Here is a 57,671-nt window from a genome sequence, read left to right as displayed (position 1 = left end):
GGTGTCGGAGGCGTAGGTATTGGTGTCGACGTCGGAGGCATTGGCGTAGGGATTGGTATAGGCGGCGCCCAATAACCTTTCGGCAAGCACCCAAATACTATGCTACTACGAGTCGCTGTTTGGGTGCTGGCCCTTAGTGTAACTGTTGTTGCCTATTACTCTCAATCACTGGACGTTATTGAAAGACCGCTTCTTGAGCTTCGCTTTAAGTTAATCAATCAAGGCGCAAGCAAAGACATAGTCATTGTCGAGATCGACCCCAAAAGTTTGCGGGAAGTTGGCGTATGGCCTTGGAAGCGATCCCTCCATGCATTATTGATTGATCGCCTGACGGCGGCAGAGGCCGCGGCGATTGTACTCGACGTGGATTTCAGCCTTGCTAGCAATGTTACTGACGATACGGCGCTTGAGAAGGCCCTCGCGCGAAGTAATGGAAGAACAGTGCTCGCCGCTTTCCGGCAATGGAGTGACGCCGACAATTCCTTTATAGATGTTGGTCCAATGCCCCGCTTTGCCCAGCATGTTGAGATTGCATCGGCAAATGTATTCCCGGGACCCGACGGACTTCTGTGGCGCCAGCCGCTAGCCCAGGAATGGAACCAACAAATTATTCCGACTCTGGCGAGCAGTATTGCGGCAAGGTCCGGACATTTAACCTATCCCCTCGATCTAGATCAGGATTTTGGAATCGACTACAGTATAAGTCTGGCGTCCCTTCAACGCTATTCATTCTCTGATGTCGCTCAAGGGTTGATCGATCCTGCCGCATTCAAAGGAAAGGTAGTTCTTGTTGGCGCGACAGCGGTTGAGCTCGGCGACAATGTTGCGACGCCGCTTTACAAGTCTCTTCCAGGTGCTCTTGCCCAGATGCTCGCCGCCCAGTCACTTGTCATCGACCGTGCATTACAACCTCTTTCAACCAGCGCCACTATCATATGCTTGATGCTGGTAACGGCCTTCATTGCCGCAATCAGTTGGAACTTTGGCCTTGTTAGCATACTAATGGTAGTCCTTGCCTGTGACGCCGCCATATTCGGTGTCGCTTTGGCGGCACAATCCTACTCCAGCCAACTGATACCCGTTACTCCATTCTTTTTTGGGACGTTTTTAACCAGCGGCTCATCGGTCCTCATTCGTTACCATCAACAGGGCCTCAAGATCATAGTAGAGCGGTTGGAGCGGATACGGGCACAAGCCCTAATGGCGAATGTGGCAAAGAACGCCTTTGACGCCCTTATCACGACGGACGAACTTGGTCGCATAAAGACCACCAATCTCGCCGCAGAACGCATTTTTGAGATAGACACTGCGAACGCCAGAGGACGGGATATGTCGGACTTTTATGTTCCGTCGGCCATAACCGATGGCGCCTCCTTTGATCAGGTTCTCGAGACGGCCGTAACCACAGGCATGCCAGTACGTGTTCTGTGCAAGCGGACGACCGGAAGGGCATTTCATGCAGAAATGGCCGTAACGAAAATGAATGAAAATGGCAGCCTTGATCTCATTCTTCTCATGCGGGATATCGATCCGCGGGTCAGAGCGGAAAGGAATGCCCAACGCAAAGAACGACTACTCGTGGCTGCCAAGCAACAAGCCGAATTGGCAAACCGGGCAAAAACCGAATTTCTGGCAAATATGAGCCACGAATTAAAGACGCCGCTGAACGCTATGATGGGCTTCTCAGAAACGATGCGTAGTGAAATTTTTGGCCCGCTAGGGTCCCCCAAATATGCAGAATACTGCACTGATATTTATAACAGCGGGGCGAGATTGCTTACGACCGTTACAGACGTATTGGATTTTGCAAGGCTTGAGAATGATGAACTGGCCGCACAGAAGGAAGACGTGGACCTGACGGAACTTGTTACACGCCTGGGAGAATCTTCAAAAGTTCGCGCCGAAGCCGCGGGTCTCACCTTCACGGTTGAGGCATCAGAAAGGGAGCTACTCTATAAGACGGATGAGCGTTTATTGAAGCAGGCTTTAAGCGCTCTGATCTCAAACGCGATCAAGTTTAACCGGGAAGATGGTTCTGTAAGGCTCATGCTTTTGCGTAAGGATACGGGAGAAATCAATCTATCCGTATCCGATAATGGTATAGGTATTGCCGCCGATGAGATAGAAAACTGCCTCAAGGCATTTGGACAGGCGAATAGAGGTCTTCACCGGAAATTTGAGGGTACGGGATTAGGACTGACACTAGCAAAAAAATATGTCGAAACCTTGGGTGGCGAACTGCAAATAGTTTCCAGGGTCGACGAAGGAACCACTGTAACTATTACCTTGCCTTCAGATTAGCCGTTTATCTCATTTGACCGACCAGACAGTCTGCATAACGATCCGTCAGCCAAAGGCACAAAATATATAAATAAAATTAATGTATTTATTAAGTATAGTAATTTAATCATCGAGTAGAACAATGCCGCTTCTCTTCGTTTTTAGCCGCAATACGCGGACTCTTTGCGGCCACAGGAAGACATTCGATATGTAACCGCTCTCTGATTGGTCAGGGATGAGACTCTCTAACATGACAGCTCCGGGTTTTATCCTTATATACCTGCTCAACAATCCGGGTTTATCAAGCACACCGATAGAAGAGCTGTTTGCGTAGAATTCACCCTAGGCAGAAAATTCATTGCAGTTGTCCTCCTATCAATTAGAATTGATGCATGACAAAATGGATCCCCAAGCGCGAGACACTCGATCGCCCTCTTCATATCAGTATCGCAAATCTTCTGAGAGACGCAATATCCGCGGGACAGCTCGCAGTCGGTGAACGGCTACCTCCCCATCGGACGCTGGCGGACAATTTAAGCGTCAGCGTCCATACCGTCAGCAAGGCATATGACGAACTTACCCGCGCCGGACTCGTCGGTGGTCAGGTCGGACGTGGAACTTTTGTACTTGATCCCGCACAGACCTCAAGTCAACCCTTTCTGATGGAAAGAACTGACCAGGGTGTTATTGACCTTTCCATTGCGCGCCCGCTTTATGATAACCTTCATGCCACGAGGATGCAGTCCGCCCTGATGGAGCTCTCTTCTGACCTGAACCCGGATACCTATCTGGCCTGTCGGCCAAATATTGGGTTAGAGGAACATCGTCAAGCAGGCGTGGAATGGCTGTCCAAGTGCGGCCTAAATGTCTCTGCTGGAAACATTGTTATGACAAACGGTGTGTGCCACGGCATGTCGACAGCCCTTTCCTCAGTGGCCCGACCTGGCGATATTGTCGTCACAGACGTCGTCGCTCATCACCTTATTATCTCTTTATGCGCATATCTGGGAATCCGATTACAGGGGCTCCAGATGGACGAAGAAGGTGTTCTTCCAGATGCATTTGAAGAAGCCTGTAAACAGCACGATGTGAAAGTTTTCTTTACCGTTCCGACGCTCGCTGGCCCTTCCGTCAGCCTTATGTCACAGGAACGGCGGGAGGCGTTGGTCCGAATCGCGCGACAATATGACGTCCTGATTATCGAGGATGACGTGCTCGGCCCGCTGCCGGAATACCGCCCCATCCCGATTTCCGCACTGGCCCCCGAAAGATCCATTTACCTTACATCTTATACAAAATGCGTTATGCCGGGCCTGAGATCCGGATATCTGGTAGCCCCTGAAGCCCTGCTCCCCACCATTACCGGAAGACTGATCGTCTTCAGCTGGATGGCCACCCCACTCATTTCTGAACTGGCAAGCCGTTGGACCAAGGACGGTACGGCCGACGAACTTGTGTGTTGGCAAAGGAAGAAAATTGCAGAGCGCCATGCAATTGTTGCAGAAGAACTAACTGGATTTGACTGGGCTGGACACCCGTCAGCCCTGCATATCTGGCTCCACCTGCCAGAACAGTGGACTTCACAGAATATAGTTGAACATGCGAAAGCTCTTGGCGTTGCCGTGGCCCCGCCTCAACCCTTTATGACGGCGCAATGCCAGCCCTTGAATGCTGTCAGAATTGCTGTCGGCGGCGTTCCCCATCCAGATAGGTTTCGGCAGGGATTAACCCTTATCAAGGGTCTTCTGAAACGATCACCAGAACCACTGCCCCAACTTCTCTAATTGTACTGCTACAATATAATATTTGACATGCAATACAATTGGAGGTCAGACTTTCAGCGGATAAATTAGGCGGGTTGTTTTCGCCAAATTCCGCATTGGACACAGTCTCTGCAAAAGCATCTCTAGAGTTTAAAGTCGTTACCTGCTTTTTCGGAATGACACAGTACTTAGGAGCTTTTGGGTCTGCTATGCGTCAAGAAAGCGACCCGGTCAACGATCGCCAATAACTAACTGGAGGTATGGCACAAATGAATTTGAAAAATCGCGGTTTGATAAGCTGCTTGACAGCTGTAGCTACATTCGCGGCAGGACTGAGCGCTGCACAGGCAGATACCTGGAAATACGCATTTGAAGAATCCCTGACTGAAGTGCAGGGGGTTTATGCAACAAAGTTCAAGGAAGAGGTGGAGAAAAATTCCGATCATGAAATCCAGCTTTTTCCTTATGGAACATTGGGTGAGTCAGCGGATCTGATGGAACAGACTCAGGCCGGCATCCTTCAGTTCGTCGACCAATCCCCTGGCTTTACTGGCGCGCTGATCCCGGAAGCACAGGTATTTTTTGTTCCCTACCTGCTTCCTACCGATCAGGAGCATCTGGCTCGGTTCTTCCGGGAAAGCAAGGCAATAAACGAGGATTTCAAGGAGCTTTATGCTGAACAAGGCCTTGAACTCCTGCAGATGTTCCCCGAGGGGGAAGTCGCCATGACGACAAAGCAGCCAGTTAATAGTTGCGAGGATCTGGACGAGGTCAAGTTCCGGGTCATGACGAACCCACTTCTGGTGGAAGCTTACAAGGCGTTCGGCGCAACGCCAACACCTCTACCTTGGGGTGAAGTTTATGGCAGCCTGCAAACCAACATCATTCAGGGCCAGGAAAATCCGACCTTCTTCCTTTATTCGACAAAGCTTTATGAGGTAACGGATTACATTACCTATACGGGCCACAGCAATTTCACGACGGCAGTAATGGCCAACAAGGAATTCTATGACGGCCTGAGTGATGCCGACAAGAAAGTCGTTCAGGATGCAACTAAAGCCGCCTATGAACATATTGTTGTTTATCAGGAAGGTTTGGCTCAGCAGGAACTTGAAAAAATCAAGCAGGCCAAGCCCAGCATGACGGTTACTGTTTTGTCCGAAGATCAGCGCTCCTGCTTTAAGAATGCGGCAGGCGACGTGGAAGCCAAGTTCATCGAAATGACCGGTGATCGCGGGGCAGCGATCCTGAAGCAGTTTAAAGCGGATCTGGCTGCCACAAAATAGGGCGGCACATCCAACAGGTGCCGGGCGGCTTAAAGGTCAGTCGCCCGGCATAATATCCTCGATATAAATAGGTTCGGATGGAACAGGTAGCGCAACGTGACAGATAAAGCTCACAAATCGATGCTTCCCGGCATACTTGGGACAATCGATACAGTTATCGGACGAGCGGAAGCGGTTATTTTGGCTGTCGGTGTTTTGTTGATGGCTGTTAATACGGTGGGCAATGTCATTGGTCGCTTTGTCTTCCAGTACAGTTTCTTCTTCACAGAAGAGGTAAACCGCATTCTTATCATCATGATCACTTTTGCTGGCATCGGCTATGCCGCACGCCACGGACGCCATATCAGGATGTCTGCCATATATGACGCCCTTCCCGTCCGCGCGCGAAAGATCATGATGATCTTGATAACGATAATCACCGCGCTGACGATGTTTGCGCTTTGTTACTTTTCCATCGGATATATTCTGAAAGTTGCGAGTTCAGGGCGCGTACTCCCGTCTCTTCAGATTCCTGTTTATTTCATATTTCTATGGGTTCCCGTCGGATTCGCCGTCACCGGGACCCAGTATGCGCTCACGACAGTCAAGAATATTCTCGAAAAGGACGTCTATCTTTCCACCCATATGCTGGAAGGATATGACGACGAAGAGATCGAAGTTTAGGAGGGCCTGATGGCAATTAAAATAACAGCGATCATGATCGTTCTCCTCCTGGCTGGACTGCCGATGATGATTCCTCTCCTGCTCGGGGCTTTTTACGGATTTTATGAGCTGTTCAACGGCTTTTCAAAAATGGACTTCATGGTCCAGCAGATGCTGGCCGGCATCCGCCCTGCTTCGCTGATTGCGGTTCCCATGTTTATCCTGGCTGCGGAAATCATGACCAGGGGTCAGTCTGCGGGCCGGCTTATTGACATGGTAATGAAGTTTATCGGCCACGTTAGGGGAGGACTTGCGGTCAGCACAGCCGCAGCCTGCACCCTGTTCGGCGCGGTTTCCGGATCCACCCAGGCCACTGTCGTTGCGGTGGGATCACCACTACGTCCCAGAATGCTGAAGGCGGGATACAAGGATTCATTCATCCTTGCCCTGATCATTAACGCCAGCGATATCGCCTTCCTCATTCCGCCCAGCATCGGCATGATCATCTATGGGGTGATTTCCAGCACGTCCATTTCAGAATTATTCATCGCGGGCGTCGGCCCTGGGCTCCTTCTGATGGTCCTGTTCTCCATCTACAGCATGATTTACGCGACTATTAACAAGGTGCCCACCGAACCAAAGGCGACCTGGTCCGAACGCTTTGATGCTGCGCGAAAAGCCATCTGGCCACTCGGCTTCCCGGTCATCATTGTTGGCGGCATCTATGGCGGTATTTTCAGTCCGACTGAAGCGGCGGCGGCCTGCGTATTTTACGCATTGGTTCTGGAAATTATCGTTTTCCGGTCATTGAATTTAAAGGACATATACCAGATTGCCAAATCCACCGGACTGATCACAGCTGTGGTGTTTATTCTGGTGGGTGCAGGCGCGGCCTTCTCATGGGTAATATCCTTCGCCCAGATCCCACAGGAAATACTCGGTGCCATTGGCATAACGGAGATGGGTCCCAAAGGTGTCCTGGCTGTCATATCCGTTTCATTCTTCATTGGATGCATGTTCGTCGATCCGATTGTCGTGATCCTGGTCCTCGTACCAATCTTTGCCCCGGTGGTTGAGGCTGTCGCCCTGGATCCCGTTCTGGTCGGCACAATCATCACCCTGCAGGTTGCAATCGGGTCCGCTACACCCCCATTTGGATGTGATATTTTCACAGCGATAGCCGTCTTCAAAAGACCTTACGCTGACGTCGTCAGAGGCATTTTTCCTTTTACGATCATTCTAGCAGGAGTATCCGTCGCCCTCATATTTTTCCCGCAAATCGCACTGTTTGCCCGTGATCTAGCATTTCGCTAACGGATTGGAGATGGCTTATGTTTAAGAAAATCCTGATCCCGGTGGATGGTTCGGAACAGTCCCAGAAAGCCCTGAAAATGGCTGTCAGGCTGCAGGAGAATTTCGACTGCGAATTGTTCATTTTGACCGTTTACAGACATCACAGTCTTCTGGAAACCTCCATGTCCATGGTGCGCTCCGAAGAGCCCGAGACGATGGATGATATCCTCCGGGGGCATGCTACAAATGTGGCAGAAAGCGCCAAAAAAACGGCTTTGGAACTCGGGGCCAGTCAGGTACGCGCCTTTGTCAGAAACGGCCCGCCAGCGCGAACAATTGTCAGTTTCTCTAAAGACAAGGATGTAGATCTAATTGTCCTTGGGAGCAGAGGGCATGGAGACCTTGAAGGTTTCCTGCTTGGAAGTGTCTCCCACAAAGTAACGAGCTTAGCGACCTGTCCAGTCATGGTAGTGTAGTAATGTTGTCCGCCCGACTGTTTTAGCCTCTTTGTGTGGTTTCATATGGGATCAATTATAATGGATACTTCAACCCGGCACTCACGGATCCTAACCTCCCAACAGGACGCCTCCCCTGTACCCAAGAGGATCGGTCTCATTGCGCTTGCCACAGATCACACGTCTGAACTGGATTTTGCGCGCATTTGTGACCCGGAGGAAGTTGGCGTGTATGTTGCGCGCATTAGCTACGAAAACCCGACCACACCGGAAAGCCTCAAACTTACTGGACCGAAGCTAACCGAGGCAGCGGGCTTGATCTTGCCAGACGAACATCTTGATGTCGTTGCCTATGGCTGTACGGCGGCGTCCGTCGTTCTCGGGGATGAGACTGTCGCGAATTACATTCAACAGGCAAAACCAGGCAGCAAATGCGTGACGCCGACTTCCGCCGCCTTCGCTGCCTTTGAGGCGTTGGGTGTCAATAAAGTGAGTGTTCTTACACCCTATTCCCCTTTGGTGACTGAAGAGCTCACCACCTATTTTTCACGGAACGGCCTGGATGTCGTGAACTGGAATTGCTTCGGACTTGATGACGACAGAAAAATGGCCCGCGTTTCCCGCTCCAGCATTATTGCCTCTGCCGTTGAAACGATTAATGACACGGCGGAGGCACTCTTTATTTCCTGTACGGCTCTTCGGGCGGCAGTTTGCGTTGACGAAATTGAACGGATCACCGGCAAACCCGTCGTGACATCTAATCAGGCCGTCGTCTGGCGCAGCCTCCGGCTGGCGGGCATTGACAGAAAAATTTCCGGCTATGGCCGGCTGTTTCAAATTTGAACAATCCAACATGAAGGACCGCGAAATGGGGCCCATTAGTTTCGCAGCTATTGAAAAGGCACGCCTCAGGATAGCTCCCTTTATCCGGCAGACACCGATTGTTTCTTCATCGTCCCTGTCTGAGCTAACGGGAGGAGACCTTTACCTCAAACTGGAGCAACTGCAGATAACCGGAAGCTTCAAGTTACGAGGCGCAACGAACGCGGTGTTGTCCTTGACGGAGGAGCAGAAAGCAAACGGAGTTGTCGGCGTATCAACCGGGAATCATGGTCGAGGCCTCGCCTATGCTGCCCATAACGCCGGTGTGAAATGTATCATCTGCATGTCAGAACTCGTACCAAAAAACAAAGTCGACGGTATCCGGTCGCATGGCGCGGAGGTACGCATCATTGGGCGTTCTCAGGACGACGCGCAGGTAGAGGTTGAGCGGCTCGTAGCTGAAGAAGGCATGACCATGCTGCCGCCATTTGACCATGAGGATATCATCTCCGGCCAGGGCACGTTAGGCCTTGAACTTCAGGAACAGCTCTCGGAAATTGAAACGGTCCTGGTACCCGTTTCTGGCGGCGGCCTTATTTCCGGGATGGCCTTGGCAATGAAAGCCCGTAATCCAGCCATTCGGATGATCGGCATATCGATGGACCGCGGCGCGGCCATGTATGAAAGCCAACGGACTGGCAAACCCATTCTGGTAACAGAATGTCCTACCCTCGCTGATTCCCTGGGTGGCGGCGTTGGTCTATCCAACCAATACACTTTTCAGATGGTAAAAGATCTCGTGGATGACCTTGTCCTGGTAACGGAAACCGAGATTGCCGAGGCCATCCGTCACGCTTACTGGCAGGAAAAGCTGGTCATTGAAGGATCTGGCAGCGTTGGTATTGCGGCTCTGCTTGCCGGGAAAATAAACGCGCCGGGAACCTGCGCCTGCGTCATCAGCGGGTGCAACATCGATATGGCACTACATAAACGCCTTATCGATGGCGAAAATGTCGATGTGAGTCGGGAACAGCTGGAAGTGGACGCCTGAGATGCCTGAAATTACCATTCTGAATGAACAAGAATTGAGGCAAATAATTTCCCTGGATAAGGCCGCAGTTGACTGCATAGAAAACGCATTCAGGCTCCTTGCCACAAAAAATGTGGTGATGCCGCCCATCCTCAGCTTTCACGTCCCGGATCACAACGGGGAAGTAGACGTCAAGACAGCGTATGTCCCGGGAATTGACTCCTTTGCGATCAAAATGAGTCCGGGCTTCTTTGATAATCCCAAACTCGGTCTTCCAAGCCTCAATGGTTTGATGGTCCTCTTCTCATCCATCACAGGCATAGTCGAGAGCGTATTGCTTGATAACGGATACCTGACGGACGTGCGTACCGCAGCCGCGGGTGCGGTCGCCGCGAAATGGCTGTCCCGCGAGAATTCCAGCGTTGCCGGAATAGTCGGCACCGGGACACAGGCACGCTTGCAACTCAAGGCGCTCTGTCTTGTGCGTAATCTCGAGAGAGCCTTTGTATGGGGCCGGAACGATGCGAAAGCGGAGAAGTATGCCGCAGAATGCAGCAAGGAGTACGGGCTTGATATACAGGTCGCGAATACTATTGATGACCTGATGGAACAGAGTGATATCGTCGTGACGACGACCCCCTCGCAAGTTCCACTTATTTCTGCTGCCCAGCTCCGGCCCGGTCAGCATATAACGGCCATGGGGACAGACGCTGACTATAAAACCGAATTGGCAGCGGACGTTATTCCCGCGGCCGATTTGTATGTCTGTGACACCCTGACTCAATGCCGCAAGCAAGGAGAATTACGCCCCGCAATTGCCGCGGGGTTGCTGGACAGCGCAGCCATTTTCCCTGAACTCGGAGGTGTTATTGCAGGCCATCATACCGGCCGCCGGTCCGATCAGGACATCACAATTTGCGACCTGACTGGTACGGGCGTTCAGGACACAGCGATTGCCACCTTTGCTCGAGAGCGCGCGCAAGACGCAGACATCGGCACCCATTTCAACAGCTAGCGGGATTTGGAGACAAATATGTCTGGACTTGATCTACCCTTTACCCACTCAGAATATCAAATCCGCATGAATAAAGTGCGATCCTCGATGGTCCAAAACGGCATTGATCTCCTTATCGTCACGGATCCATCTAACATGGCCTGGCTGACGGGCTATGATGGCTGGTCTTTTTACGTACATCAGTGCGTTGTCCTGCCGATGGACGGTGATCCGTTCTGGTTTGGCCGCAAGCAAGACGCCAATGGCGCCGCACGGACCGTCTTCATGAGCAACGACAATATCCTCTTTTATCCGGAAATCTATGTGCAATCGACGGAATACCATCCCATGGATTACCTGAGTTCGGTTCTCATAGATCGAGGCTGGGGAGCTTTAACCATCGGTGTTGAAATGGACAACTATTATTTCTCCGCGGCCGCCTATATGTCTCTGGTCAACAATTTACCCAACGCCAAGTTCAAGGACGCGAACTCATTGGTGAACTGGTGCCGGGCGATCAAATCAGAGCAGGAACTGGTCTATATGCGGCGGGCCGGCCGCATTGTTGAAGAAATGCACAAACGCATATTCGAGAAAATAGAACCTGGGCTTCCAAAAAATGAACTGGTCGCCGAGATTTATGACAGCGGCATTCGGGGGGCAGACGGATTTGGAGGAGATTATCCCGCCATCGTCCCCCTCCTCCCATCGGGCGCGGACGCCGCAGCGCCACATCTCACATGGGATGACAAGCCCATGAAAACGGGGGAAGGAACCTTTTTCGAAATTGCCGGCTGCTATCGGCGTTATCATGTCCCGCTTTCGAGGACCATCTTTCTTGGAAAGCCACCCCAGAATTTCATTGACGCGGATAAAGCCGTTCAGGAAGGCATGGAAGCCGGACTGGAGAAGGCGCAAGCCGGTAATACATGTGCAGATATCGCGAGCGCTTTTTTTGCCGTCTTGATGAAATACGGAATCATCAAGGATAGCCGGACCGGCTATCCAATCGGCTTGAGCTATCCGCCTGACTGGGGTGAACGAACGATGAGTTTGCGCCTTGGCGACAAGACCGTTCTCGAGCCGGGCATGACATTTCATTTCATGACAGGCCTCTGGATGGATGACTGGGGAATGGAAACAACCGAAAGCATTGCCATTACAGACGGCGCACCTGAACTTCTTGCGTCCGTTCCCCGCCAACTGATGATCAAGGATTAGCACGATGAGAGCCAATCCAATTTCCGCAACGGTCGATTATGACAAAGATGGCGTTCAACATGGCTTTCTGAAGCTGCCATATTCCCATGACGGATCTGCCTGGGGTTCGATCATGATTCCGATTACCGTCGCCCGAAATGGTGACGGCCCAACCGTCCTGTTGACCGGCGGAAATCACGGTGACGAGTATGAAGGCCCTGTTGCGCTGTTTGATCTGACCAAAACTATAAAATCTGAGGATATTACTGGGCGCGTTATCATTGTGCCGGCCATGAACTACCCCGCGTTCCGGGCAGCGAGCCGGACTTCCCCGATCGACAAGGGGAATATGAACCGGATTTTCCCGGGAAATCCCGTCGGTACTGTTACGGAGAAAATTGCCGACTACTTCCAGCGCACCCTGTTACCGCTAGCCGATTATGTGCTGGATATACATTCGGGCGGGAAAACCCTTAATTTCGTGCCATTTTGCGCTGCCCACGTCCTGGAGGATAAGGCACAGGAGGAAAAATGCGTTGCGGCCATGCGGGCCTTTAACGCGCCCTTCTCGATGATGCTCCTCGAAGTGGACGCGACCGGCATGTATGACACCGCCGCGGAGGAAATGGGAAAAGTTTTCATTTCCACAGAACTGGGGGGGGGCGGCTCCTCGACCGCAGCGAGTGTCGCCATTGCGAAAAAGGGTGTTAAAAACCTCCTCCGGCATGCCGGCGTCCTGACGGGAGATCTTGACGTTGAAAATTCAATCGAACTCTGTATGCCGGATCATCAGTGTTACATATCCAGCGAGTCTTCCGGCTTGCTCGAGCTCTGTGTGGAACTGGGTGAACCCGTCACGACAGGCCAGACACTCGCCCGGGTCTACGATATCGACAGAACGGGGAGCAACCCCACAGAATACACCAGTCCGCTGAACGGCATCTTCGCGGCGCGCCATTTTCCCGGCCTGATCGGCATGGGGGATATTGTGGGTGTCGTTGCCGTAAAAGTATAGAACCGGTATATCATCATTATGATTAAACTTGACGACCGTGACCTCAAAATTCTGGCAGTATTGCAGCAGGATGGCCGCATTCCAAAGAACCAGCTTGCGGAGAGGGTCCATCTGTCCCCGACGGCGTGCTGGGAACGGCTGAAACGACTGGAGGACGCAGGTGTCATTGAGGGATACGGAGCGCGGCTGTCATTCGCTAAACTCGGCTCCCCGGCAATAATCTTCATGCAGGTGGAACTCGCCAGTCACCGGGCCGAAGATTTTGAGCGCTTTGAAAAAGCCGTCAGCGCCATAGATGAAATCACGGAATGCTGGGCGGTTGGTGGCGGAATTGATTATTTCCTGAAACTGGTCTGCAAAGGAGTAGATGCCTATCAACGAAAGGTCGACGAGATGCTTGCCGCTGATATCGGTTTGCGGCGCTATTATACCTATGTGGTAACGAAGGCGGTAAAAAAGACGGACCAGATTCCCGCTTCGGCCATTCTCTAGCCATCCCCAATCCTTCTCGAGCATACAGGGACCCTCCCGATAAATCCTCGCCTTTACTATGGGTTTTGCGAATTCCTATCTGAATAACCCTCTCACTATAAACACACTCTCTGTCCTTTCTTTTCTATACTTTCGTCATAAATTTCTGGTGGAGAGAAATATGCGTGAAGGTAAGAAAAACCTGTCCCGGATACCGGAGCTGGATTTGCTGGAAGATCCAAGACTGTTCAGGGAATTTGCGTATTGCGGCGGCAAGTGGCATTCCGCGAAATCGGGCCGCATAATCGCGGTTACCAATCCGGCGGACGGCGCCTGGATGGGAACAGTTCCGTCTCTCAGCAAGGAAGAAAGCAAGGCAGCCGTTGAAGCAGCACATCAGGCATTTCCCGATTGGGCTGCGCGTCTACCACAGGAAAGGGCTTCGACTTTAAAAAACTGGTTCCAGTTGATTAACGATGCCAAGGAAGACCTGGCACTGATCATGACACTGGAACAGGGCAAACCCATCTCGGAATGCCGGGGCGAAATTGACTATGGGCTCTCTTTCATCGAATTTTTTGCCGAACAGGCCAAGCGAACAGACATTCTGGGGGTAACATCCCACCTTCATAATGCGGAGGTTGAAGTCTGGCTGGAGCCGGTCGGCGTCGCAGCACTTGTGACACCCTGGAACTTTCCGAATGCGATGATTACCCGAAAAGCCGCTGCGGCCCTTGCGATCGGCTGTCCAGTAATTGTTCATCCTTCAAAAGAGACGCCGTTTTCGGCCCTCGCGCTTGCCGAACTCGCGGAAAGGGCTGGTTTCCCTCCCGGCGTTTTCAATGTCATCACAGGTGAGCCGGCGGAAGTCGTCGGGGAATGGACAAAGGATACGCGGGTTCGGGCTCTTTCCTTTACAGGTTCAACGGAAATTGGCCGGCTTCTCTATGCGCAATCTGCCCCGACCATAAAGCGTCTGAGCCTTGAACTTGGTGGGCATGCACCATTTGTTGTGTTCGCGGACGCCGATATGGACAAGGCCGTGGAAGAAGGCATCAGTGCGAAGTTCGCCACTTCCGGTCAGGATTGTCTCGGCGCCAACCGCTTTTTTATCGAACGGTCGATTTATGAGGATTTTTGCCGGAAGTTTTCACAAAAGGCAGCCGCGTTAACAATAGGCCGTGGGCTGGACGATCCGGACATCGGGCCACTCATGAACGAAAACGCAGTCAATAAACAGATAGAACATGTTGAGGACGCCTTGAAAAAAGGGGCGACTCTAATGACTGGTGGAAAATGCCATGCAAACGGTAAGCTGTTTTTCGAACCAACCGTTTTGAAGGACGTCCCACTGTCTGCAAAAATCATGCATGAGGAAACATTCGGCCCGGTTGCCGCAATCGCGTCCTTTGAGACGGAAGACGAGGTTATTCATCGCGCAAACGACACCGAATACGGTTTGATGGCTTATGTTCACACGAAAGACCCGTCCCGGATCTACCGCCTTAGCCGCGCGCTAGAGTTCGGGATGATTGGGGTCAATCGGACGAAAGTTACCGGCGCTCCCATCCCTTTCGGTGGGATGAAGCAGTCCGGGATCGGGCGTGAGGGCTCCCGTCACGGGATCGAGGCGTTTTCAAATATCAAATATGTCTGCCGGGACTGGGCTTAACCAGTTCTTTTTAATCAGGAGAGTTTTATGCTGACGAATGACCAACTTAGCCAATGGGATCGTGAAAACTTTTTTCACCCTTCCACGCACCTTGCCCAGTTTGCACGCGGGGAAATGACCAACCGCATTGTTACCGGCGGCTCGGGCGTATATATCGAGGACCGGGATGGTACCCGGCTTCTGGATGCCTTTGCCGGCCTCTATTGCGTCAATGTCGGCTACGGCCGCACTGAAATTTCTGAGGCTATTGCAAAACAGGCCAAGGAGCTCGCCTACTACCATTCCTATGTCGGGCACGGAACCGAAGCTTCTATCACTCTGTCAAAAATGATCATAGATCGGGCGCCTGACAACATGAGCAAGGTCTATTACGGCCTTTCAGGTTCGGATGCCAATGAAACGAACATTAAGCTCGTCTGGTACTACAACAATGTTCTGGGTCGTCCTGAAAAGAAAAAAATAATCTCCCGCTGGCGCGGATATCATGGGTCGGGCCTGATGACAGGCTCCCTCACTGGGCTTGAGCTGTTTCACAAAAAATTCGATTTGCCCCTGACGCAGGTTATCCATACCGATGCGCCCTATTACTACCGTCGTGAAGATCTGAGCCAAAGCGAGGAAGATTTCACCCGCCAGTGCGCGGAAAATCTGGATGCGCTGATTCAAAAAGAAGGCCCCGACACTGTTGCCGCCTTTATCGGAGAGCCTGTACTGGGAACTGGCGGACTTGTTCCTCCTCCTGCTGGCTATTGGGAGGCGATTCAGGCTGTGCTCAAAAAATATGACATCCTGTTGATTGCGGATGAAGTTGTCACCGGGTTTGGCCGTCTTGGCTCCATGTTCGGATCAGATCACTACGGCATCGAAGCGGATATCATAACCTCCGCCAAAGGGCTGACGTCCGCCTATGCTCCCCTGTCGGCCTCCATTGTGTCGAAGAAAGTGTGGAAGGTTCTCGAACAGGGAACGGATGAATTTGGCGCCATCGGCCATGGCTGGACCTATTCCGCCCATCCCATCTGTGCCGCCGCAGGGGTCGCCAATCTGAAATTGATCGACAGTATGGGGCTCGTCGCCAATGCCGGTGAAGTCGGACCCTACTTCAAAAAAGCCATGGCCGATGCTCTCGGCAACCATCCGAAGGTAGGCGATGTGCGCGGAGAGGGACTGATGCTGGCGGTTGAACTGATCCAGGACAAGGATACCCGAACATTCCTGGATCCCTCTCTGCTTTCGGGTGCCAAAGTGGCAGCTGCGCTGCTTAAGCGGGGCGTGATTGCCCGGGCAATGCCTCAGGGAGATATCCTCGGCTTCGCCCCACCTCTTTGCCTGACGAAAGCAGAAGCCGATACCATCGTCGGCGCCATGTCTGAGGCAGTAAGCGAGGTTTTCGCTAACGCCTAACCAGTTCTTATTGCAGGGCTTCGCGATCACCCTCCTGGAGAATTTTTGCACAGCAGTCTGCAAAAAGTCGCGAAAGCCCTGCCGTAAACTCAAATAGTCGATCCGCGGTTGATAGCCGATGCTCCTGCGTCAGGCTTTTCGATCGGGAGACAGATAGACAGGTGTAAACCGCTGCAGAACACATGTTGCCGCGAAGGTGAATAGCAATCCCGGGAGTATGGCAGCCGGCGGCAGCTCATGCCCTAGGGCGATCCCGAAAAGGATTACAAGAAAAGGGTTCAGGTAGGTGTAGGACATGACCTTTGTCGGCCCTATAACCGTTGCGCTCCATTGGAAAAGGAAGAAGGTAACAAGCGTCGTAAAAACGGACAGATACGTAATGCCGCCGTAGACCGTCATCGGGACTTCGGTCCATACAATCGTTGGAAACCGGGGGGCTGCCAGGATGAGCAGCCAAAACGCTCCGGTAACAAGTGTCCAGAATGTTATTTGAGCCATTGGCTCACCACGATGGAGATATTTAACCAAAGCTCCATAGCAGCCCATGGCAATTGTGCCGGCAAAGAATATGACATCGCCTATCCCAAAGCTTAGGGACAGTAGCGCGGTCAAATCACCGCGAAAGGTCACCCAGACCGCCCCCAGCACTCCGATTGGAAGAGCAATTTGTGACGCCCTGTTCAATTTTTCTTTTAACAGAATGCTGGAAACGATTGCCGTAATGGCGGGCGTAAGGGCGAAGATTGCAGCTGTATTTAACGCCGAAGTCAGGCGCAACGCCGAGAACATTGCCCAAAAGAACCCGACCAGGCACGCGCTTAAAATGCCGTAGCGGATCAGATCACGATACGTTGGCAGGATAATCCCATAACGCCAGGCTACGATCGGCAAAAACAGGATAGATGCCAAGGCAAACCTCAGGAAGGTAAGGACAAGACTATCCATCCAGTTCGTAATCGCGGCAGCGACGGGAAAGGACGTTGCAACCAGACAGGTCGCCACGATCATAAGAAGATGACTGCGACCGTGTTGAACACCTGTTTTTACATATTCGCCCGGCACAATAGTCATTTTCTGTCTTTCTCTTTCGGGTAGAGCCAAACTGGATTGAGGGGGGGGTTAGCATGAGAACTGCCCAGCAGATGCGATTTTCATCACAGGCAGCCTCATGCTCGGGATTTCACGGTCTCGCAAATCCACCGGAAGGACCGACTTACAGGCCCGCTTACCGATAGCGACAGCAATTTCAACGCGATATCGATCGGGGATAGCAAGTACCTTGTGAGATTGTTCGAAATATATGCCGGCCATCGCGTGCGCCTGATATCCAAGTAAGGTCGCCTGTAGAGCCAGTTGAGCCCAGGCCGCACCTGCGTCAAAGCTGTGAGTCCGAGAAATTTTCTGTCGGCGCCTATCCTGTCCGGGCATCACGGTATCCGACAAAACAAATACGAGCGCGGAAGCATTCCGGGCCCAGGTCGAATTAAACGGGTCCAGCAGATTTAAATATGTTGGCCAATGATCATCATCACGAAGGGAGTACAAAAAACGCCAAGGCTGAACATTAAAGGCGGAAGGCGCCCAGCGCGCGGCTTCCAGCATCGTCAGAAGGTCCGAGGACGGCATGGGTGAAGCGTCAAACGCCCTTGGAGACCAACGTTTCACAAAGACTTTCTCAATCGGGTAATCGGGTATTCTTTCGACAGTCACGACAGTATCCTTTACATTTAACAGAAAGTTAAGTAATCCTATATCTAACATTTCCATGTATGATATTTTGATATCGAATTATTTATGGTGGTACTATCTATGAGTCAAGGTAAAATCGGTTCTTCCACGAAAAATGTCCCGGAGAAGACCAGCACGATGGAGTCAATATTGGAACAATGGCGGCGCGAACGACCCGATATCGACCCGTCACCAATGGCGGTTTGCGGACAGATATGGCGTGCCGGTGAAATCTTGCGTAAGGGCGTAACCGAAAACTGGGCAAACTACGGCCTGGATTTGGCAGGCTCAGACGTCATCTTGACATTGCGCCGACAAGGACGCGGCGCAACCCTCTCGCCATCTGACTTGGCGAAAGACATGATGCTCTCTACCTCGGCGATGACTAACCGGCTTGACCGTCTAGAGAAAAGAGGTTTGGTTAAACGTACCACGGACCCAAAAGATCGCCGGGGCCTGAGAATAATACTCACAGATGAAGGCTTTGCGCTCGCTGATGAAATGGTCGCAACCCACGTGGCAACAGAAGAAAAACTGCTTTCCACATTAACAAAAGAGGAATGCTCTCAAATTCGCCAGCTTTTAAGCAAGATCGAGGGAGCTGACTAGAGGCGATGTAGGCGTCGCCACTAATCGATCGCGCCTTGTAATGCTTCAATTTCCGCTTCAAGTTCAGCAATACGTATCTCTCGCTCCTCTAGAGCGCGTTTAACGTCTTCCGCCTCAAATCGCTGAGGGATATGCTGCGGGCAATTAATATCCCAGGCTGAAATTTCAAATATCATGACCTGCTCTGGATGCCCTTGACCATCTGCGGGCATCAACTTGCTGATCAGGTCAGGATCGTCTTCAATAACGCTGACTTCGCCCCAAATCTTTACCCTGCGACGGTTCATATAATCGATCAGAAACAGATGCGCTTTCGGGTTTTCACTGAAGTTACCCTGTGAGATATACTGCCTATTTCCCTTATAATCCACAAAGCCCAGTGTTGTCGGCCCAAGTACTTTTATAAATCCCGGGGGGCCTCCCCGATGCTGGATGTAGGGCGCTCCGTCGCTTGAAACACTGGCCAGAAAAACACTGATTTGCCGCGAAATAAAGTCTGCCAGATCTTCGCTAATTTCCCGCTGCATCATTCCCTTGTTCTCTGCCCGCGCATAGGTGTCCCGAGATCCTTTTCGAACTTGAACTTCTTTTACTGCCGGTGTGAAGGCGACATCCGAGATAAAACTGGACATGAGACAACTCCTTTTAAGGTTAAAACTGCTCAAAGCTGGATATCTTTTTTCCAACTTACTTCCGTATAATTTCCCTAAGAAGCCAGAGTGAGGCCCAAACATTACGCTTGGGCCTCGAATTTGCCCGCAATCAAGCGGCGAGACTAGTGGCTTCAGGAAAATCGATCTCAGTTCCAAGAACCGAGTTCATATAGTTGGTAAGTGTGTTGAGAGCGACATGGGCTATAATTTCAACAATCTCCGCATTGCTGTACCCGGCGGATATGACCTTGAGAATCGCATCTGGCTGCACCTGGCCGCGAGCTTCCACAATTTCCACAGCGAAACGGACTGCTGCAACTGCCTTGGCATCCGTAGACCCGCCTTTCCGATTAGCAAGAATTTCTGCAGAGGTCAGTTTCGCAACGTTTGCGCCAAGGTAGCTATGTGCCGCAAGGCAATAGTCACAGCCGTTTATTTCGGCAACTGCAAGAGCAATTCGCTCCCGAGTAGCCGGATCTAGTTTCCCCTCTGCAAGCGCACCATTGAGGCCGAGATATCCACCAAGTGCCGCTGGACTATTCGAGACAATGCGGAACAGATTTGGGACGCTGCCGAGCTGCTTTTTCACAGCTTCCAACAATTCCTGTGACGCCTGAGGGGCATCCTCAATAGTGGCGGGAGTTGGTATATTGGACATTATTAATTCCTTCCTACGAGAAATCGAGATGTAAGTTTTCTGCTGTATGGCAAGATATGGTTTGTTGCCAATTTCAAAACAATTATATAAAAATAAAATATTTTATTCCTAAATATGAAATAATTGAGGTAGTGATTTTGGATCAGCTAAAGGCAATGGAAGTCTTTATTGCCATTGCGGACGCCGGCGGTTTTTCGGGGGCAGCTCGAAATCTCGGCCTGAGCGCGCCCTCTGTGACACGGGTCCTTGGTGATCTTGAAAAAGAGCTTGGAGTCCTGTTGTTTCATCGCACAACGAGAGCCGTTTCCCTAACCGATCCCGGCCGGTCCTTTCTTGAGGATGCAAGACGCATTATCAGTAGTTATAAAGACGCAAGAGATGCCATTCATGGCACGCATGGCGAGCCGAAAGGATGCCTGCGTCTTACGGCACCTGTTATATTTGGACAGCATTATATAGTGCCGTTGCTGACAGAGTTTCTCGATCGATATCCCGGCGTCACTGTGAAGGCGACCTTCGTTGATCGTATCACCAATATCGTAGAAGAAGGATTTGATATCGCGATTAGAATTGGACCACTTGCGGATTCAAGTCTTTTCGCGGTTCGGGTCGGGTCAGTACGCCGCGTCGTCTGCGCCTGCGCCTCCTATTTCAAAAAGTATGGCATACCGCAATCCCCTGCGGATCTTACAGACCATAATATTATTTCCGCAAACTCCATCTCGCTCACAAACGATTGGCGGTTTTCGGACAACACTACCGTGAAGGTTTCTCCAAGATTCCGGGTTAATTCCATCCCCGCGGCAATTAGTGCTGCTAAGTCCGGTTGGGGATTAACCAGGGTATTGTCCTATCAAATAGGACCGGAACTGGGATCGGGCGGGCTGCAAACTGTTTTGGGCGAATTTGAGCCGGAGCCGCTGCCCATTCACATCGTGCACCCCGAAGGGCGTTCTGCATCGGCTAAGGTCCGCACCTTTGTTGAACTGGCTCGCGACCGAATTCGGGCAAACCCTTATCTGAACCCTTGATAGTGAAAACCCCAAGCTTTTAAACTATAGAGCCGGTAGTTTATCACTTGCAATTTTATCGTGTATTAAATAGCTTCTGCCGAGAATTTTTCACTTTCCTCATTCCGAATAATAATAGCATGAAGATAAGTATGCTTCGAACAGCGGCTATACTTGGCCTGCTTGCAGCGATCGGCCCGTTTGCCGTGGATATGTATCTGCCCGCCTTTCCTGCAATTGAAAAGGGACTTGGCACCAACGTTTCGTCGGCACAGATGACGCTGACTGTTTATTTTATTGCGTTCGGTGTCGCACAGCTATTCTACGGCCCCTTTTCCGATCAGGTGGGGCGGAAGCCGCCCCTTTATCTTGGTCTTTCCATTTTCGCGATTGGCACTATCGGTTGCGCGTTGTCCCCGACCATAGAATGGCTGCTTGTCTCACGCTTTGTCCAGGGAATAGGCGGCGCGGTCGTTATGGTTGTGCCGCGCGCCATCATCCGTGACATGTATACCGGCCCTCAGGCGACCCGACTTATGGCAATGGTAATGCTGGTGATCAGCGTTTCGCCCATGTTGGCCCCGCTTGCCGGAAGCTGGCTCATTCTCCTGGCCGATTGGCGCGCTATTTTCTGGGTACTTTTCGCGGCGACAATAATCAGCCTGTTGATAACCGGTTATATGCAGCCGGAAACACTTGAAAAGCACAATAGAGTGCCGGTCAATGTTCGCTCACTTTTTCGGGGATGCCGCCATTTGCTTACCGACCCGGTATTTATGGGTGTTACCTTTATCGGGGGCTTCGGGCTCGCAAGCTTCTTTGTTTTCGTTGCCAATGCCTCTTTTATTTACACTGGCCAGTTTGGACTGTCGGCAATGGAATTCAGCCTTGCGTTCGCCGTGAATGCTATCGGCTTTTTCGCGACCTCGCAGTTTGCCGCTGGCCTCGGAGAGCGATTTGGCATGGAGCGGGTCGTATTCCTGGCGGTGATCGGCTTTGCCGGATTTTCCGTGCTATTGGTGGCCCTTACTTTTCTGGGATTTGGATCCCTCCTTGTGACCATCTGCTTCCTCTTTCTCGCCAACGCCTGTCTTGGCCTGGTCATTCCCACGACAATGGTCATCGCCCTGGACAATCACGGAGATATCGCAGGGCTTGCATCTTCTTTGGGGGGAACTTTGCAAATGCTGGCCGGGGGCTTCCTTATTGTCGTGATGGGCCCGTTTTTTGATGGGACAACCCTTCCGATGGTCTTGGCGATTGCGCTATGCGCAATCGCGTCAACAATACTTACCTGGCGGATACTACCGAGTGCCCGGCCGGCTTAAGGCTGGCGGTGTCTGAGGTCACTCAGCCACCGAACGCCGACATAGAATGCCGGTGTGAAAATTAGCCCAAACAGAGTCACGCCGAGCATACCGAAGAAGACGGAAGTCCCGAGCGCCTGTCTCATTTCTGCCCCGGCGCCAGTCGCAATCACCAACGGGACGACACCAAGGATGAAAGCAAAGGAGGTCATCAGGATCGGCCGCAAGCGTGTCCGAGCAGCCTCTGCTGCGGCTTCAATGCGGCTTTTGCCTTGTGCTTCCGCCTGACGAGCGAACTCTACGATAAGGATTGCGTTTTTTGACGCGAGACCGACGAGCACGACAAACCCAACCTGCGCCAGTATATTTACGTCAATACCCCGCAATTGCAGTCCGCTGACTGCTGCAAGCAAACACATCGGGACAATCAGAATGACGGCAAGCGGTAAGGTCCAGCTTTCATATTGCGCCGCGAGAAGCAGGAAGACGAACACTGCCGCTGCCACGAAAACCAGCAGGCCATTATTTCCGGCAAGCTTCTCCTGCAGAGCCAGCTCCGTCCATTCGAAGCCGAAACCATCGGGGAGGACTTCCTGTGCCAATGTTTCCATTGCCGCCAGGCCCTCGCCTGTCGAGAATCCGGCCGAAACATTCCCTTGCACTTCTGCGGAACGATAGAGGTTATAACGTGGCACCCTGTAGGCCCCCGTGCGGTCCTCAAATGTCGCAACCGACCCGATGGGAACCATCTCCCCTTGAGCGTTTCGCGTCTTCATATTGGCAATCGCCTCAATATTCTGGCGGAATTCACCGTCTGCCTGCGCTGTCACGCGATAGGTTCGACCAAGATAATTGAATTCATTCACGAAGGCAGACCCGAGGTAGACTTCCAGCGTCTCGAATATATCGCTTGTCGATACGCTCAGCATCTCCGCCTTCACCCGGTCGATATCCGCATAAAGCTTGGGTGTTCGGGTATTGTAGAGCGTAAATACATTCTGGACTTCTGGTGCCTGGTTGGCAGCCACGAGCAGTTGCTGCACCGCTGCCTCGAGTGCCTGAGGTCCACGTCCGCGCTGGTCTTGCACGATCATTTTGAAACCGCCAGCATTGCCGATACCCCGCACGGGCGGCGGCTGGATCGTTATAAAGAACGCTTCCTGAATACCGCCGAGCCGCTTGTAATGCTCCCCGATAATATGTTCGAGTGTAATCCCATCGCGGTTCCGAACCGCGAAACTCTCCAAGGAGGAGAAAATCGCGCCTGCATTCGAGGCATTTGTGAAGGTTGCCCCATCCAGCCCCGCGAAAGGAACAACATGCGCCACACCCGGTATCTCAAGAAGTGTCTCCGCAGCCTTTCGCATCACCGCATCCGTCCGCTCAAGCGAGGAACCGGGCGGAAGCTGCACAACTGTGATGAGGTAGCCCTGATCCTGCTGCGGGATAAACCCGGTGGGCGCGCGATCAAACTGCCAGACAGTCAGTGCGACGAGGCCACCATAGACGACAAGAACGACAACAACCAGGCGTGCCAGACGCCGGGTCAGTCCGCTGTAACCGTTTGACAACCGGTCAAATCCGGCATTGAAGGCATTAAAAAATCCCACAATTGGTCGCTTAACTCCGGTCGCTGGCTTCTGCTCACTATGCGCCTTGAATAAAATTGAGCAAAGCGCGGGACTCAGTGTCAGCGAGACAAAACCGGAAATAAGCGTTGCCGCCGCAATGGTAATTGCGAACTGGCGAAAGAACTGACCGGAAATTCCGGGTATCAGCGCCGCTGGTACAAAAACCGCGGACAGGACCAAGGCAATTGCTATGAGCGCCGGTCCGACCTCATCCATAGTTTCATGCGCGGCATCTCGCGGGGACATGCCAAGGCGTAAATTCCGTTCAACATTTTCAACAACGACTATGGCGTCATCGACGACAATACCAATTGCCAACACTAGCCCGAACAACGACAGATTATTCAGGGAATACCCGAACGCCGCCAGAACACTGAATGTCCCAATCAGGGATATCGGAATGGCGACAATTGGAATAATCGACGCGCGCCAGGACTGCAGAAAGAGGATGATGACCAAGACAACCAGGACAACAGCCTCAAATATCGTATCGATTACCGCATCCACGGACTGTTGGATAAAATTGGTCGGGTTGTACACGATGTCATATTGCAACCCCGCCGGAAAAGACTTCGAAAGTTCCGCCATGGTTGCCTGCAGGCGCTCCGATGTTTCCAACGCGTTGGAGCCGGGCCGCTGAAAAACCAACAGCGGCAGTGCTTCCCGCGTATCGAGGTAGCCGTTGGTGGTGTAGTCCTGAGCCCCGAGTTCAACACGCCCGATATCTTCAAGCCGTGTAACGCGGCCATCCTCATCGGCACGAACAATAATATTGCGAAATTGCCGAACTGTTTCCAGTCTGCCAAGAGTCTCCACATTGATCTGGAAGGCAGCCGAGGTTGGAACAGGGGGCTGGTTAAGGACACCTGATGCAACCTGCACGTTTTGCGCGCGAAGCGCTGCCACAACATCTCCAGCGGTAAGACCACGTGCCGCGATACGATCGGGGTCCAGCCAGATGCGCATGGCGTAATCCCGTGCACTGAAGACGCGCACATCGCCAACGCCGTCAAGACGCGCCAGCACATCCTTGACCTGCAAGGTTGCATAATTCGAGATGTAGAGAAGATCGCGGCTGGCATCGGGAGAACTGAGATGAATCACCATCATCAGGTCCGGTGAATTCTTGCGCACTGTCACACCGGTTCGCCGAACTTCCTCCGGCAACCTTGGCTCGGCGATTGCCACCCGGTTCTGAACAAGCACCTGCGCGGTATCAAGATCGGTACCCAGTTTAAAAGTAATTTGCAAGGAGAGCTGGCCATCACCCGTAGCCTGGCTCGACATATACAGCATATTCTCCACGCCGTTTATCTCTTGCTCGAGCAGACTTGCAACGGTATCGCTAACGACCTCCGCGGAGGCGCCGGGATAGGTTGCACGAACCTCGATTGTTGGCGGTGCTATCTCGGGATATTGCGCGACTGGCAGATTCACATAGGCAGCAAGGCCGATAATCGTGATCAGGATTGATAGAACGGCCGCAAAAATCGGCCGGTCGATGCAAAAATGGGAAAATCTCATGGTCGTTACCCCGGACGCCGTTCGCCGGCACCTTTAATCTCGCCTTCCTGCGGCGTGACCTTTGCTCCTGGACGGGCACGCATGAGACCCTTGATTATGATCCGATCGCCAGGTTCAAGTCCCTTTCGAACAATCCGCAATCCGTCATAGGTCGGACCCGGGCGAACAACCTTTGGAACAACGGTTCCATCCTCGCTGACCGTCATTACCACCTTGTTGGATTGATCTGAGACAATCGCTTCATCCGGTATCAGCAGCGCGGTGTATTTATCCGACCCGGGAACCCGGATACGGCCGAACTGTCCCGGCGTCAGGAATCCGTCCGTATTGGGGAAGACAGCCCGCATACGAATCGTACCGGACGTCCGGTCAACCTGATTATCGACAAAATTAAGCGTCCCTTCACGCGGCCAGTCAGGCTCATCGGTAAGCCGTGCAAATACAGGAATTGCCTCCCGTGTGGACTGCAAAGTACCCGACTGAACAGCGCGCTGATACCCGAGATAGGCTGACTCACTCATATCGAAATCAAAATATATTGGATCAATCGACACAATTGTCGTCAGCAGGGTATTCCCGCTGCCGTCACCACCGCTTACCAGATTGCCGACGCTGACTTCATGCCTGCTGATCCGGCCAGCGATTGGGGCAAGGATTCTTGTGAATTCGAGGTCCAGTTCTGCCGCAGTGATATCCGCCCTGGCTATTTCCGCCGCCGCCATGGATACGCGCTTCTCCTGCACCCGTTCATCATAAGTACTGGAAGCAACGAAATCCTTTTCGCGTAGTTTGGAGGCACGCTCAAGCTGCTTGTCCGCCAGATCAACGCGCGCCAGAGATTGCGCCAATAAAGCCCGCATGGACGCCAGGGTGGCTTCAAAAGGACGTGGGTCAATCACGAATAGAAGGTCTCCCTTGCTTACGATCTGCCCATCGGTAAATTTGATTTCCTGCAAATAACCGCTGACGCGGGACCGAAGCTCAACATACTGGACAGGCGCGAACTGCCCGGTGAATTCCGTATATTCGACAATTTCACGTTGCAACGGATTTGCGACAGTGACGGGGGGAGGCGCCGACTGGGCCATCGCGGCACTGGGTTGTAAAGACAGGGTTAAGAGCGCGGAAACCGCAGCAAGAATGTGCGTTGCCTTGCGACCAACAATCTTGCCGAGAGTCTTCAGGAGACGAACCATTTCAAATATCCTATCTATGTATCAAAGCCGCCAAAAGACCGGGCGTAAGCCCATTATTTGTTTTGCAAGATATTCCAAAATCATAGCAACGGTAAAGTTCTCGAAATGCGGTGCAACCATATTCACCCCTCAATTCAGAATAAAAATATACTACTCACACTGATCGATTGTGCCGGAGATATTTATTCTTGAACGTTCATTCAATTAAAATCTTGAACTAATGCAATAGTGTGATGCGGGTCACTGAGCCATTTATAAAATGACACGAGTAACTATCGCCGACACCGCCGATTAGGAAATATGCCGGAAAAGCGTGCTGTGAAACATTGGATATTTCGCAGCATTGATTATGCGATTAATTTGGTCGTACGGCTTCCAGTTAAAAGCTCGGCCCCCTGAACGAAAAAAGGCGCAGCTAATAGCTGCGCCTTTCAATTATCGTGCAATGTGTTGCTTATGCGCGCTCAAATATCGCCGCCAGTCCCTGTCCACCGCCGATGCACATCGTCTCAAGGCCGTAGCGGACATCCCGCCGCTCCATCTCCCGGAGGAGTGTTGCCAGGATACGTCCGCCCGTCGCGCCAACCGGATGGCCGAGGGAAATGCCAGATCCGTTGACATTCATTCGTTCAAAATCTGATTTTTCAAATTTCCAGTCCCGGGTGCAGGCCAGAACCTGAGCGGCAAATGCCTCATTCAGTTCGATCAGGTCCAGGTCTTTGAGACCAAGACCGGCGCGATCCAGCGCCTTCGCTGTTGCCGGCACCGGCCCGATTCCCATGATTTCAGGCCCCACACCAGCGACAGCCCAACTTACCAGGCTGCCATACGTTTTCAGGCCAAGTTCTTCCGCAATCGCCCGCGTTGTCACAACGCAGGCCGACGCACCATCATTCTGTCCGCTGGCATTGCCGGCGGTGACGGTTGAGTCCGGATCCTGCCTGAGAAGAATGGGTTTTAGCTTGGCGAGACCTTCCTCATTGGCTTCCGGCCGGGGATGTTCGTCCTTGTCGTAGGTTGTGTCCCCTTTCCGACCGCGTACTGTAACCGGGATGATTTCTTCATCGAAGCGGCCCGCCTGTTGTGCCGCGACCGCACGGCGATGGGATTCAACCGCGAAACTGTCCTGCTCGTCGCGTGGTACGGAATGGCTCTTACGGAGATTTTCCGCCGTTTCCAGCATGCCACCGGGAACCGGAAAATTGATACCGCCGGCGGTCACGCGGCCACGGGCGAGCGCATCCTGAAACTCAAGAGACGTCCCCTTGATCCCCCAGCGTCCAGCCGTTGAATAGAAGGGAGCATTCGACATGGATTCAGCGCCGCCTGCGATCACGACGGAGGAACCGCCAGTTGCGACCTGCATGACGGCGTTAATGATTGCTTGCAGTCCAGATCCACACCGACGGTCCAGCTGATAGCCGCCGACGGAGATGGGAAGGCCCGCGTCCAGACCAACAACACGGCCAAGTGCCGGTGCGTCCATCGTGGGGTAGCACTGGGCGAAGATCACATCTTCTACCCGGTCCTTGAGGCCGTCGCAGCGGGCGAGCAATCCCTCGATCACGGTCCGGCCTAGTTCGTGTGCATGAAGATCCTTGAACTGACCGCCAAAGCGGCCCACAGGAGTTCGTACCGGTTCGCAGATCACAACATCTTTCAGCATTATTCTTGTCCTTTATTCACTGAGGGAAGATTTTTTTCACAGAGGCCACCGTGGCATTTTTCCTCGGTCACTCATAGCGCCTTCGTCTTTCCCATTTAATAATTTGAATGTAGTCAATACCGATATCTGACACTCTCGGCAAGTGTCGAGATGCCAACATTCCAGCCCACCTGAATGTTTAGGGATGTGGTGACGACAATGGTGTTATACCTTACAAATTCATTTGGTTCGTTTTTCGCGTAAAATGCAATAGAGATCATGTCATTTAGAGTTCAGGAGTCATAACACATGGATGATATACCCCCCCTCTCCCCGGCTATTTTGACGGTGGCGCCAAATGGAGCAAGAAAGACAAGGCAGGATCATCCGATGTTGCCCATCAGCCCTTCCGAGCTTGCGGATGAGGCAGAAGCCTGTCTCAAGGAAGGGGCAGCAATGATACATCTTCATGTACGTGACGACCAGCAGGGACATACACTGGATGTCACAAAATATCGCGAGGCGATTACCGCAATTCGCGACAAGATCGGCGATGGCCTTGTTATCCAGGCAACGACCGAAGCGGTCGGCATCTACTCGCCCCAGCAACAAATGGATATGGTGCTTGAGTTGAAGCCCGATGCCGCCTCCCTCGCAATAAAGGAATTGGTGCCGAACGGGGAGGAGTTGCGGGCCAAGGATTTCTTTGATGAAATGCGGGCACTTAAAATCATGCCCCAATTCATTCTCTATTCGCCTGAAGATCTGCAAAGATATGAAAAGCTCACGGCAGAGGGAGTCATTCCGTTCACGAACCCCTTTCTGATACTGGTACTCGGTCGCTACTCGGCCAACCAACAGTCCCATCCCCATGATTTGATCCCGTTCCTTACATATATGAAGTCAGAGCGGAATTGGGCAGTCTGCGCATTCGGGCCGCTGGAACATGCCGCCGCAAGTGCCGCCTTGGCGATGGGTGGTCATGTAAGGGTTGGCTTTGAAAACAATATGTTCTTAAAAACCGGCGTGCGTGCCGGTCGAAATGCGGACCTTATACGTCAGGTCCGTGAGGCGGCAGAAGCTATTGGCCGCCCCATCGCGTCGGCTGACGACTTAAGAAGAATGTTTTCTGAATAGTGCGGAGTGACCCGTCACCGGTAATAGCTCCCTTCAGGAACGCCTTCGTTTAAATTAGACAGACGGTTCACACCTTGGCTTGTCATTCCAAAATCTTTATTATACGATCAAGACGGGATGTATTGTTGTCGGCCTAATCGATAAAAATGAAACAAGGCAAACTTCAGTCAAAAGGCCAGCACAGGAATGCGCATTCCCGAGGAAAAATAGTTGCGGCAAGAAATCAAAAATATAGCTGTTTAACAGGCAGTAGTAACGCACAACGGGAGAATATCATGACAAAAGAGACGAATCTAATTAGTCGACGTGGCGCATTGGCGGGTGGTGCTGCTGCATTGGCCGCTCCGGCCTTTATTGGCAAGGCAGCCGCTGCCGAGAAGGTGACATGGAAGGTGCAGTCGCACTGGCCAAAGGCATCATCTTCCTACGGAGACAGCCTCGCCCTTATTGCTGAAGAATTGAAGGCAAATACTGACGGGCAGTTTGAACTTCAGCTCTTTGGTGCGGGTGAATTCGCCAAGGGTGGTGAGATTTTCAATATCGTGCGCAAAGGCGTCGTTGAAATGGGTACCATTTCTCCCGGCTATATTCTGGGTGAAGCGCCAACAGCAGGATTGGCTTTGGGTGTTCCCGGCACATTCCGTGAACCTTGGGAATTTGCTCATTACCTCAAGAACATGGGCTTTGAAGACATGTTTAACGAGGATTTGGCTGTTCATGGCGTGGTCAGCCGGGCGGAGAAAGTCTACCCGACAGAGCTGGTTGTCTCAAAACCAATCAATTCAGTTGCTGATTTCTCCACGCTGAAACTACGCTCTTCCGGAAGTTACCAGAAGTTCCTCGAAGCTGCAGGTGCCTCGACTCAGAACGTTGCTGGTCCCGAGCTTTACTCAAGCCTGGCGAGCGGTGTTGTTGATGGTGCTCATTGGGGTGCCGCACAGGGCGCCATGTCGATGAGCTTGTGGGAAGTTGCCAAGTTCCATATGAAGCCAACTTTGGGACTGGCCGTAGATACATTGATCATGAACCAGCAAGCTGTTGATAACCTGTCACCAGATCTGCGCAAAGAATTCTTCGCTTTGCTCGATATGCGTTTCTGGAAGCGGACAACCGAGTATCAGTACAAGGAAAAACTGGCACTTTCCAAGGGCTTGGCAGAGCAAAATATCACTGTTGCCGAGTTCCCGGCGGACGTGCAGGCGAAATTCTCCGAGGCCTCAGCGGCCATTCTCATAGAAGAAAGCGCCAAGGGTGGAAATGCGACAAAAGCAACTGAAATGCTTGTCAGTTTCCTAAAAGGAATGGGCTACGTTTAAGCACGCCTAATTCTGCCAATAACTCGGCGACTAGCTGTCTAGTTCACTATCCGGAGCCTTTTCAGGTAACTGTAAAGGTCTCCGGCTAGAGTGAACATTGGACACGACCTTGATATGATCGGTCGCGCAGTTGTCGGTGTCTAAAAATACGCCCTTAGTCAGATTGAACTGGAGAATTTAATGGTTGCTTTGACCTCATTCGCCCGCGCAGTTACGACGACAAACGTCTGGATCGGGCGGCTCGCCAGTTATGCCGTTCTCATCTTGTTTGTGCTCCTTATAAGCGACGTCGTCATGCGTTATGTGACGCAGAGCCCGATATCGTGGTCTGCACTAGCCTCAAAAATGATATTTGGTGTTTATGCGATCATCGGTGGCGGCTATTTGCTGGCCAGACGAGACCATGTCAACGTCGACTTGTTTTACGGCCATTTTACGGCGCGGAAAAAGGCGCTGACCGATATTGCAACCTCCTTCCTGTTCTTTCTGTTTCTCGGCGTTCTTTTGAATGAGAGCTATTCTATGGCGTATGACAGTATTTCGCGACTTGAGGTTAGCTATGAAACGACCTGGCGTCCTCCAATCTGGCCATCCAAATCCATGATTTTCGTTGCTGCGATACTCCTTCTGTTGCAAGGGATCGTGAAATTGATTGCAGACATTATGATACTGATGGGTATTGAGGTCGATGAAAGTGCCTACGGGCCTGTAATCGATGACGATGTCGACGAGAAGGAGTCGGTGTAATGTATGAGCTCCTGAATATTGAGGTATTGACCCTCCTTTTCTTTGGCCTTCTGTTTTTGTTCATTATGCTTGGTGTGCCTTTGGCCTTCGTCCTAGGCGGCCTGTCGGTTATATTCCTCTATTTTGAACAGGGTCCGATCGCTTTTTACCTGATTGCGTCCAAGATGTGGGACTTGATGGAAACATCATCCCTAATTGCAATCCCGCTATATGTTTTCATGGCAATGCTGCTTGAGCGGAGTGGCGTGGCGCACGACCTATACCGAATGATGCATTTGTGGTGGGGCGGCGTGCGTGGCGGACTGGCCATCGGAACTGTTGGCATCTGTACGATTTTTGCCGCCATGTCGGGAATTTCGGGCGCTGCGGTTGTGACGATGGGGACAATCGCTTTGCCCCAAATGCTGAGCCGAGGCTACGACAAGCAACTCGCATTGGGTGCCATTAACGCCGGCGGTGGCTGGGGAATATTGATCCCGCCCTCGATCCTCATGGTGCTCTATGCCCTCATTACAGAGGTTTCGGTCGGCAAGTTGTTCGCCGCGGGCGTTTTCCCCGGCTTGCTCCTGTTCGCCCTGGTGTCGATTTACATTGGCGTACGATGCTGGTTTCAGCCGCATCTTGGGCCTGCTCTTCCCAAGGAAGAACGGGCAAGCTGGAGCGAGAAGATCGGGGCATTGCGATCCGTCTTCCTGCCAATTTTCATCATTGTAATCGTGCTAGGCGCCATATTCGGGGGCTTCGCAACGGTCACTGAGGCCGCGGCAGTCGGCGTTTTCGGAGCCTTGGTAGCTAGCGCCGTAAACCGAAAATTGACCTGGACGGTAGTTTCCCAGTCCTCTCTTCGCACATTCAGGCTAACGACAATTATCACCTGGATTGTTTTCGCGGCGCATGCCTATTCAATGGCTTATACCGCAATGGGCGCTGAGGAATTCATCACGCACATTACCCAGCAGATCCCGGGCGGTAAATGGGGCGCGCTTGGCTTCATGATGTTCGTCCTCTTTATTCTGGGTATGGTTCTTGACCCAGTCGGCATCATGTTGATTACTTTGCCCGTGTTCCTGCCGTTGGTCGCAAGCCACGGTTTTGACCCGGTCTGGTTCGGCATCCTGTTCGTCGTCATGATGGAAATCAGTTATATGACGCCGCCCTTTGGGTTTAACCTTTTCTACCTGCGTTCCGTCGCACCGCCAGATGTCACGATGAAAGACATCTACTGGTCCGTTGGTCCATATACGTTGGTCGAACTAACAGGGCTGTTCCTGATCGTCCTGTTTCCGGCAATTGCACTTTGGCTGCCGAACTACCTGTTCCAGTAAGTTACTGGGCAGGCAAATAAGAACAGAAATTGCCCCGTTGCGCAGATTAACCAGCTGCGCAACGGGGTTTTTCTTTGACCCACAATGAGAATTAATTAGCCGGCTTCCTAGAGATCGTTCGTGCCAAAGGTATCACAGCTACGGACGTCGCCGTTTTCAAACCCCGTCATAAACCACCTAACCCGTTGCTCGGACGAACCATGCGTAAAGGAGTCCGGGACCACGGTACCAGTTGACTGTTTCTGCAGTCGATCATCACCGATAGCCGTTGCCGCGTTGAGCGCTTCCTCGATATCTCCGGCCTCAAGAATGTTCCGGGAGCGATCAGCGTTGTAAGCCCAAACACCTGAGAAGCAGTCTGCCTGCAACTCAAGGCGAACAGAAAGCTTGTTTCCCTCTACCTCGCTCAAACGACTTCTTTGCTCATGAACTTTCTGGGAAATGCCGAGCAATGTCTGTACATGATGCCCGACTTCATGCGCGATCACATAAGCCTGGGCAAAATCCCCTGGCGCGCCAAACCGGTTATGCAGTTCCTTGAAGAAAGACAGATCCAGATAGACCTTCTGATCACCTGGGCAATAAAAGGGGCCCATCGCGGATTGTGCATATCCGCACGCAGATTGCACGGCACCAGAAAAAAGGACCAGTGTCGGCTCCTGATAGCGTTGATTTGCGCTCTCGAACAGGGCATGCCAAGTATCTTCGGTATCAGCTAGCACGACGGAGACGAACTGGGTCAAGTCATCATCCGCCACGGGGCGCCTTACTTCCTGTTGGGGCCGCGTCTGCATGCCGCCCTGCAACAAGACAGTTGGATCAATTCCCAAGAAAAGCGAAATGCCGACGACAACCAGCACACCAACAAGACCAAGCTTGCCGCCACGACCTCTAGGCAGGCGCACGGGGATTCCCCGTCCGCGGCCGATTCCCCGTGGGCTTCCTTGCCCTCGCCGGTCTTCAATATTGTCGCTACGCCGTCCACCCCGCCACCGCATGACGCTATCCTTCGTTATTCAAGATTACCCATGATAACTTCTTTTCAGGAAAGTTCACCGTGTTAGTCGACCCAAGATCCGTTCGCAATCCAGCAATTCATTCTGCTGTCCTAAATTTCTGCGCTGAATGATGTCATGATCCAAGGTTAATGTCATCCAAGGATGCTTTCTGGAATTCAACTGGTTTGTTTGGATATAAACTACACTTTGTATCCGAGAACGGTGGGCAGCCAGAGAGCAATCGACGGAAAGGCAATCACCAGACCGACAGAGATTATCATCGCAATGATTGGCCAAAGGACCCAACGCATCGTCGCTTCAATCGGCACATTCGCGATTTTCGCAGTGACCATCAAATTAACGGCAACCGGCGGGGTAAACTGACCAATTGCGACGTTCATGGCCATAAGAACTCCAAACCACACCTGATTCCAGCCAAGAGTCGCCATGATGGGCATGAGCAACGGAAGGGCAATCAGATAGATCGAGACCCCGTCCAGTACCATTCCCGCAAGCAAGACAATAGCCATAACCAAAATCAGGACGACCATTGGCGAATCCGAGATAGACAGGATGTGCCCTGCTGCCGCGTCAAAGGTTCCCAGGATAGAGCCGGCAAAGGCAAATATTCCCGCCAGTGAAATAATGATCATCACCACCGCAGAAATCTGGGCGGATTCAGCGAGGACATTATAAATGTCCCGCATATTCATGGAACGATGCAAAAGCAGGCCGACAATCAATCCATAAAAGACGGCAACTGCCGCCGCTTCGGTCGGTGTAAACAGGCCGCTGCGCAAACCACCAAGGATAATGACCGGAGCGAACAATCCTGGTAGTGCCCGGATAAAGCTTTTCCCAAGCGGTGGGCGTCCCGAATCTGCTTCCGACCCGAATCCCCGCCGGCGACTGATCAGAAGTGCCGGGATGGCTACAGCGAGGCCTGCAAGCAGCCCGGGGAACAAGCCCGCCGCGAAGAGAGCGCGTAGATCGACGCCAGGAACCATAATTGAATAAACAATCAAGGCGATGGAGGGCGGGATCAAAATCGCAGTTGAGGCAGACGCTGCAATAATACTGGCGGAGAAAGCGCGCGGATATCCTTCCTTCAACATGCTTGGGATCATAACGGTTGCTACAGCGGCCGCATCTGCGGGACCTGAACCGGACATTCCGCCCATAATAAGGCAAACCAGTATGGCAACCAGCGCAAGGCCGCCACGCCGTGGACCGACAATCGCGCGCGACAGCTCAACCAATCGCTCTGCCACCCCGGATCGCTCGAATATCATGCCTGTCAGAATAAATAGCGGTATAGCGATAAGCGGATATTTGGCGATACTGGCATAGGTAATGGTGCTCATATTCGCGACAGCATCCATATCGAGACCGAAAAATATCGCGATGACGCCAGATAGACCGAGAGCTACGGAAATCGGGGCCCCTGAAATGAGGATCAGAAAAAATGACCCGAGAAGGATGAGATGCACGCTCATTTCTTTTTCCTCAGTTCATTCCATTGCACCTGGAAAATCCTGACAAGCACCGCCAGGGAGAGTAGCGGCAGCCACATCGTGTAAATCCAGGTGGGATAACCGAGGGCGGGAGATGTCTCCTCGAATAAATACTCGTCGATCGCCAGGTCCGAACCGTAATAGACAAGCAGGGCGAACATGATGACAGAAGAGAAAAAGGCAATAGAGTTCAGAAAAAACTGACCGGGGCGACCCAGCTTGTTCACCACAAATGTGATGCAGATATGACCCTTATTGGTATAGGCCAGCCCCGCGCCAACGAAGGTGACAATGACAAGAAGAAAGACTGAGTATTCCTCCGTGAAGGCGAAGGACACATTAGTTGCATACCGGACGACAACATTCAGAATACTGATGAGACAAATCAGCCCCATAGCCAGGGCACCAATCGCCTCCTCTATTCGAAATGGATATTTTTCTTGCGGGCTGTCTTCTGTATCGGCAGCTTTTTCGTGTTCCATGGCCTAATATTTACCTGACAGTTGCCGGAGGTCCATCGCCCGCATTTGCGGAATTTGTCCCTCCGGCTAACATTTTTAACAAGGCTGATCAGCGGTTGGCGACACTTTCTTCCGCCTTTTTCACCAGATCAGGACCGACAATTTCCGTCCACTTCTCATAGACGCCACGGCTTGCGTCGACAAACTTCTGCCGTTCTTCATCCGTCAGATGCGTCACTGTAACGCCGAGACCCTCAATTTCCTTGTACAGGGAGTCGTCGCCTTCAGTCAGACCCTTACGGGCAACTTCAATACCGTAAGCGCCGGCATCAATTGCTGCCTGACGAATAATTTCCTGATCTTCCGGGGTGAAGTCGTTCCAGACCCGATGGCTAACTGCAAAGATGAGGGGGTCTGCAACATATCCCCAGGTGGTGACATATTTCTGGCCAACCAGATGCATTTTCGCGATGGTAAAAATCGTCAATGGGTTTTCCTGGCCATCGACAGCGCCCGTGGTCAGTGCAGGTTTGGCATCCGCCCAGCTCATCTGCGCAGGGTTGGCACCAAAGGCAGTGAAGGTGTCGTTAAACAGCGGAGAGCCAACAACACGGATTTTCATCCCTTCCAGATCCGCGGGCGACCGCACTTCCCTTTTGGAGTTTGTCAGTTCCCGAAATCCGTTTTCAGCCCAAGCAAGAGGCTCAACACCTTTTGACCGGACAATTTCAAAGATTTCTTCCCCGACAGGACCCCCTGTCAATGCATCCATCGCCTTGTAATCCGGAATCAGGAAAGGCAGTGCGAAGATATTCATTTCCGGAATTTGCGGTGACCAGTTAATGGTGGAGCTGACAGACATGTCAATTGCACCCTTGCGTACCGCGGTGAATTCCTTCGTTTGTTCCCCTGCAACAAGCTGCGTGCCAGGATAGGCTTTCATATTGATCCGGCCATCGGAACGTTCCCGTACCAGCTCGATCCATTTGTCGGCAGCAAGTCCCCAAGGAAACGGCGCAGGCACAACGGTTGAGACCTTGTACTCGGACTTATAATCGGCCGCAAATGACGGTGAAATACTGGCAACACCAATCAACGCGGAAGCAAGCAAAGCATACAATTTCATTGTCTTTTCCTTCCCTATATTATTAAAACCGCGCATTATGCGACGCGGTCTCCCTTTTTGACCTGTACGGTCCTGTTATCCACCGCAGGAAGCATTCTTGCGGGGTCTCTCGTCACGACGACATCTACTACGCTTGGGCGATTTTTCTCAGAAAATGCGCTGAGCAGAGCAGTTTCCAGCTGATCTGGACTTTCAACACGAATTCCATGGCACCCCATGGCATTCGCCACACTGGCGTAGTTGGTCTCCGACAGTTCCGAAGACTGGTAGTTTCCATCCCCATACATCAAATGCTGCAGAGCTTTGACATATCCGGATGCGGCATTGTTTACAACAATAATGGTGACGCCAAGATTCATTCTGCGGGCCGTTTCGAGCTCTCCCAGAACCATATTGAAACCGCCGTCGCCGGTAATCCCGACCACGATTGCTTCCGGCTGCGCCAACTGAACACCCATTGCGCCGGGCAACCCATATCCGATTGAGGCGAAGCCACGATCCGGCACAAATGCGCGGCCTGCTTTCTTTGTATCGAAAAGCAAGCCTCCCCAATGCGCGGCGAAACCTCCGTCCGCAACGAGATAGCCGTCTTCCGGCAACAACTTGTTGATTTCCGTTATTAGGCGCGCCATGTGCACGGGAGATTCATCTGAATTAAGACGCTCTGAAACATCTTCCCGCCAGGCCGCCATTTTCTGGGGAATTTCTGCGACATAGCTTTCGCGCATTTGCCGCTGCTCATCCGCGTTGTCTTTCAGCAAATCATAAAGATCACTCAACCCGGACTTGGCATCCCCCCAGAGCTTCAATGCCGGCTGATATGTCCGCCCCATTTCCTCTGCTACGATATCGAGATGGATGACAGGGCCATTGGCTTCCGGGATTGTATAGCGTTTGGTGGCAATCTCGCCGAGTTTACACCCAACAACGAGCAAGCAGTCGCTCTTCGCAATGAGGTCATTGGCTATACGGTCATAGCGCCCGAACAGTCCCGCACTAAGCGGGCTGGAGCAGGCAATCGCCCCCTTTCCGGTCAGTGTATGCGCAACCGGAATACTGCAGGCCTCTGCCAGACGAGTGACTTCCTCTTGTGCGCCCGAAATATGAATACCGCCACCGCAGAGGATCATTGGCCGCTTCGCCGTCGCAATAAGAGCGGCCGCTTTAGCCGCCATCTCTGCATCGGGACGGCAACGAAGGGCTGGCATCCTTGCATGGGCACCATCTACCTCGAAATCTTCCGGTTCAAAGTTATGCGTTCCATGTGCAATGTCTTCGGGCACATTTACGACAACCGGCCCCGGCCGGCCTGACGTGGCGACGGCGAAGGCACGACGCATGATTTCCGGAATCCGGTGAATGGTCTCGACTTTAAGAAGCTCCTTGCACGCCGGACGGAGAATGGACACCTGATCCGTTTCCTGCGTCATGTTCTTGCCTGCATGATCACGGTGGGCATCACCGATAATGGCAACCATTGGGGACCCCGCATTCAAAGCCTCCACCAGCCCGGTTACGAGATTCGTCGCCCCCGGCCCCAATGTCGCATCAACCAAGCCAACGCGGTTTGACACCTTGGCATAGGCGTCCGCCGCGAACACCGCGCAACGTTCGTCATTGATCAGATTGTGGTTAAGGCCCAAACGCCGTGCTGCATCATAGAACGGCAGAAGCTGAAATCCGCCCATACCAAACATCGGGCCCGCTTCATGTGCGAGCAGCATCCGAACCAGCGCTTCACCGCCTGTCATTTCATTTTTAATCATTAACTTGCCTTTTTGAGAGTTTCTTGCGCCGCCGTTACTATCATTTCGGAGGTAACGCGCAGCATGTCTTCAAGATTTGGTGCATAGGACACCAGCGATCGGGGCGCTCCAAGCCGGCGAACCGGACCTTTAAGAGCATGACCAGCCTGTTCGGCGACAGTCGCGACAACTTCGGCCCCGAAACCACCAACAGCAACCGACTCATGGGTGACGACCAGACGCCCTGTTTTGGCGACACTCTTCAGTACGGCCTCTTTATCCCATGGCCATAGGCTACGAAGGTCGATCACTTCAGCATCTATGCCCTGTTCAGAGAGCGCCTCTGCTGCTTCAACCGCCAGGTTCGCGGTATTGGACCAGCTGACGATGGTGACATCTGAACCTTCACGCCGTATTTCGGCCTTCCCGAACTCATATTCTTTCGAGAAATCAACGTCGCCTTCCAGATCCCAGATGCCCTTATGCTCGAGATAGACCACAGGATCATCACAGGCGATCGCCGCCTTCAACATCGAATAATTATCCTGTGGCGTTCCTGGGCAGACAACCACAAGCCCAGGGATATGCACATACCAGCTCTCAAGAGACTGAGAATGCTGCGCCGCAGAGGATCGCCAGAGCCCCATCGGCTTTCTGATCACCATTGGAGCCCGTGACTGGCCCCCAAACATGAAACGGGCTTTGGCAATCTGGTTGACCAACTCATCCGTCGCGCAGAGGGCAAAATCTGAAAACCGCATTTCGACAATGGGCCGCGTCCCGATCATGGCTGCGCCAAAGGCCGCGCCCATAATGGCCGCTTCCGAAATTGGTGCATCGGAAATCCGGGATTCGCCGAATTCTTCACGTAATCCTTTATACTGGCCAAAAACACCGCCACGTCCTAAATCTTCCCCCACACACCAGACCGTCTGGTCCTCGCGCATGGAATGTTGGATGGCAGCAAGGCTCGCGTCTCTATAGGTCAGTTTTGGCATCAATACGCCTCCACCGCGGGACTGCCTATGTCCTGCACATCCTGGAAAGCAGTTTCACTCGCCGGGAAGGGCGTTTCCGCAGCTTTTTTAAGTACGTCTATCATTTCTTTCTGAGCATTCTCATGTAAGGACTGTAAGTTGGCTTCAGACATGCCCGCCGCCACGAGAACAGCGCGCTGGCGTTTTATCGGATCGTTCTTTTTCTCTTCTTCAGTCGACTCGTTTGCCGGACGATAGGTTGCGGGGTCAAATGACGTGTGGCCGGTACGGCGGTAGGTTTTTGCATGAAGGAATTCGGGTGGACCTCCGGCACGCAAGCGCGCTGCAATATCCGCAACCGTATCCGCGATCGCCTCAACATCGTTCCCGTCAACTGTTGTCGCGCGCATCCCTAACGACGCAGCACGTGCTGCCGCTCCCTCGCCCGCGGTCATGGACGCCGTCCTGGTTGTTGCGGAATACTGGTTATCCTCGCAAACGAAAAGTATGGGAAGCTTGAAGACGACAGCCCAGTTTATACCTTCCAGGAATGGACCCCGGTTAATCGCACCGTCCCCAAAAATATCCACTACTATTCTATTGTCACCCAACAGCTTGATGGCATGCGCCGCGCCGGCCGCTATCGTGATATTGGCACCGACAACCCCGTTGGCGCCTAGCATCCCGACATCAAAATCCGCGATGTGCATTGAACCGCCCTTGCCACCGCAACAACCACCTTCCCGGCCCAGCAGTTCCCGCATCATCGCAAGGGAACTCGCGCCCTTGGCCAAGGTGTGGCCATGACCACGATGAGTTGACAGCAGAATGTCTTCCTTGGAAAGATTATGCATGATACCGGCAGCCACCGCTTCCTGACCGATGGACGGGTGAATAGCACCAAGGACCAGCTTATCACGCTCAGCCGCCAGACAGGCCTGCTCCTCAAAAGCGCGAATACGTTCCATCATCTCGAGCAACGATCGTCCGCGCTCGAAATTATGACCGGCAGAAGTCATTTATTCTGTTCCTTTTCCAATGCGTTAAACCGGCCAGCAAGTCGCCTAGCCTCTCTTTTTAATCCCGGCAGAATAAGATTATCGATACGCGACTGCTCCATCCGCTCATTAATGGCGCCGATAGCAAGGGCCGCGACCAACCGGCCGCTAGCCGTTACGACAGGCACGGCAATCGCACTCATTCCGCGAACGACCCCTCCCTTATTGCGGGCGTAACCATTTGCCTTAAAGAAATTGTATTCTGCGGCGAGCCCCTCTTCAGTTACGCCATAGTCAGTCAGCCAGCTCTTGTTGACCCGGCAAACTGCCGCCCTCTGTTCATCAGAGAGGGAGCAGTAAAGGGCGAGTGAACCGGCGCCCACGCCCAAAGGTCTGCGATCGCCTTTATCCAGAGTAAGAGTTCGGATGGGAAAGGCGCCGACCTTTCTGTTGACACAAATAGACACAGCTCCTTCAGGCACCGAGAGAAAAACCGTATCCTCAGACATTTCCGCCAGCCGCGCCATGCCTCGCTCTGCAAGTGCGCTTACATTAATTCGTTCAGCATTTCGGGATAGCTCGGCAAGCTTGGACCCAAGCCGATAAATCCGCGTGGCAGGATCCTGAAAGACGTAGTCGATCTCACGCAACGACGCCAACACGCGAAACGTGGTTGTTTTGGTGAATTTGGACTGAGCCACAATTTCCGTAAGATCCGCACCATCTGGGGCAAGTGACAACACATCCAGCACACGTGCTGCGCGAGCTATCGAACCTTTTGGTGGTGACAAGCTTGTCATTACGTCTCCCAATAATTCCGTTTATCGGAATTTTTTGTTGCGTAATTTGAAACTTATTGAAGCAAAGAGTCAAGATGGGTAAAGTCAAAAAATGACAAATTTACCGATTTTACTAGATTCAATCACGGATGCGGATGAGGGACACCGGGGCAAGGTTGTCGTTTCCGGCTCACACGGCGGCATCTATCCCGCCGCAATCGCCTCCTCAGCGGGAATACGCGCTGTGTTGTTCAATGATGCTGGAATTGGTCTCGATCAAGCGGGAGTTGCCGGGGTTCTCAGTCTGGCGAAGGTTGGCATGGCTGCCGCCGCCATCGATAGCCGCAGTTGCCTGATAGGATCAGCGGAAGATGCCCTTGCGCGGGGAATTATTACCATCGCCAATTCGGTTGCCGCACGTTGTGGGGTCGAAACCGGCATGCCTGCGGATAAGGCAGTATTGGCCCTTGCGAATGCGCAGCAGCCAGGGGATCGTTTGCCTGAGGTTCAGGAAGCTCGATATGAGTTGCGGCTTGAGCGGAACGGACTGGACATACTATTGGTGGATTCGGCGTCACTTGTGAAGGCGGAAGACAAGAACAAGATCATTATCACAGGATCACATGGCGGGTTGATTGGGGGAAACCCTGAGCGTGCCTTAAAGGCCGTCGCCAAAGTAGCTGTCTTTAACGATGCCGGAGTGATATCCGATGAAGTAGGTATTTCGCGGTTACCTGCCCTCGATGATCGCGCTGTTGCCGCCGTAACTGTCTCACACGAAACGGCGCGGATCGGCGACGCCCGGTCCGCTCTTGAAACAGGGGTAGTATCGAAAGCAAATCTGTACGCGAGCCGGACGGGCGCTGCTGTTGGCATGAAACTCAAAGATTGGCTCAACAGTCTTTGAGACCACGGGCCTACCTGGATACTTGTTTGAATATCTATAAACTGTAGACAGGCAATTGCTCTCATAACTCAACCACCCGGTTCTTAAAACTGATTTTCTTAACCCGGCGAATTTCAATAAACTCGTTTGCTAAAAGTCACACCTTCATATTATATGTGTGCAAAACAATAAGAACGGTACTTTAACAATGTCCAGCATACGGGCCTTACGCCCAGTTCTTCCTATCCTGATCGCCGGCGCTGTGATGTTGAGCCTGAGCTTCGGTCTTCGGCAAAGCCTTGGCCTTTTTATGCCATCGCTTACCCAGGATATTGCGGTCACGATTACCGATTTTACCTTCGCAATTGCCATGCAGAACCTGGTCTGGGGCCTATGCCAACCATTTGCCGGCATGTTTGCTGATAAATGGGGATATCGGCCGGTTATGGTTGGCGGGGCAGTGTTTTACGCTATTGGAATGACGTCTCTCGCAAACGCAAACGGGATTGCAATGGTCATTTTTGGTGCCGGTATTTGCGTTGGCATTGCCATGGCCTGTGCGTCCTTTGCCATGACAATGTCCCTCACCTCACGGTTGGTTCCGACATCTATCCGCAGCACGGCTCTTGGCATAATGTCTGCCGCAGGTTCGGTCGGGGCAATGTTTACTGCGCCGCTCGGGCAGCTTCTTGAATCACTCTATGATTGGCGCATTGGCTTGATCGGCTTTACTGTCGTCGCCCTGGTTATCATTCCTGCGGCCTGGATTGCCGGGCGCGTCGACAAGGAAGCGCCACTGGAGCTTTCCGCAAACAATTCCGACCGCCTTCCCGCGGGAGCCGCTATCGCAGTTGCCTTCCGGCACGCACCGTTTCTGGTCATGGCCATTGCTTATTTCGTCTGCGGGATGCAGCTCGTTTTCCTGACGACGCATCTGCCCTCTTATCTCGTTATTTGCGGAATGGACCCGATGCTTGGGGCATCCGCTCTCGGTATCATTGGGGGCTTCAATGTCCTGGGTAGCCTGTTCTTTGGCTGGGCCGGCGGCCGCTGGTCAAAACAGGTCTTGCTGGGAATTATCTATATTTCACGATCATTTACCCTTGCCGTTTACTTCATTCTCCCCCCGACCCCGACGACAACGATCTTCTTTGCCGCCGTTATGGGTTTTCTCTGGCTCGGTGTATCGCCGCTGGTCGCCGGATCTGTCGTTGAAATGTTCGGCCTGCGGTGGCAAGCCATGATCCAGGGGCTCGCCTTTTTCAGCCACCAAATTGGGAGCTTTTTCGGTGCCTTCGGTGGCGGCTGGTTGTTTGATCTGCTGGGATCCTATGATCTTGCCCTGCAAATTGGCGTCGGATTGGGGCTTTTCGCCGGAATGGCACAGATCATGTTTGCCCTATACAAGCCGCCCGAGAGGCCAGTAGCTGCATGATTTGCAGTTTAGTTGCCACCTAGCAGATAAACTCATATGCCATTCTTGTGTTCAATCTGACACTGGTTCCGCTTTACTTGTAATTGGCAGATCGCCAACAGATCCCAGGGCCTCCTCGTCACGCTGAAACAGCGGTTTACTTGTTACATATTGTACCAGTAGGTTCGCAAGCGCCGTCAAAGAGTCGATATGGGTACGTTCATAGCCATGCGAGGAATCCAGCGCGAAGCATAGAAGCGCAGTGCGAATATCATTTCCCGCCTCGACAGCGGCCGCGGCATCGCTGCGATAAAACCTAAAGACATCGCGGCTATAAGTGATCTCATTTTGTTCACAGAGCTGAATGAGGCTTTGTGTCAACTGCCGGTCGAACGGTCCGCTCGAGTCCTGCATGGCCACCGTGACCCCATACTCCGAAGTGTATTGCTGCGGAGCGATGGTTCCGTTATCTATCGACACAAGTTCGGCAACATCTCCATGCAATACGTGAGAGGCTCCGACACCTACCTCTTCCGAAATGGTGAAAAGCAGGTGACAGTCGATGGGAAGCTGAATGCGGTTCTCAACGATCGTACTAGCCGCCGCCAACACTGCTGCAACGCCCGCCTTGTCATCTAGATGACGGGAGCAGATAAACCCCTTCTCGGTGAATTCGGGCGAAGGATCTATGGCGATAATATCACCGACATTGAGTCCGGCGGCGCGCGCCTCCGCCTCACTCGAGATTTTCTCATCCAACCTAAGCTCCAGATTCGTCCAGGCTATCGGCTGAGTATCAATCTCGTCATTATAGGTATGCCCAGAAGCCTTTAACGGCAGGATCGACCCGCGAAATTGCCGGTCATCCGCATATACACTCACCCTCGCGCCTTCTGCAAACCGGGCAGACCAACTCCCGATGGGAACAACCTGCAGGCGGCCATTGTCATAATATCCCTTCACCATGGCCCCGAGCGTATCAAGATGAGAGACAATGGCCCGGTCGGGAGACGACCTGGCTCCCTTCAAGTCAGCACGGATTGCGCCACGACGGGTCAATTCAAAGGGAATTCCCAGTTCGGTCAGTTCGCCGCAGACATACCCAACGATGTCATCCGTCATGCCCGTTGGGCTCGGGATTGCCAGAAGGTCCTGCAATGTCTTGATAAGGTAGTTTCTGTTGCTTGCACTAATTTTGGTCATATGTCTCACTGGTTTTTGTGGTGCTACGATAGGAATCCGCCTTCGTCTGGGGAAACAATAAGTCGATAAATTTTTCTACGGTCGGCTGTGGCTGGTGATTGGCAAGGCCGGGGCGCTCGTTCGCTTCGATTACGGCGTATCCCGGCTTGGCGGGATCTTCGACAATAAAATCCAAACCAACCACGGGAATGCCGAGTGTCTGAGCCACGGTAATGGCCGCAGTGCGCATTTCGCGATGCAATATATCGGTGACATCATGGATCGTCCCACCCGTGTGAAGATTGGCAGTTCGACGTACCGTAATACTCTCATCCTTTGGCAAGACATCCGACATTTTGTGTCCGGCAGCTCTTACACACCGGAACGTTTCATCATCCATAGGAATACTGCTTTCCCCGTTGGTTGCCGCCTCCCGGCGGCGAGAGAGTTTCTCAACCAATGCCTTGATAGAGGTTTCACCGTCGCCCTTGATGATCGGAGGACGACGGATTGCCGCCGCCACGACTTCCTCGTTAATCACAATTATTCGCAGGTCCTGGCCGGTTACGTATTCTTCAAGAATCACGCTATCACATAGTTCTCTTGCGCGTTTGATCGCCGCTGTTACCTCTTCAACTGAATTGAGATCAACTGATACTCCCCGCCCCTGCTCGCCGCTGGCCGGTTTCACGACGACCCGCTTATGACGTGTACAAAACTCGGTGACATCCTGATCCTTTGTAACGATGATCTGCTCGGGCTGTCGCAACCCGGCTTTTTCGAGCAGTCGATGAGTGAGCCGCTTGTCATCACATCGGCTGAGTGCCACGGCGGAAGTTAGGTCACTCAACGACTCACGGCAGGCAATCGATCGCCCTCCATGACTTAGTCGAAATAGCCCTGCCTCGGTGTCCTCTATCTCTACCTGGATACCCCGGCGGCGCGCCTCATCTACAATGATTTTGGCATAAACATTCAGACTTGCATCCTCTTCCGGGCCGATAAAAAGCTTCTCATTGATCGGGTTCTTATGCTTGATCGTGTAGACCGGTATCTGTTCAAAACCGAGTTTTTGATACAGCGCGATCGCCTCGTGATTGTCATGAACCACGGATAGGTCCATGAAGCTACGCCCCGCTTTCGCGCGCCTATCGGCAAGCGCTTCAACCAATGCTTCTCCAATTCCGGGAAAAGGTGCCTGCGGGTCGACAGCCAGGGCCCAGAGGCTGGACCCGTTGTCAGGATCCTGTAGAGCCTGCTGATGATCTACCGACATGACAACACCAATGATCTCACCAGCGCCCTCGTTTTCCAAGGCAACCAGAACCTCTACCGCAGAATGCAATTTCTGCTGATCGATATAACCTTCACTGACAGGCACCATGTCCCGTCCGAGATAGAGGCGGTTAATACCCTTCTCGTCCCCTTTCTCGGCCGCACGAATCGTGAAATGTTTCGATGTCATGGCCCGCTCTGGCCGACGAGTAAGATCAAGACGGAAGGTATGAGAAGGGTCGAGGAAAAGTGACTGCGGGGCATAGGAAAGTACGACATGAGGCTCATGCACATAGATCGCGACGTCCCGCTGGCTTTCGACTTCCTGCGACAGGGTTGTCGCAAGAAATTTTGCATCATCGAAGGTCTGGCCAAAAATCAGGCGTCCCCAACCGCAATCAATCGCCACATTCCGCCCAACTGCGCCTTCGCGCGCACTTTCAGGTGGATCGCCCCAATTTTTCAGGGACACCTGCGAGGCACGCAATGTATCGGTTTGGCTATTCTGTTTGACTGAGGTCATCATTTTACCTCGTGTTAAATACCATTTGTCTGGAGCCACATTTCAAGGGTGGCTATCTGCCAGACCTTGGAGCCTTTCAGCGGTGTAATATGCGCCGTGGGATCACCAAGCAGCATATCGACGTAGTCGTCCTGAAAGAGGCCGCGCTCTTTGGCTGTCTGTGAATTCAGGATATCCGACACAAAATCAAGATATTCCCCATCGACATATTTCAACGCAGGGACCGGAAAATATCCCTTCGGCCTATCGATCACGTCTTCCGGAATCACGTCGCGGGCGATATCTTTCAATATGCCCTTGCCCCCGCTTGCCAGTTTGTGGCTTGCGGGCACTTTCGCCGCCAGCTCCACAAGTTCATGGTCAAGAAAAGGCACTCGCGCCTCCAGCCCCCAGGCCATTGTCATATTATCCACCCGTTTAACAGGGTCGTCGACGAGCATAACTGTCGTGTCCAACCCGAGTGCTTTCTCCAGCGGATAAGGGGTATTGTTCGAACTGAAATGTGCGTCAACGAAGGCACGGCTATAATCGTCGGATACATGATCCGGCGAGATCGCCGACATGTATTCCTGGTGGTCGCGGTCGAAAAAGACCTTCGCGTAATCATGCACGGGGTCGTTTGTCTTCTCAAGCGGCGGATACCAATGGTAGCCGGCAAAAATTTCGTCAGCCCCTTGTCCGCTCTGCACAACCTTTACATGTTGAGAGACCTGTTCCGACAAAAGATAAAAGCCGACGTTATCATAACTGACCATGGGCTCTGACATCGACGCGAACACCTTGGGTAGCGAGCTTAAAAGCCTGTCGGACGAGACGACCGTCTTGTAGTGATCTGTTCCGAAATGCCTGGCGATCAAGTCTGAATACTGGAACTCGTCCCCTTTTTCACCATGGGCTTCTTCAAACCCAACCGAAAAAGTTTTAAGGCCAGTTTGCCCCGCTTCCGCAAGCAGGCCAACAATCAGGCTGGAATCGACCCCGCCAGATAACAACACACCAACCGGAACATCGGCAATCATACGCCGACTCACGGCGCGCTTTAAGGCGTCCATTATCTCGGACCGCCATTCCTCGACGGGGCGCCTCTCCTCTTCATCCGTACGGGCGAAATTGAGTTCCCAATATTGCTTGTCTCGAACGCGCCCATCAGCCTCAATAATACGGACAGTTGCTGGCGGTAGCTTCTCCACGCCTTTAAGGATTGTGTGGGGTGGCGGGACTACTGCGTGAAATGTCATGTAATGATGCAGGCCGATAGGGTTGATCGCGGTATCGACATCACCTGCGGACAACAGCGCTAACAGGGAAGAGGCAAATCTCAATCGCTTTCCGGATGCCCCATAGGAGAGGTACAACGGCTTGATGCCAAGGCGGTCGCGCGCCAGAATGAGCCGGCCACTTTCGCGCTCCTGAATGGCGAAAGCAAACATCCCTTGAAAACGGCGTACACAATCGGGGCCCCATTCCGCAAAGGCTTTCAATATTACTTCCGTATCCCCATCAGAATGAAAGCCATATCCTTTTCCTTCCAGTTCGCGTCGTAACTCTGGGTAGTTGTAGAGGCATCCGTTGAAAGCGATCGAGAGACCAAGCTCCAGATCGACCATGGGCTGATGAGACCGCTCGGACAGATCAATAATTTTAAGCCGTCGATGGCCGAAAGCGACCTGATCGCGCAGATAGACACCCGCCGCATCCGGTCCACGTGGCACCATCGTGTCCATCATCTTTTCGATCGCCTCTAAAGAGACAGGCGTGCCATCAAAGGTTACTTCTCCGCAAATACCGCACATAGGAATGCTCTTTACCTAAACCGTTCAAGTGGGTTAATGACGGAGGCGACCTGCTTTTCCCGCGTGATATCTAGTCCCCCAGACATGTCTTCCTGCGAGTTTTCGAGGTCTTTAAGGCGCGCTTCGACCTTTTTCTTTTGGCTCTTTAAGCGGCCGATATCCGCGAGGTAACGTGCACGCACCTCCGGGCGGGCTTCATCTGCCCGAGCCATTAGCCGGGCAATATCGGCATCCCACTCATTAATCTGGTTCCTGAGTTCCTTCTGGAAATCCTGATTTTCCATGCGGCGCTCCTTTCACTATCGAAACAATGGTCATTCGCCCTTTAGTCTGCAAAGACGGGGCGAGGCCGCATTAACATGGATTAATATAGAGGAGCTTTTTTATCTAGAATTGGAAAAACCCTTCTCTATTAGATAGTTAGAGAAGATCTGGAATGTCAGCCTAGTCCGACCCAATTGCTTCTTGGGGGCTGCGAGACGGATCACCCAGTTGATCTAGGAAGCTCTGGTCATATCCCGTCCGCTCGCTCAGCGCCTCCTTATTCAGGATCCTCAACCTGCGAGTCTTGGGGTCAAGCTCGATCATCTTGTCATTGCGAAGTTTCCGCAGGGTGCGGTTTACATGCACGATGCTAAGACCAAGGGTATCCGCAAGGATCTCCTGGGTCAGAGGCAGATAATATTCACTGCTGCCCGCCTTGTCGACCAATTGCAGACGATGCAGTAGCTCCAACAAAAGATGCCCAAGCCGCTCATACGCATTTCGGCGTCCAAGGCGTACAATTTGTTCCGCAAGAATTGCATGCTCTCGCGCTCGCGCCCAGGTGAGCGCGAGGGATAGGTTCGTAAAACTATCGCAAATTTCAGCAATTTTCTCCGCCGGCAGGCGATGTACAATGATCGGCGTTAATGCCTGCACCGAGTCATCGGAAAGATCGAAAAGGCTTTCACGAAACCCGAAAATATCGCCTGGTAGCAAAAATGAAATAATCTGTCGGCCGCCATCAGGGACGACCTTGTAGCGGATTGCCCATCCAGACTGCAACAAATAGGCGCTCGAACTTTTTTCACTCTCGAGGATAATATCCTGCCCCTCGTCAACGGTCATGCTGTTCTGCGTAAGCGCCTCGATCACCTCCTGCTCCTGCTCTGACAGATCAATGTAGGAAGAAAACTTTGCGATAAAGATATCTGCGCTGTTTGATCCCGTATTGTCCGCCATTTACGCCCGCTTTCTTGGATACACACTTCTGGAATGATAGCCCAATATACCACAGATCGGGTCATCCGAAATTTTATCAAGGATAACCTATGTAAATGCGCGAACTCGCGCGTTCGAAGATAGTCAGGGCGGTCTTATTGAAAAAGGAGTAAAGTAATTGCGTTGACTGACAAAAGTGGCGCCGTGTTTGGTAAAGCGGCATTAAGTATATTTGAAAGTCTTATTCTGGCGATGCTGGAAGAGGAAGTCCTTGACGAAGAAATGGTCAAGGAACTATTGGAAGACGCCTCCGAAGCTCATCGCCATGGGAAAGTGACGTCCTCTTTATCGAGAGACGAATACACCGTTGCATCGACGATTGACCGCTTTTCCCAAACCGTTCTTACCATTCATCAAGCGACGCCCAGAAATCAACAAGGGCAATCTTGGGCCAGAATTGGCCCTCACCGGATAAGAGAAGGAGTTCATATCATGTCCGATAATATCTATTCCGTAACCGAGCTTGTCGGCAGTTCCAGCAAATCCATAGAAGATGCCATAGAGCAGGCCATTAAAAGAGCGTCGAAGACAATTCGTAATCTCGACTGGTTCGAAACCAAGGAAATTCGGGGTCATGTAAAGGATGACAAGATCGTCCATTACCAGGTCGTGCTTAAACTCGGATTTCGCTACGAGGATTAAGGCATCAAGCCAGCCACATTTTATTTCCGAACTTCGATAAGGAGGTAACCATGAAAAACTCTCCAACCCTGATGGATAAAATACGTAAAAACCCGGCGGAATTTTTTGACACCCCCCATGACGTGACCCGGGACAATAACCTGACCCAGGATCAGCAGAATGATATTCTGAAAGCCTGGGAAGATGACGTTAAGGCCCTTCTCCGTGCCGAATCCGAAAATATGCCGGCATCGGAGAAGCAAGCCAAGCCCGCCGAGCTTCTTTCAACGATATCGAAACTCAGGGCGGAACAGCAGGAAAGACAAAGGGACTAGCCGTCTTGAGGCTATCGTCCAGTAAACTTCGCGGGGCGCTTTTCAAGGAAGTGAGCAACGCCTTCCTTGAAATCCTCGCTGGCAAAGCTCTTGATCATTTCCTCATTACCCGTCGCGACGGCCTCACTCAGGCTTTGAAACTGGGCGTCGTACACCTGTCGCTTCATAACAGCCATGGAGCGCGGTGAAACATTCTGCGCAAGATCGGCCGCATAGGCCATGACCGCCGGCATCAAAGCTTCTGCATCATGGACCTGGTTTACCAAACCAAGCTGCAACGCTTCTTCTGCGGTCACCTTGCGTGAGGACAGCAGGAGATCCAGCGCTGCCGAATGGCCAATCAGGCGCGGCAGCATCCACGAAATACCATGCTCCGCGATCAGGCCGCGTTTAGCGAAGGCCGTCATGAAGATCGCGTCCCGGCTGGCAAGGCGCATATCACAGTAGAGGGAAATCACCATCCCAAGACCGGCGGCAGGACCATTGATGGCGCCAATGATGGGCTTCTTGATCGACGGAAAATAGGAATATTGCGTCTGAAAATCCGAGCGAACCGAGACATTATAGGCTTTCGTGCCATAAACGGCGCCTGCCTCCCGCTTTTCCGATCCATCCTCAATCCCGCTCAAGAGGTCCATATCGGCGCCGGCGCAAAAACCCCGCCCCTCTCCGGTGAGAATAATTACCCGAACAGCATCGTCGCCATCTGCCGTTTCCATAGCGTCGCGGACTTCGCGCTCCATGGTGCGGGTCCAGGCATTCAGCTTATCCGGCCGGTTCAGGGTTACTGTCGCGACGCCGTCTTCTGTTTCATATTTAATGTGCTCATAGGCCATGACTACATCCTTTTTTGTTTTTCTTGATTGGCGACAAAGCTTAGCTCAAATCACAGAAAACGTCTCGCTGTCTTTTAGTAGAGAACGTGCGGATGAAGGCAACAGCCCGAATACACCGCCTTGCATGGCTGGTTGAGAACAACAAAACCTTCCGACAAAGATCAGTATTTTTATTGCTTATATGGCACGCCAATTTACAGAATAGAATCATGAAAATAATACTTATTCAGCATTATAATAATTAGGTTTTTTATAGATAAATTTCTAAATTTTCATATTTTCTATACGTCATCTAACAGACTAATATTTGACACACCGAAATTTCCTATTTTTAAAATATTTCCACAGGTAGAATAAGTTTTCTCCCCAATTATATTATTTTATTCTATTATACCCTAGGGGCAATTGTATCGTTATAGGTGTATTCTCGTTTTGGTTCTTTGCCCTCCCGATATTTCGCAGCCACAACATACGCTTGGTAGGTGTCTGCAAATAGCGGCAATTTTAGAGGAGGGACAGTAAAGATGACAACTAAACTGGTAATTGGTCTTGACGGCCATGAGTCGGGGGAACGTGTTCTTGACTACGGCAAGCGAATGGCCGGCCTGATCAAGGATTGCGAGCTTCTGGTCGTCTATGTTGTTGAATGGTCACCCTATTCTTTTCAGACACCCGAAGAAAATGCGGAACGCCACAAGCGACGCGAAGAAGAGATATCCCTGGCAAAGGCGCGCGTCGTTGACCCGGCGTTAGCAAAATTGAGTGAGGCCGGCGTCAAGGCGCGGGGACTCGTTCGCCACGGTCATGTCGCGGATATTCTGAACGCTATTGCCAAGCAAGAAAATGCAGAACAAATCATTGTTGGTCGCGCCTCCAGCCAAGGACTGGTTAACCGCCTGTTTGGGAGTTCAACATCTACTCTGGTGATGAGCGCACATGTACCCGTAACTGTGATTGGCTGAGGGGGGTCGTCATGAGAAACTTATTTATCGCACTGCTCGTTCAGATCGCGGCGATTGCCGTGGCCGGCACGTCATTTGCCCAAGAGGCGATGACCCTGGACCAACAAGTCAATCAAGCCTTCGCGGCGGCTACCGGTCCGTTTGTCAGCTTTATCTTCGCCCCCATTCCGGGCACGAGCTTTCCCTGGATCGTGATGTGGCTGGTTATCGCCGCGTCAATTTTCACACTCTATTTCGGCTTTGTCCAGTTCCGCTTCTTCGGCCATGCGATCAGCTTGGTGAAAGGCGACTATTCGGATCCCGAAGATGCCGGTGAAGTCAGCCATTTTCAGGCGCTTGCAACGGCTCTTTCTGGCACGGTCGGACTTGGGAACATTGCAGGTGTGGCAGTCGCAGTCGGCATAGGCGGACCGGGCGCCACATTCTGGATGATACTGGCCGGCCTGCTTGGTATGGCATCAAAATTTACGGAATGTACGCTCGGCGTAAAATTCCGGAATGAATATGACGATGGCACGGTCTCCGGCGGGCCAATGTACTATATTTCAAAAGGTTTCAAGCAACTTGGAATTCCGGGCGGCAAACCTCTCGCCATTCTCTTTTCCATCTTCTGTATCTTTGGTGCACTTGGTGGCGGCAATATGTTTCAAGCAAACCAGGCACATGCTCAGATTGCCGGGATTGTCGGCGACTACCCCGGATGGATCACCGGCATTGCATTCTCCGTCATTGTTTTTGCGGTAATTATCGGCGGCATGAAATCAATCGCACGGGTAACGGAAAAGGTCGTACCATTTATGGGCATCCTGTATGTGGCGGCCGCGATAATAATTCTTCTGGTTAACTATGACAAAATTGGCTGGGCCTTTGGTCAGATTTTTGAAGGTGCCTTTACAGGTCTTGGCGTCGCTGGTGGATTGGTTGGCGCGCTCATTCAGGGATTCAAGCGGGCCGCCTTCTCCAACGAAGCGGGTGTTGGCTCGGCTGCAATCGCCCATTCGGCCGTACGAACGAAAGAACCGATAACGGAAGGAGTTGTCTCCCTACTGGAGCCGTTCATCGACACGGTCGTTATCTGTACGATGACAGCGCTGGTCATCATCATCACTGGCCAGCTCATTGTCGATCCGGCAACCGGAAAATACGTCCTGGATGGATCGATGATTGCCACCGTCGGCGGAACATCGGGAGTTGCCTTGACTTCCGCAGCCTTCGGCTCTGCAATAAGCTGGTTCCCCTATGTCCTGGCGATAGCAGTGGTCCTGTTTGCTTTCTCGACGATGATTTCCTGGTCTTATTACGGACTGAAAGCCTGGACGTATCTGTTCGGCGAAGGGAAAACGACGGAGTTGATTTTCAAGCTGATTTTCTGCGTCTTTGTGATCATCGGCGCCGCAGCAAGCCTGGGCCCGGTTATTGATTTTTCGGACGCCGCAATTTTCGCGATGGCCGTTGTCAATATTTTCGCGCTCTACTTCCTCATGAGGTTGGTGAAGCAGGAGTTCCATTCCTATCGTGAACGTCTTGCTTCCGGAGAAATCAAGAAGTTTAAAGGCTGATACCGGAGGGAGGCGCTTTTTGCGAGGCGCCTCCTTCATATTCCAAAGGCAGTTACTAACCTTCCATCTAGAGCGTTCCCCCAAGAGTAACGACGAGGCTCGTCCGCCAGGATCAAATATGCTATTTTTTCGCTCTAGGCACCATAAAGTCGCGTAAAGAATTTTATCATTCTTCACAAATACTGGTGGTTTTAATGATCATGAAAAAGCTCCTCCTTGCTGGTTTTCTGTTTGTTTTCATTCTAACAGGAACGGCCTTCGCCGATGTCGACAGGAATGTAACAGCTGCTCTTGCGGATATTGAAAAGTACGAGCAGCAGTTCGCCGGCCAAACAACGGCATCAAAGACCAACGTCAATCGTGTTCTGAAGCTTCTGAAAATAACCCGTCAGCGGCTTGATAAGGCGCCGGACCATTCCCAACCTGCCTGGCAGGAGGCGGACCAGCGCTATAATGCATTGGTCACACATATGAATGGCCTGCTCAATCCATCGGGTGCCACTTCCAATGCGCCGACAACCACTCCGTCAGCGCCGACCAACGCTTCCTCTCCCGCGGCCGCGTCGACTACTTCCCCGAATACGCCGCCCAAGCAGATGATCTCTCACCAGCGCGTGCAGGTGAAAAAGCTGAAGCGAGATATCGAGAGCGCAACCGATACCGTAGATAAGGCGGGGCCAATACCTTTCCAGGATCCGGCATATGTTGAAAAAATTGAAACCGCTGTTGGGAGGTATCAAGGATCACTTGGTAAATTTTCGGAGTTCGAGGACGATCCGGATGTTGTTGCCGCGGCAAACGCCCTCGAGGCCCTGCAAAACATGGTTGCTTTTGGAAAAGATCATGCCGCGAAGGAGCTCGTGGCACTTGGCGATGTTCAGGCACGACTTAAGGAAATCAACGAGTATATTCGTCAACTGAAGATCCCGCCCACTCCTCAGCAGCCGTTCGAGAAGGGGCAACTGGTGCAATGGTTGAAAGATCTCGCAACCACCCGCAACGAGGCGATTGCCATCTTTCAACCTATTCCCGAGATCAAGCAGCGCGCCTATCTACCGAATAATGTACCAACCGTCGAACAGGGCGCTCCATACGACCTCCAGGATGTCGACAGGTTTGACCGCTACCTTCGTGAGGTAGTTAGCAATATCGACAACAGCGTGCATAGCTTTACTGCAAACCTCACACATACAGTTCAGTTTGAATCGGAGAATCTTGCGTTCTACGACAATCTTGACCCGACAGACCCGCAACAGCAAATGCAGCATTTTCTCGTCGCCGGGCGGGCGGATGAAATTAGACAGGAAATTGCCAAAAAGCATCTCTTGGTAAGCGAAGCCGCCGAATACGCACAGCTACTAAAACATGACAATTACGAGGAGCGAGTTGCACTGCTCGCCCGTATTGAAGACGTCGCGAACAAGTATGAGAACAACCATAAAAGGGCGCTGGAACTGGTGCGAATGCCAAAAGCGGCTACGACCGATTCTGACCTAACCGACATCGCACTCAATACACTTAAGAATCCGAAATATGATTATGTGGGAGAGATAAAGCGGCTGGTTATCAATACTGATAAAGTCCGTCGATCCAAAAAAACGACCGAGGCCGAGTTTGACAAAATTGATGTCAGCCTGAGCGGCACCGTGACCCTTTCGGGAACGGAAACCACTTATTTTTACGAATGGGACCAGTTTCAGGTCGCAACCGCAGAGCCGGTTGAGGATAAATTCTACATCTTCTACACCACACTGAAATACTATACTTCAGGCGCAGATAGAACACCGCTCAACCAATGGATCATCAGCGGAAGAATTCAAGGCAGCGAAATACCGGAAGGAAATATCAATCTGGATTAACGAAGCATCAGGAAGATGCCTTTTGTAATATTTCTGCCAGTTCGATAAAGCTGTCGGCCTCGTAGTCAAAAGGAACAGGCTTTTCTTCTGGCGGGATGCCCGGACCGAACTCCAAGGGGCGATTGACATAGGCCGTTTTGAAGCCGGCGTTTTTCGCCCCCTCGAGGTCCCGCGCGTGACAGGCCACCATCATGATCTGCTCCGGCGGTAATTGGAGAAGGGCGGCGGCATCATGGTAAATCGTGGGGTCGGGCTTGACCTTCTTGAAGAAGTCGGCGGAGATGATTCCATCCCACGGAAGGTTACTGTGACGGCTTAGGTCCAGCAAACAACGAAAATCGCCGTTGGAAAAAGGTAGGATCATATAATTTTGCTTTAGCAATGACAGGCCTTCAACCGCGTCATCCCAAACATCCAGTCGATTCCACACGAGATTGAAGTCGTCTATATCCGCATCACTGAGACCGCTCATCCCATATTCATCGATCAGGGAGAGGAGTTTCTCCTTATGGATTTGGGCAGTTGGAATGATCTCCCTTTTTCCCGAAGAGATCTCGCCGAGCGCTTTCAGGTAACCATCAATGCGCCATTTTCTAACAAACTCCCCCCAGGGAACAGCAATGCCGGTCCTGTCAGATAATTTTTGTCCTTCCTGTGTGACGGAAGAATACCAATCCGTTACGGTTCCGAATACGTCGAAACACAGGACTTTTACATTTGAGATGAGCACGGCCCGACCTTTCTGGTTTCTTTTTTATCAGTCTATAATATCAATTTTACTAACACGATCCATAGGCAAATGAGCGATGAAAACAGGGTGACCGGAATGAATAATTTATGTTTAACTGTCTTCATGATACTATTCAATAGTATGGAAATCCCAGTTTTAAGGACTATGTGCGGGAAATTCGAATAATATAAAATCCCTAATTCATGATTGTATTACTTTGTACGTTTAAAACTATGCAGTGATTAGACAACTCACGAAATTCGAATCTAAGATAATAACGGCAGATAATTTTTACTAAACTTTAGCCTTATCTCCTTATTAAGGCCTTATTGTTAGTCGAGTAAAAATTTATGAATTCATTTCGAACATATCTTGATGTCATCGAGTTTTGGGCGGCAGAAACGCCAACTGCCCCCGCATTGCTTGGGCCTGGCCAGGCACCTTTGAATTTCCAGAGTCTCTATCAGTTGGTCAGGGAATTTCGTAATGAACTAGCCGTTTGCGGATTTGGTCGTAATGACCGGATAGCTGTCGTTCACTCCGGCGGCCCGGAAATGGCGGCCTCTTTGATCGGGATCGCCTGTAACGCCACTGTCGCACCCTTCAATCCGGCAATGTCCGCTGGCGAATTTTACCTTCACTTTCAGGACAAGAAAATAAACGCTCTCGCCATTGAGAAGGATCTCACGTCTCAGGCCCGAAACGCTGCAGAAAAGCTAGGCCTTCCAATCTTCGAAATTGAACATATAGATCCGGCGTCTGCGGGAAAAATCCAGCTTAAAGGCAATGTAGACCGCCAAACAGAAGCTACCGCTGACCCAATTCAGCCCGATGACCTGTTTGTTGTCTTTACAACGTCGGGCACCACCAGCTATGGCAAAACAGTGCCACTTCCCCACCGTATTGTGCTCCCACGAGTAACAAATATGGCGCAAATGCTGAAATTTGCGAGACATGACCGCGTCCTTAATATCATGCCCTTGTTTCATACTGGTGGATTCGCCGCGGGCTTGCTGACAACC

The 57,671-nt window shown here is 52.1% G+C and carries 52 protein-coding genes (2 of these 52 cut by a window edge); 30 read left to right on the top strand and 22 right to left on the bottom strand.

The window, feature by feature from the left end:
- From J0X12_RS09880 to J0X12_RS09810, 15 genes are all read left to right on the top strand, one after another.
- Nucleotides 1-75 carry the end of a FecR domain-containing protein gene (locus tag J0X12_RS09880; RefSeq protein ID WP_207045013.1) on the top strand. 735 nt of this gene lie to the left of the window's left edge, so 75 of the gene's 810 nt are visible here — the last part of the coding sequence; its start codon lies beyond the left edge, outside the window; its stop codon occupies nt 73-75.
- A 48-nt stretch (nt 76-123) separates the two neighbouring features.
- Nucleotides 124-2,301, top strand: a complete 2,178-nt coding sequence (locus tag J0X12_RS09875) for a CHASE2 domain-containing protein (protein ID WP_207045010.1) — start codon at nt 124-126, stop codon at nt 2,299-2,301.
- 371 nt (nt 2,302-2,672) lie between these two features.
- A complete protein-coding gene (gene ehuR, locus J0X12_RS09870; RefSeq protein ID WP_207045008.1) occupies nt 2,673-4,064 on the top strand; it encodes a MocR-like ectoine utilization transcription factor EhuR in 1,392 nt (463 codons plus the stop codon).
- 248 nt (nt 4,065-4,312) lie between these two features.
- Nucleotides 4,313-5,329, top strand: coding sequence for a TRAP transporter substrate-binding protein (locus tag J0X12_RS09865; protein WP_288903699.1), 1,017 nt, complete (start codon nt 4,313-4,315; stop codon nt 5,327-5,329).
- A 120-nt stretch (nt 5,330-5,449) separates the two neighbouring features.
- On the top strand, nt 5,450-5,992 hold the full coding sequence (locus J0X12_RS09860; protein ID WP_353890909.1) for a TRAP transporter small permease: 543 nt from the start codon (nt 5,450-5,452) through the stop codon (nt 5,990-5,992).
- A 9-nt stretch (nt 5,993-6,001) separates the two neighbouring features.
- Nucleotides 6,002-7,285: a TRAP transporter large permease gene (locus J0X12_RS09855; RefSeq protein WP_207045000.1), complete on the top strand. Its 1,284-nt coding sequence runs from the start codon at nt 6,002-6,004 to the stop codon at nt 7,283-7,285.
- A gap of 17 nt (nt 7,286-7,302) precedes the next feature.
- The gene (locus J0X12_RS09850; protein ID WP_207044998.1) at nt 7,303-7,740 is read left to right on the top strand and encodes a universal stress protein; all 438 of its coding nucleotides are present in this window, start codon (nt 7,303-7,305) and stop codon (nt 7,738-7,740) included.
- A gap of 60 nt (nt 7,741-7,800) precedes the next feature.
- The gene (gene eutA, locus J0X12_RS09845; RefSeq protein WP_207044995.1) at nt 7,801-8,562 is read left to right on the top strand and encodes an ectoine utilization protein EutA; all 762 of its coding nucleotides are present in this window, start codon (nt 7,801-7,803) and stop codon (nt 8,560-8,562) included.
- Nucleotides 8,563-8,587: 25 nt separating this feature from the next.
- Nucleotides 8,588-9,592 (top strand): hydroxyectoine utilization dehydratase EutB, encoded by a 1,005-nt coding sequence (gene eutB, locus J0X12_RS09840; RefSeq protein ID WP_207044992.1) that lies wholly within the window; start codon nt 8,588-8,590, stop codon nt 9,590-9,592.
- A 1-nt stretch (nt 9,593) separates the two neighbouring features.
- A complete protein-coding gene (locus tag J0X12_RS09835) occupies nt 9,594-10,586 on the top strand; it encodes a cyclodeaminase (protein WP_207044989.1) in 993 nt (330 codons plus the stop codon).
- A gap of 18 nt (nt 10,587-10,604) precedes the next feature.
- On the top strand, nt 10,605-11,786 hold the full coding sequence (doeA, locus tag J0X12_RS09830) for an ectoine hydrolase DoeA (RefSeq protein ID WP_207044986.1): 1,182 nt from the start codon (nt 10,605-10,607) through the stop codon (nt 11,784-11,786).
- A gap of 4 nt (nt 11,787-11,790) precedes the next feature.
- Nucleotides 11,791-12,780 carry a N(2)-acetyl-L-2,4-diaminobutanoate deacetylase DoeB gene (doeB, locus tag J0X12_RS09825; RefSeq protein WP_207044982.1) on the top strand — a complete coding sequence of 330 codons (990 nt, stop codon included), beginning with the start codon at nt 11,791-11,793 and terminating at the stop codon, nt 12,778-12,780.
- A gap of 18 nt (nt 12,781-12,798) precedes the next feature.
- The gene (locus tag J0X12_RS09820; protein ID WP_207044979.1) at nt 12,799-13,272 is read left to right on the top strand and encodes an Lrp/AsnC family transcriptional regulator; all 474 of its coding nucleotides are present in this window, start codon (nt 12,799-12,801) and stop codon (nt 13,270-13,272) included.
- Between the two features lie 160 nt (nt 13,273-13,432).
- A complete protein-coding gene (locus tag J0X12_RS09815; RefSeq protein WP_207044976.1) occupies nt 13,433-14,923 on the top strand; it encodes an NAD-dependent succinate-semialdehyde dehydrogenase in 1,491 nt (496 codons plus the stop codon).
- A gap of 27 nt (nt 14,924-14,950) precedes the next feature.
- Nucleotides 14,951-16,327, top strand: coding sequence for an aspartate aminotransferase family protein (locus J0X12_RS09810; protein ID WP_207044973.1), 1,377 nt, complete (start codon nt 14,951-14,953; stop codon nt 16,325-16,327).
- Between the two features lie 129 nt (nt 16,328-16,456).
- Here the strand turns inward: J0X12_RS09810 and J0X12_RS09805 are convergent, their stop codons facing one another.
- Nucleotides 16,457-17,398, bottom strand: coding sequence for a DMT family transporter (locus tag J0X12_RS09805; protein WP_207044971.1), 942 nt, complete (start codon nt 17,396-17,398; stop codon nt 16,457-16,459).
- A gap of 48 nt (nt 17,399-17,446) precedes the next feature.
- Complete coding sequence (locus J0X12_RS09800) at nt 17,447-18,088, bottom strand: nitroreductase family protein (protein ID WP_420497075.1); 642 nt, start codon at nt 18,086-18,088, stop codon at nt 17,447-17,449.
- Between the two features lie 48 nt (nt 18,089-18,136).
- On the opposite strand from J0X12_RS09800, the gene J0X12_RS09795 reads away from it, so the two are divergent.
- Nucleotides 18,137-18,664 (top strand): MarR family winged helix-turn-helix transcriptional regulator, encoded by a 528-nt coding sequence (locus J0X12_RS09795; protein ID WP_207044966.1) that lies wholly within the window; start codon nt 18,137-18,139, stop codon nt 18,662-18,664.
- 20 nt (nt 18,665-18,684) lie between these two features.
- Here the strand turns inward: J0X12_RS09795 and J0X12_RS09790 are convergent, their stop codons facing one another.
- Nucleotides 18,685-19,296: a pyridoxamine 5'-phosphate oxidase family protein gene (locus J0X12_RS09790; protein WP_420497074.1), complete on the bottom strand. Its 612-nt coding sequence runs from the start codon at nt 19,294-19,296 to the stop codon at nt 18,685-18,687.
- Between the two features lie 130 nt (nt 19,297-19,426).
- The gene (locus tag J0X12_RS09785; protein ID WP_207044962.1) at nt 19,427-19,975 is read right to left on the bottom strand and encodes a carboxymuconolactone decarboxylase family protein; all 549 of its coding nucleotides are present in this window, start codon (nt 19,973-19,975) and stop codon (nt 19,427-19,429) included.
- Between the two features lie 131 nt (nt 19,976-20,106).
- Here J0X12_RS09785 and J0X12_RS09780 point away from each other — a divergent pair, with 131 nt between their 5' ends.
- A complete protein-coding gene (locus J0X12_RS09780) occupies nt 20,107-21,006 on the top strand; it encodes a LysR family transcriptional regulator (protein ID WP_420497068.1) in 900 nt (299 codons plus the stop codon).
- Between the two features lie 131 nt (nt 21,007-21,137).
- Complete coding sequence (locus J0X12_RS09775) at nt 21,138-22,313, top strand: multidrug effflux MFS transporter (protein ID WP_207044957.1); 1,176 nt, start codon at nt 21,138-21,140, stop codon at nt 22,311-22,313.
- Here the strand turns inward: J0X12_RS09775 and J0X12_RS09770 are convergent.
- The 3 genes from J0X12_RS09770 to J0X12_RS09760 form a co-directional block, all read right to left on the bottom strand.
- On the bottom strand, nt 22,310-25,447 hold the full coding sequence (locus J0X12_RS09770) for an efflux RND transporter permease subunit (protein WP_207044954.1): 3,138 nt from the start codon (nt 25,445-25,447) through the stop codon (nt 22,310-22,312). The two genes, J0X12_RS09775 and J0X12_RS09770, sit on opposite strands and share 4 nt — an antisense overlap.
- A 5-nt stretch (nt 25,448-25,452) precedes the next feature.
- Nucleotides 25,453-26,643, bottom strand: a complete 1,191-nt coding sequence (locus J0X12_RS09765; RefSeq protein WP_207044951.1) for an efflux RND transporter periplasmic adaptor subunit — start codon at nt 26,641-26,643, stop codon at nt 25,453-25,455.
- Between the two features lie 454 nt (nt 26,644-27,097).
- The gene (locus tag J0X12_RS09760; RefSeq protein ID WP_353890910.1) at nt 27,098-28,306 is read right to left on the bottom strand and encodes an acetyl-CoA C-acetyltransferase; all 1,209 of its coding nucleotides are present in this window, start codon (nt 28,304-28,306) and stop codon (nt 27,098-27,100) included.
- Nucleotides 28,307-28,597: 291 nt separating this feature from the next.
- Between J0X12_RS09760 and J0X12_RS09755 the strand changes: the two genes are divergently transcribed.
- The 4 genes from J0X12_RS09755 to J0X12_RS09740 all read left to right on the top strand — a co-directional run bounded on the left by J0X12_RS09755 (nt 28,598) and on the right by J0X12_RS09740 (nt 32,813).
- The gene (locus J0X12_RS09755; protein WP_207044945.1) at nt 28,598-29,425 is read left to right on the top strand and encodes a beta-keto acid cleavage family enzyme; all 828 of its coding nucleotides are present in this window, start codon (nt 28,598-28,600) and stop codon (nt 29,423-29,425) included.
- A 275-nt stretch (nt 29,426-29,700) separates the two neighbouring features.
- On the top strand, nt 29,701-30,741 hold the full coding sequence (gene dctP, locus J0X12_RS09750; RefSeq protein WP_207044943.1) for a TRAP transporter substrate-binding protein DctP: 1,041 nt from the start codon (nt 29,701-29,703) through the stop codon (nt 30,739-30,741).
- Between the two features lie 180 nt (nt 30,742-30,921).
- Nucleotides 30,922-31,488 carry a TRAP transporter small permease subunit gene (locus tag J0X12_RS09745; RefSeq protein ID WP_207044941.1) on the top strand — a complete coding sequence of 189 codons (567 nt, stop codon included), beginning with the start codon at nt 30,922-30,924 and terminating at the stop codon, nt 31,486-31,488.
- An 11-nt stretch (nt 31,489-31,499) separates the two neighbouring features.
- On the top strand, nt 31,500-32,813 hold the full coding sequence (locus tag J0X12_RS09740) for a TRAP transporter large permease (RefSeq protein WP_353890911.1): 1,314 nt from the start codon (nt 31,500-31,502) through the stop codon (nt 32,811-32,813).
- Nucleotides 32,814-32,920: 107 nt separating this feature from the next.
- Here J0X12_RS09740 and ypfJ read toward each other — a convergent pair whose 3' ends face one another.
- From ypfJ to J0X12_RS09700, 8 genes are all read right to left on the bottom strand, one after another.
- Nucleotides 32,921-33,811: a KPN_02809 family neutral zinc metallopeptidase gene (gene ypfJ, locus J0X12_RS09735; RefSeq protein ID WP_207044937.1), complete on the bottom strand. Its 891-nt coding sequence runs from the start codon at nt 33,809-33,811 to the stop codon at nt 32,921-32,923.
- 200 nt (nt 33,812-34,011) lie between these two features.
- Nucleotides 34,012-35,307 carry a TRAP transporter large permease gene (locus J0X12_RS09730; RefSeq protein ID WP_207044935.1) on the bottom strand — a complete coding sequence of 432 codons (1,296 nt, stop codon included), beginning with the start codon at nt 35,305-35,307 and terminating at the stop codon, nt 34,012-34,014.
- Nucleotides 35,304-35,807 (bottom strand): TRAP transporter small permease, encoded by a 504-nt coding sequence (locus J0X12_RS09725; RefSeq protein WP_207044932.1) that lies wholly within the window; start codon nt 35,805-35,807, stop codon nt 35,304-35,306. The genes J0X12_RS09730 and J0X12_RS09725 overlap by 4 nt, the downstream gene beginning before the upstream one ends.
- An 88-nt stretch (nt 35,808-35,895) precedes the next feature.
- Nucleotides 35,896-36,912, bottom strand: coding sequence for a DctP family TRAP transporter solute-binding subunit (locus tag J0X12_RS09720; RefSeq protein ID WP_207044929.1), 1,017 nt, complete (start codon nt 36,910-36,912; stop codon nt 35,896-35,898).
- Nucleotides 36,913-36,947: 35 nt separating this feature from the next.
- Nucleotides 36,948-38,678, bottom strand: a complete 1,731-nt coding sequence (locus J0X12_RS09715) for a thiamine pyrophosphate-binding protein (RefSeq protein ID WP_207044927.1) — start codon at nt 38,676-38,678, stop codon at nt 36,948-36,950.
- The gene (locus J0X12_RS09710; protein ID WP_207044925.1) at nt 38,678-39,655 is read right to left on the bottom strand and encodes an alpha-ketoacid dehydrogenase subunit beta; all 978 of its coding nucleotides are present in this window, start codon (nt 39,653-39,655) and stop codon (nt 38,678-38,680) included. Before J0X12_RS09710 ends, J0X12_RS09715 begins: the two co-directional genes overlap by 1 nt.
- Nucleotides 39,655-40,653 carry a thiamine pyrophosphate-dependent dehydrogenase E1 component subunit alpha gene (locus J0X12_RS09705; protein WP_207044923.1) on the bottom strand — a complete coding sequence of 333 codons (999 nt, stop codon included), beginning with the start codon at nt 40,651-40,653 and terminating at the stop codon, nt 39,655-39,657. Before J0X12_RS09705 ends, J0X12_RS09710 begins: the two co-directional genes overlap by 1 nt.
- Nucleotides 40,650-41,432, bottom strand: a complete 783-nt coding sequence (locus tag J0X12_RS09700) for an IclR family transcriptional regulator (protein WP_207044921.1) — start codon at nt 41,430-41,432, stop codon at nt 40,650-40,652. The genes J0X12_RS09705 and J0X12_RS09700 overlap by 4 nt, the downstream gene beginning before the upstream one ends.
- A 91-nt stretch (nt 41,433-41,523) precedes the next feature.
- Between J0X12_RS09700 and J0X12_RS09695 the strand changes: the two genes are divergently transcribed.
- On the top strand, nt 41,524-42,318 hold the full coding sequence (locus J0X12_RS09695; RefSeq protein WP_207044919.1) for a hypothetical protein: 795 nt from the start codon (nt 41,524-41,526) through the stop codon (nt 42,316-42,318).
- A gap of 187 nt (nt 42,319-42,505) precedes the next feature.
- Complete coding sequence (locus tag J0X12_RS09690; protein ID WP_207044916.1) at nt 42,506-43,732, top strand: MFS transporter; 1,227 nt, start codon at nt 42,506-42,508, stop codon at nt 43,730-43,732.
- Between the two features lie 51 nt (nt 43,733-43,783).
- Here the strand turns inward: J0X12_RS09690 and J0X12_RS09685 are convergent, their stop codons facing one another.
- The 5 genes from J0X12_RS09685 to J0X12_RS09665 all read right to left on the bottom strand — a co-directional run bounded on the left by J0X12_RS09685 (nt 43,784) and on the right by J0X12_RS09665 (nt 49,708).
- Entirely contained in the window at nt 43,784-44,914 is a 1,131-nt protein-coding gene (locus J0X12_RS09685; RefSeq protein WP_207044913.1) for an osmoprotectant NAGGN system M42 family peptidase, read from the bottom strand.
- Nucleotides 44,901-46,694: an N-acetylglutaminylglutamine synthetase gene (ngg, locus tag J0X12_RS09680; protein WP_207044911.1), complete on the bottom strand. Its 1,794-nt coding sequence runs from the start codon at nt 46,692-46,694 to the stop codon at nt 44,901-44,903. Before ngg ends, J0X12_RS09685 begins: the two co-directional genes overlap by 14 nt.
- An 11-nt stretch (nt 46,695-46,705) precedes the next feature.
- Nucleotides 46,706-48,484, bottom strand: coding sequence for an N-acetylglutaminylglutamine amidotransferase (locus J0X12_RS09675; protein WP_207044909.1), 1,779 nt, complete (start codon nt 48,482-48,484; stop codon nt 46,706-46,708).
- An 11-nt stretch (nt 48,485-48,495) separates the two neighbouring features.
- Nucleotides 48,496-48,768 (bottom strand): sll1863 family stress response protein, encoded by a 273-nt coding sequence (locus J0X12_RS09670; protein WP_207044906.1) that lies wholly within the window; start codon nt 48,766-48,768, stop codon nt 48,496-48,498.
- 160 nt (nt 48,769-48,928) lie between these two features.
- Nucleotides 48,929-49,708 carry a Crp/Fnr family transcriptional regulator gene (locus tag J0X12_RS09665; protein WP_207044903.1) on the bottom strand — a complete coding sequence of 260 codons (780 nt, stop codon included), beginning with the start codon at nt 49,706-49,708 and terminating at the stop codon, nt 48,929-48,931.
- A gap of 162 nt (nt 49,709-49,870) precedes the next feature.
- Between J0X12_RS09665 and J0X12_RS17400 the strand changes: the two genes are divergently transcribed.
- Nucleotides 49,871-50,389: a dodecin gene (locus tag J0X12_RS17400; protein ID WP_237688097.1), complete on the top strand. Its 519-nt coding sequence runs from the start codon at nt 49,871-49,873 to the stop codon at nt 50,387-50,389.
- A 50-nt stretch (nt 50,390-50,439) separates the two neighbouring features.
- Nucleotides 50,440-50,703, top strand: coding sequence for a hypothetical protein (locus tag J0X12_RS09655; protein WP_207044900.1), 264 nt, complete (start codon nt 50,440-50,442; stop codon nt 50,701-50,703).
- Between the two features lie 11 nt (nt 50,704-50,714).
- Here the strand turns inward: J0X12_RS09655 and J0X12_RS09650 are convergent, their stop codons facing one another.
- Nucleotides 50,715-51,539 carry an enoyl-CoA hydratase gene (locus J0X12_RS09650; protein ID WP_207044897.1) on the bottom strand — a complete coding sequence of 275 codons (825 nt, stop codon included), beginning with the start codon at nt 51,537-51,539 and terminating at the stop codon, nt 50,715-50,717.
- A 524-nt stretch (nt 51,540-52,063) separates the two neighbouring features.
- Here J0X12_RS09650 and J0X12_RS09645 point away from each other — a divergent pair.
- The 3 genes from J0X12_RS09645 to J0X12_RS09635 all read left to right on the top strand — a co-directional run bounded on the left by J0X12_RS09645 (nt 52,064) and on the right by J0X12_RS09635 (nt 55,919).
- Nucleotides 52,064-52,501, top strand: coding sequence for a universal stress protein (locus J0X12_RS09645; protein WP_207044893.1), 438 nt, complete (start codon nt 52,064-52,066; stop codon nt 52,499-52,501).
- A gap of 11 nt (nt 52,502-52,512) precedes the next feature.
- Nucleotides 52,513-54,060 (top strand): alanine/glycine:cation symporter family protein, encoded by a 1,548-nt coding sequence (locus J0X12_RS09640; protein ID WP_207044890.1) that lies wholly within the window; start codon nt 52,513-52,515, stop codon nt 54,058-54,060.
- A gap of 194 nt (nt 54,061-54,254) precedes the next feature.
- Nucleotides 54,255-55,919 carry a hypothetical protein gene (locus tag J0X12_RS09635; protein WP_207044887.1) on the top strand — a complete coding sequence of 555 codons (1,665 nt, stop codon included), beginning with the start codon at nt 54,255-54,257 and terminating at the stop codon, nt 55,917-55,919.
- A 7-nt stretch (nt 55,920-55,926) separates the two neighbouring features.
- Here J0X12_RS09635 and J0X12_RS09630 read toward each other — a convergent pair whose 3' ends face one another.
- Entirely contained in the window at nt 55,927-56,649 is a 723-nt protein-coding gene (locus tag J0X12_RS09630) for an HAD-IA family hydrolase (protein WP_207044884.1), read from the bottom strand.
- A gap of 350 nt (nt 56,650-56,999) precedes the next feature.
- Between J0X12_RS09630 and J0X12_RS09625 the strand changes: the two genes are divergently transcribed.
- A protein-coding gene (locus J0X12_RS09625; protein ID WP_207044881.1) for a non-ribosomal peptide synthetase crosses the window boundary here: on the top strand, nt 57,000-57,671 show its beginning. The gene runs 1,956 nt beyond the window's last position; the window shows 672 of its 2,628 coding nt (coding positions 1-672); the start codon lies at nt 57,000-57,002; the stop codon falls past the right edge of the window.

This window comes from Sneathiella sedimenti (genome assembly GCF_017313765.1).
GTDB classification, from domain to species: Bacteria; Pseudomonadota; Alphaproteobacteria; order Sneathiellales; family Sneathiellaceae; genus Sneathiella; species Sneathiella sedimenti.
This window is presented reverse-complemented; position numbering and strand designations above follow the sequence as displayed.

Coding starts and splice junctions, on each gene's coding strand:
- J0X12_RS09770 (WP_207044954.1), bottom strand. CDS start 25,447: ATGAGATTTTCCCATTTTTGCATCGACCGGCCGATTTTTGCGGCCGTT.
- J0X12_RS09670 (WP_207044906.1), bottom strand. CDS start 48,768: ATGGAAAATCAGGATTTCCAGAAGGAACTCAGGAACCAGATTAATGAG.
- J0X12_RS09785 (WP_207044962.1), bottom strand. CDS start 19,975: ATGTCCAATATACCAACTCCCGCCACTATTGAGGATGCCCCTCAGGCG.
- ehuR (WP_207045008.1), top strand. CDS start 2,673: ATGACAAAATGGATCCCCAAGCGCGAGACACTCGATCGCCCTCTTCAT.
- J0X12_RS09865 (WP_288903699.1), top strand. CDS start 4,313: ATGAATTTGAAAAATCGCGGTTTGATAAGCTGCTTGACAGCTGTAGCT.
- J0X12_RS09635 (WP_207044887.1), top strand. CDS start 54,255: ATGATCATGAAAAAGCTCCTCCTTGCTGGTTTTCTGTTTGTTTTCATT.
- J0X12_RS09710 (WP_207044925.1), bottom strand. CDS start 39,655: ATGCCAAAACTGACCTATAGAGACGCGAGCCTTGCTGCCATCCAACAT.
- J0X12_RS09800 (WP_420497075.1), bottom strand. CDS start 18,088: ATGTTAGATATAGGATTACTTAACTTTCTGTTAAATGTAAAGGATACT.
- J0X12_RS09855 (WP_207045000.1), top strand. CDS start 6,002: ATGGCAATTAAAATAACAGCGATCATGATCGTTCTCCTCCTGGCTGGA.
- J0X12_RS09675 (WP_207044909.1), bottom strand. CDS start 48,484: ATGTGCGGTATTTGCGGAGAAGTAACCTTTGATGGCACGCCTGTCTCT.
- J0X12_RS09860 (WP_353890909.1), top strand. CDS start 5,450: ATGCTTCCCGGCATACTTGGGACAATCGATACAGTTATCGGACGAGCG.
- J0X12_RS09725 (WP_207044932.1), bottom strand. CDS start 35,807: ATGGAACACGAAAAAGCTGCCGATACAGAAGACAGCCCGCAAGAAAAA.
- J0X12_RS09765 (WP_207044951.1), bottom strand. CDS start 26,643: ATGGTTCGTCTCCTGAAGACTCTCGGCAAGATTGTTGGTCGCAAGGCA.
- J0X12_RS09810 (WP_207044973.1), top strand. CDS start 14,951: ATGCTGACGAATGACCAACTTAGCCAATGGGATCGTGAAAACTTTTTT.
- J0X12_RS09755 (WP_207044945.1), top strand. CDS start 28,598: ATGGATGATATACCCCCCCTCTCCCCGGCTATTTTGACGGTGGCGCCA.
- J0X12_RS09650 (WP_207044897.1), bottom strand. CDS start 51,539: ATGGCCTATGAGCACATTAAATATGAAACAGAAGACGGCGTCGCGACA.
- J0X12_RS09655 (WP_207044900.1), top strand. CDS start 50,440: ATGAAAAACTCTCCAACCCTGATGGATAAAATACGTAAAAACCCGGCG.
- J0X12_RS09705 (WP_207044923.1), bottom strand. CDS start 40,653: ATGACTTCTGCCGGTCATAATTTCGAGCGCGGACGATCGTTGCTCGAG.
- J0X12_RS09700 (WP_207044921.1), bottom strand. CDS start 41,432: ATGACAAGCTTGTCACCACCAAAAGGTTCGATAGCTCGCGCAGCACGT.
- doeA (WP_207044986.1), top strand. CDS start 10,605: ATGTCTGGACTTGATCTACCCTTTACCCACTCAGAATATCAAATCCGC.
- J0X12_RS09695 (WP_207044919.1), top strand. CDS start 41,524: ATGACAAATTTACCGATTTTACTAGATTCAATCACGGATGCGGATGAG.
- eutB (WP_207044992.1), top strand. CDS start 8,588: ATGGGGCCCATTAGTTTCGCAGCTATTGAAAAGGCACGCCTCAGGATA.
- J0X12_RS09665 (WP_207044903.1), bottom strand. CDS start 49,708: ATGGCGGACAATACGGGATCAAACAGCGCAGATATCTTTATCGCAAAG.
- doeB (WP_207044982.1), top strand. CDS start 11,791: ATGAGAGCCAATCCAATTTCCGCAACGGTCGATTATGACAAAGATGGC.
- J0X12_RS09690 (WP_207044916.1), top strand. CDS start 42,506: ATGTCCAGCATACGGGCCTTACGCCCAGTTCTTCCTATCCTGATCGCC.
- J0X12_RS09835 (WP_207044989.1), top strand. CDS start 9,594: ATGCCTGAAATTACCATTCTGAATGAACAAGAATTGAGGCAAATAATT.
- J0X12_RS09685 (WP_207044913.1), bottom strand. CDS start 44,914: ATGACCAAAATTAGTGCAAGCAACAGAAACTACCTTATCAAGACATTG.
- J0X12_RS09640 (WP_207044890.1), top strand. CDS start 52,513: ATGAGAAACTTATTTATCGCACTGCTCGTTCAGATCGCGGCGATTGCC.
- J0X12_RS09820 (WP_207044979.1), top strand. CDS start 12,799: ATGATTAAACTTGACGACCGTGACCTCAAAATTCTGGCAGTATTGCAG.
- J0X12_RS09745 (WP_207044941.1), top strand. CDS start 30,922: ATGGTTGCTTTGACCTCATTCGCCCGCGCAGTTACGACGACAAACGTC.
- J0X12_RS09730 (WP_207044935.1), bottom strand. CDS start 35,307: ATGAGCGTGCATCTCATCCTTCTCGGGTCATTTTTTCTGATCCTCATT.
- J0X12_RS09815 (WP_207044976.1), top strand. CDS start 13,433: ATGCGTGAAGGTAAGAAAAACCTGTCCCGGATACCGGAGCTGGATTTG.
- eutA (WP_207044995.1), top strand. CDS start 7,801: ATGGATACTTCAACCCGGCACTCACGGATCCTAACCTCCCAACAGGAC.
- J0X12_RS09790 (WP_420497074.1), bottom strand. CDS start 19,296: ATGTCCAGTTTTATCTCGGATGTCGCCTTCACACCGGCAGTAAAAGAA.
- J0X12_RS09645 (WP_207044893.1), top strand. CDS start 52,064: ATGACAACTAAACTGGTAATTGGTCTTGACGGCCATGAGTCGGGGGAA.
- J0X12_RS09715 (WP_207044927.1), bottom strand. CDS start 38,678: ATGATTAAAAATGAAATGACAGGCGGTGAAGCGCTGGTTCGGATGCTG.
- J0X12_RS09795 (WP_207044966.1), top strand. CDS start 18,137: ATGAGTCAAGGTAAAATCGGTTCTTCCACGAAAAATGTCCCGGAGAAG.
- J0X12_RS09850 (WP_207044998.1), top strand. CDS start 7,303: ATGTTTAAGAAAATCCTGATCCCGGTGGATGGTTCGGAACAGTCCCAG.
- dctP (WP_207044943.1), top strand. CDS start 29,701: ATGACAAAAGAGACGAATCTAATTAGTCGACGTGGCGCATTGGCGGGT.
- J0X12_RS09720 (WP_207044929.1), bottom strand. CDS start 36,912: ATGAAATTGTATGCTTTGCTTGCTTCCGCGTTGATTGGTGTTGCCAGT.
- ypfJ (WP_207044937.1), bottom strand. CDS start 33,811: ATGCGGTGGCGGGGTGGACGGCGTAGCGACAATATTGAAGACCGGCGA.
- J0X12_RS09805 (WP_207044971.1), bottom strand. CDS start 17,398: ATGACTATTGTGCCGGGCGAATATGTAAAAACAGGTGTTCAACACGGT.
- ngg (WP_207044911.1), bottom strand. CDS start 46,694: ATGATGACCTCAGTCAAACAGAATAGCCAAACCGATACATTGCGTGCC.
- J0X12_RS09775 (WP_207044957.1), top strand. CDS start 21,138: ATGCTTCGAACAGCGGCTATACTTGGCCTGCTTGCAGCGATCGGCCCG.